The following is a 44,420-nucleotide window of genomic DNA, read 5'->3' as shown; positions in this document are numbered from 1 at the left end:
TGAGACCTTGGCCGTGATCGCAACACGTATCCATCGCGTGCGGCCGGATCGCGCCAAGCCTCGTCCGCCTCGCCACAAACCTCATCGACATGCTGCTTATAAGGCCTGTTGATGCCTAATTGTTGATGCTTAACTTGGGTGGATTGGGGTAATGACCCGCGGCGCGGCATGCCGCGCTTGCCGGCTTTCAGTGCCCGCGCCGGGCACTGAAAAGGATCTGCCCGAGCCGGTCGGCAGCGCTCCGTAACCCGCTGCCTGTCGGACGGCTGCCGTCCTGGCGCGCTTCAGGACGGCAGCGCCATGTACAGGATCGGGAATGGATTACCGAACGGGTCCGGCGCGGAGCGGCCGATCCGGCGTACATGCTCGTGGAATCCAGCCGCGTGCCCGTTCTGCTTCTTCCCAGACAACAAAGCGCTGTGCGAGGCCGGCCGCGATGGCGAGCAATATGATCAATGACGTCATTTGCGCCAAACAGGGTTAGCAGGCACCCGGGGGCGGCAGCCATGCCACGCATTGTCATGAAACGATAATCACTTTCTGTCAGCACATTTCATTTGAAAATGATTACCAATAGCATAAGCGAAAATTAATCGGCATAACCTTACAAACTCATTTCAAAACAAATATTATTTTTAAGGAATTCATGGAATTTCTTATATCGATTGCCCTATGATTAACCGGCAGAAAATCCACGCACAATGAATGCGGTGATTGGACCGGGAGCCTTCGATGCAGGTGACTTTTTTCCAGCGCGGTTGCATCCGGCTCGAACTGCCTGTTGATCCTCGCATTGATCTTCCCGCGGCCCTTCGGATGGAAGTGCCTGGCGGTGATGCCAGGGGGAGCAACGCCGTTCGTGCCAGCGGCTGCCCAAGATGAACTGGGGCACACTGCCGGACGTCGCGCTGGCGTGCGTGGCGGCAGGCTATGCCATCGCCGCGGTACTGGCCAGCCGGCGCGCGCCGGCGCAGGCCGCCATCCCTTGCGCCGCCCCGGAAGACGCCGGCCTGCACCCGGTCAGCGTGCTCAAGCCGCTGTGCGGTGCCGCCCCCCAGCTTTATGAGAACCTTGCAGGCCTGTGCCGGCAACGGCATCCGGCGTTCCAGCTGGTGTTCGGCGTCCATGCGGCGGACGATCCCGCCATCGCGGTGGTGGCGCGGCTGCGCGCGGAATTTCCGGCATGCGACATTGCCCTGGTGACCGACTCCCGGGTGCACGGCAGCAACCTCAAGGTCAGCAACCTGATCAACCTGCTGCCACAAGCGCGCCATCCCTGGCTGTTGATTGCCGACAGTGACATTGCGGCGCCCCCGGATTACCTGGCCCGCGTCACCGCGCCGCTGGCCGACGCCGCGGTTGGCGTGGTGACCTGCCTGTACCGCGGCAGGGCCGCAGGCGGACTATGGTCACGGGTCGGCGCGCAGTTTATCGACGACTGGTTCGCGCCCTCCGTGCGCATCGCCCACGGCGGCGGCTCGCGCCGCTTCTCCTTCGGCGCGACGATTGCCCTGCGGCGAGAGGTACTCGACGCCATCGGTGGATTCGCGCCCCTGGCCAACCGGCTCGCCGACGATTTCTGGCTTGGCGAGCTGACCCGCCGCAGCGGCTTGCGTACCGTGCTATCGGACGTCGTGGTGAGCACGGACGTGACGGAAACGCATCTGCCCGCGCTGTGGGCGCACGAACTGCGCTGGCTGCGCACCATCCGTTCCATCAACCCTCCCGGCTTTGCCTTTACCTTCATCACCTTTACCTGGCCCGTGCTGGCGCTGGCCGCCTGGCTATCGCCGCAGCCTCTGGTGCTGGCCGTGGCGCTGGCCGGTATCTTGGCGCGCAGCGTGCTGGCGGGCAGCGCCGCCGCGGCCTTGCGCGCGCCGCTGCGCGACGCGCTGCTGCTCGTCGAATGGGCGGCCGCGCTGTTCGGCGAGAAGGTGCGCTGGCGTGACCAGGTCATGTCGGTACGCGATTACCCCGCCGCTGCCGCCGCGCCCCGCCCGGAGTTCGCGAGCCCGCACTCCGGCCCTGTTCCGCAACAAGGCACCGGCACGCAAGCGGTCACTGGCTTTGCCGCCGGCATGATGGCGCTGCCCCTTTCCCTGCAGGCCGATGGCGCGGACAATGACGAGCGCGACCGCTCTCCCGCCCCGTCTGCAAACGGCATGTTTCCACAGAGACCGCTATGAGAACGCTCTTCCTGCAGGCCCCTTCCTTCGATGGTTTCGACGGCGGCGCCGGTTCGCGCTACCAGGCCAAGCGCGAGATCAAATCGTTCTGGTATCCCACCTGGCTGGCCCAGCCCGCCGCGCTGGTGCCCGACAGCCGCGTGCTGGATGCGCCGGCCGACGGCCTGGACGCACAGGCCACGCTAGATATCGCCGCCGGCTTCGACCTGGTCATCATCCACACCAGCACGCCGTCCTTCCCGACCGACGCGAAGTTCGCCGAGGAACTGAAGAAGCGCAAGCCTGGCGTGCTGATCGGCATGGTGGGCGCCAAGCCGGCGGTAGACCCGGGTGGCACGCTGGGCGCCAGCACCGCCATCGATTTCGTGTGCCGCGAGGAATTCGACTACACCTGCCAGGATGTGGCGGCGGGCAAGCCGCTCAAGGACGTGCCGGGCCTGAGCTACCGCCTGCCGGACGGCTCGCTGGAGCACAACGGCCCGCGCCCGATGATAGAAAACATGGACGCACTGCCCTTTGTGGCGCCCGTGTACAAGCGTGACCTGAAGATCGACAACTACTTCATCGGCTACCTGAAGCACCCCTACGTGTCGATCTACACCGGCCGGGGCTGCCGCTCGAAGTGCACCTTCTGCCTGTGGCCGCAGACCGTGGGCGGGCACCGCTACCGCACCCGCTCGCCGGAGAGCGTGATCGCCGAGGTGAAGTGGATCAAGGAGAACATGCCTGAGGTGAAGGAGATCATGTTCGACGACGACACCTTCACCGACTTCAAGCCGCGTGTGGAAGAAATCGCGCGCGGCCTGGGCAAGCTCGACGTGACGTGGTCGTGCAACGCCAAGGCCAACGTGCCGTACAGCACGCTCAAGATCATGAAGGAAAACGGGCTGCGCCTGCTGCTGGTGGGTTACGAATCCGGCGACGACCAGATCCTGCTGAACATCAAGAAGGGCCTGCGCACCGACATCGCGCGACGCTTCACCGAGGACTGCCGCAAGCTCGGCATCACCATCCACGGCACCTTTATCCTGGGCCTGCCGGGCGAGACCCGCGAGACCATCGAGAAAACCATCGAGTACGCCAAGGACATCAACCCGCACACCATCCAGGTATCGCTGGCGGCGCCCTATCCGGGCACCACGCTGTACCGCCAGGCGGTGGAAAACGGCTGGCTGGAAGAGAACAAGGTCATCAACCTGGTCAACGACAAGGGCGTGCAGCTCGCCGCGATCAGCTACCCGCACCTCTCCAGGGAGGAGATCTATCACGGCGTGGAGACCTTCTACAAGCGCTTCTACTTCCGCCCCGGCAAGATCTGGGAGATCGTGCGCGAGATGCTGGGCAGCTGGGAGATGATGAAGCGGCGCCTGCGCGAAGGCGTGGAGTTCTTCCGTTTCCTGCGTTCGCACGAAGCGTGAGCCCGGCGCAAGACAAGATGACAGGGCAGACCGCGGTGGCATCGCCACGCGCGCTGATCCTCACCGCGGACGATTTCGGGCTGCATCCCGCCGTCAACGAGGCGGTTGAGATGGCCTGCCGCGATGGCGTGCTCAACGCGGCCAGCCTGATGGTGGCCGCGCCTGCCGCCGCCGACGCGGTGGCGCGCGCGCGCCGCCTGCCCGGCCTGCGGGTGGGGCTGCACCTGGTGCTGGCCGACGGGCCCGCGATGCTGCCGCCCGCACGGATCCCGGCGCTGGTCGACGCGCAAGGCCGCTTCGGCTCCGCCATGGCACGTGACGGCTGCCGCTTCTTCTTCCTGCCCGGGGCGCGGCGGCAGCTTGCCGCCGAGATCCGCGCGCAGTTCGAAGCCTTTGCAGCCACCGGGCTGGCACTGGACCACGTCAACGCCCACAAGCATTTCCATCTGCATCCCACCGTGCTGTCGCTGACGCTGGCGATCGGCCGCGAGTTCGGCCTGCGCGCCGTGCGCCTGCCGCGCGAGCACCGCGCGCCGCTGCTGCTGCGGCCCTGGCTCGCGCTATTGCGGCGCCGCCTTGCCGCCGCGGGCGTGGCGCACAACGATTACGTGGTGGGCATCGCCAATAGCGGCGCCATGGACGAAGCCACGCTGCTGGCCGCGCTCGCGCGCCTGCCCGCGGGCGTGGGTGAGATCTACTTCCATCCCGCCGTGGTATCGGGCGCCGAAGTCACGGCCACCATGCGCGGCTATCGCCATGCCGACGAACTGGCCGCGCTGCTGTCGCCACGCGTGCGCGCCGCGCTGGACCGGACCGCGCCGCGCCGAGGCGGCTTCGCCGACGTGCTGGCCCCGGCATGAAGGGCACGGCAATGCTGGCGGCAACACCAGCGGCAACCCTGGCCGCAAACACGCGATGAAGCGGCTGATCTACCTGTCCGGCCTGCTCGGCCTGCTTGGCCTGACCCTGCTGATCAGCCACGAGGGCGCGAGCGACGTGGCCCGCATCGTCGCCGATGGCGGCTGGCTGTTGCTGCTGCTCGTGCCCTTCCACGCGCTGCCCCTGCTGCTGGACGCACAGGGCTGGCGCGTGCTGCTGACCTCGGCCGATCCCGGAGAGCGCGCCGGCCTGGGCTTCCTCTGGTGGGTGGCCACCGTGCGCGAAGCCGTCAACAGGCTTCTGCCCACCGCCAGCGTGGGCGGTGAACTGGCCGGCATCCACCTGACCCGCCTGCGCATCCACGACACCACCGCAATCACCGCCAGCATCGTGGTGGAAGTCATGGTGACGCTGTTCGCGCAATACCTCTTCTCCGCGCTGGGCGTGATGCTGCTGATACTCGCGATGCACGATGGCGGCCAGGCGTGGGTGATCCTGCTCGGACTGGCGCTATCTCTCCCCGTGCCGGTACTGTTCGCGCTCTCGCTGCGTCACAGCGCCATCTTCGAGCGCCTGGAGGGTGCCGCCAAGCGCCTGTTCGGCGGGGACCACAGGCTGGTGGCGCTGATCGACGGCGCTCGCCTCGACGCCGCCATCCGCGCGCTCAATGCGCGCCACGGCGAACTTGCGGCCGCGCTCGCCTGGCAGCTCGCCGGTTTTCTCGCGGGCACGCTGGAAATCTGGTTCGCGCTGATGCTGCTGGGCCATCCGGTGCCGTTCTGGCAGGCCATCGCCATCGAATCGCTGACCCAGGCAGCGCGCCATGTCGCCTTCTTCGTGCCGGCCGGGCTGGGCGTGCAGGAGGCCGTCGTGATGCTGCTGGGCCATCTGCTCGGGGTGGACCCGCAAGTGTCGCTGTCGCTGGCGCTGGTCAAGCGCGCACGCGAGGTGCTGTTCGGCGTGCCGGCATTGTTGTCATGGCAATGGGTGGAACTGCGCCGCTGGCGGCGGGAGGCGGCGGCGCCAAGGTAAGTGCCAACCCGCGCCGCACGCAACTCCGCTGTCCGCCTGGCCCCCCGCAAATCCTGGCGGAAGCGCAGGCCAATGTCATCATGCCGCGCCGCCGCGAAGAAATGACCAGCGCGCGCGTGCGCGGCCATCTGCAGCATACGCAACCCGGCTGGCCGGACCTTGCCGCCACCGCCGACGCGCTGCACATGTCGGTCTCTACGCTGCAGCGTCGCCTGGCCACGGAAGGCACCTCATTCCAGGCGCTGAAGGATGAACTGCGCCGCGACATCGCCATCGTCCGGCTGAACACCAGCAAGGTGCCGCTGGCCGCGCTGGCGCAGGAACCGGGATTTACCGACAGCGCGGCATTCCAGCGCGCATTCAAGGGATGGACAGGTAGTGCGCCGGGAACGTATCGCCGGGGTGACAGCGGCGGCTAGCCGGCCGGTGTCCGCAGTACGATCACGGACTGCGAAGGGGGTACCGGATTACGGGAGGGGATTATCGTGCCGACTGCATGGGCACGACGTAGCTCGGCGTTCTCGCCGAATCGCGAGCTTCCTGCAAGGCCACGCCTCCCTGGCGTCGAGGCGTGGTACGGACAGCGCAGACTACGGCCCGCCTATCGCGGGCACGTGATGATTCCGTTCGATGCGCCGCGCGGGCGACTCGACTGCTGACGGCTGCCGGCGACTCAGCGCGAGGCCACCAGCACGCCGGTGTTGCCGTCCCAGACCAGCTGGGTGTTCAGGTCGCGCGTGGTATTGAGCTTGCCGTTCACGTAGAGGTTGGTCTTCATCGCGTAGGTGCCCTGCGGAGCGCTATCCGGCAGCTTGAGCTCGAAGGAATTTTCGAAGCGGCCGGCCGAGTTCGCGGTGAATGGCTTGGTGCTGGCCCGGATAGGGTTGCCGTCGGGGGCGTAAACCTGCAGCTCCTCGCGGACTTCCTGCACCGGCTTGTTGGTGCCATTGACCAGCTCCACCGAGGAACTGACCTTGACCGGCTGGCCGCGCTTCACCACCTGGCTGCTCAGTTGCGGCGAATAGGACACCACCATCGGCTCGCGCGGCGCCGTGCCGCGGGTCTTGCGGTAGTCGACATCGGCCTGCGCAGCGGTCTTGGTCTGGCGCGACTGGACATTGATCGCCAGGCACGCGACGGCGCCCGTTGCGCCACCCAGCGCGGCGCCTGCGAGGGCGCCCTTCGTGCCGCCGAGAATGGCACCCAGCATCGCGCCCGCGGCCGCGCCGACCAGCGCGCCGGTGCCCACGCCGCAGGGATCTTCTGTAGCCGCACTGCTCTGCGGCCGGCCGGGGCCGCCCGGCTGGGAAGCCGCGCAGCCGCCCAGCAAAGCCAGGACCGAAAGATAGACAACGGCGTGCTGGGCCGGCTTGATGCGTTTCATCGGGGTATCCAAGGTGGGTTAGCAGTAGGTGTGGAACGAGGTCAATCGAAACAAACGGGAAAGATGTGGTGAGACCAGTCGGCAGCTACGCGGCAACCTTGGCCGCGCGTGCGCGGCGGCCATGCAGAAGCCGCCCTGCGCGGCGCGGCTCCCGGTCACTTGATGGTCGTCTCATCCCTGAGGTATTGCAGTTCGCGCTCGCGGATGCGGCGCCCCAGGCTGATGGCTTGCGGGTTGTTGGGGTCGATCCGCCGGGCGCTTTCAACATAGGTCTTGGCCGCGTCGAACTTCATCTGCGAAAGCGCCTGATCGGCATCGCGCAGGAACGACTGGGCCAGGTCGGCCTGGGGATTGCGCGCGGCCGGTGCCGGTGCCGATGGAAGCGCCGGCGGCCTGACCCCGGTCGCCTGGACTACGGCGGTGGCCGGGTCCGCGGACGCGCGGTTGGCCTCCTGTGCGCGTGCGGCATCCTGCGATCGCGCGGCTTCCTGCACCTGCGCGCGCAGCGCCGCCAGATCCAGGTCTTCGCGATTGCGCGCCTGCACCTGGTCGAGCGCGGCGCGGGCAGCGCCGATATTGCCTTCCGTAATGTGCTGGCGCGCTTCCGCGCCGGCCGCCGCGGCGGCGGCCAGGGCCTGCTCGACCTGCTGGCGCAAATCCTTGGCGGTTGCGGTATCGGCGCAGGGCGCGCCAAGCTGGTCCAGCCCATTGCGGGCGCTGAGCAGCCGGCGCTCGCTGATGCGGCTGGCGATGGTGCGGAAGCTGCGCTGGCACGCCGCCAGCGCAGCCTCTGCCTTGTCCGCGGCGGCCTGCAGATCCACCGCCTTGACACGTGCCTGCCCGCTGCAAGAGGCCGCGGCAAGCCCGGCCTGGGCGCGCGCCGAGGCCGGATCGCCCGCTGCGAGGTGCCTGGCGCCGGCGACCAGCGCCTGCTCGCAGGCCTGGTTCTTCTCCCCCGACTTGCCGACCATGTACAAACCAACCACGGCGGCAGCCACCACGCCTGCGGCCACCATCAGGCCGCGGCCCTTGCGGGGGGGCTTGGGTCTGGATTCGGCTTCGGCCCTGGTTTCGGGCTTGGTTTCGGCCTTGACCTTGGCCTTGCCTTCGTCTTTCTCCTGGGCCTTAGGCTTGGGCTTGGGCTGGGGCGGCGGCTTGGCCGCCACAGGCTGGGGCGCGGGCGCGGCGCTCACCGCTTCCTGCGCGGCCGGCGTCGATTGTGCCGCAACCGGTGCCGACGCCTCAGGCGCCGGCATGGACACGCCAGCCACGGGCTGGCTGGCCGGCGGCGCCTGAGGCGTATCCGCGACGGCGTCGCCCACCGCCTTGCCGCAGTAGGGGCAGTGACTTACCGCGTCGTACAGACGCGCTTCACAAGCTAGACAGTTTTCCAAGACTCACCCCAACGACATCAGGACAGCGGCGGCGGCATCAGCGGCGCGGCCGCGAACGGCGAAGCACCCTGCAGCACCACGGCCAGTTCAGGCACCTGGTTCAGCTCCAGCCAGCCGGCCAGGCCGGCACGCCAGACCTTGGTGCCCGCCAGGGCGATCTGCCCGGCCTGCAGCATCTGCCCGATCTGGCTGGCCTGGAACGGACCGTACTGCTGGCCGTTCACGCCGAGGTGGTACTGGTGTTCCACCAGGGGCGGCGGCATGCCGCCCAGCGGCGGAGGCGTGCCAGGCGCGGGCGGCATGCCCGGCGCGGCCATCAGGCCTGGCATGGCCGCTTGCGGGATCGTTGCCTGCGGGATGGCCGTGGCGGCGGCCGCGGGCTGCCCTTGCAGCAGCGCCTCCAGGCGGCCGGGTTCCAGCATCTCCGCATTGAGCATGAACTTCAGGCGCAGCGGACCGTCGTCGTCGGCCTCCCGCACTTCCCATTCGTAGGCATCGGCGTCCGATTCCGCGATCACCGTGGCCCAGGGCTTGAGGTTGCCCAGCAGCCGGTTCACCGCTTGCTTGACCTCGCTGTCGGACAGGCCCTGGCGGCGCGCGCGCTCGTTGAGTTCGGCGGCGGCCTCGGCCGCGATGGCGCTGGCAAAGCCCTTGCGCTCCTGCTCGGCACCGTTGCCGTCGGCCACCAGCTTGGACGTGTAGACCGCGCTCTCGTAGTACTCGCACAGGGCGGCCAGTGCCGCGGTCTGCCAGGGGCCCATCTCGGCGATGCGATCCTGCACGCGCTCGACGATGGCTTCGCGGTAAGCCGGCGGCAAGCCGTTCTGGCGCACCGCGCGCTCGTTGCCGATGCGCCGCACGTCGCCGCGCGCTACCGCGAACTGGTACTGGCCGGGCGGCACCACGCGCTGGCTCGAGCGGGTCAGCACGCCCAGCATCACGGCGTAGAGGAACTGCTTGAAGTCTTCCGCCAGGCGGTTGAGCTCATCCGTGTTCGGCGCGATCGGATGGCTGAACTGGGTGGCGTCGATATGCGTGTGCGTGGGGCTCTTTTCCGCCTCCTTGCGGTAGCTGGTGCGCCAGCCTTCCAGCCCGCGCAGCACCGTCATGGGCACGCCCGAGAGTTCGCAATAGCAGACCGCGCGCCCCGGCACGCCGGTCTCGACGATGGAGAGCTGGGCCGTGGTAATGCCGGCTTGCGTCGGAATGCAGGCCTCCAGCTCGACGCTGAACCTGCGCTTGAATTCGTCCGCGCCGGCCACACCGATAAAGCATTTGTACTGGTCGGCCTTGACCGTGAAATCGCCCGCCATGTTGGCGTCGATCCACGGCATGGCACAGGCCAGCAGCTTGCGGAAATGGTTCATGCGCTCGGCCGAGCTCATCTGCTCCAGCGCTTCGAGCAGCGGATCGGTGGCGGGCGCATCGCCGTCCACGGCGCTGACCAGCACCAGCTGGCGCTCGGCCATGCGCTTGACCTTGGTCAGTATCTGGCTGCGCTGGTCGGTATCGGCCAGCATCGGGAACAGGGCCTTGGAGCCGCCCAGGTCCTTGAAGGCTTCATCGGCCCACTCGCGCAGCTGGATAGCGCCGGGCATCGGCACCTCACGTTCGCCCGCGTCGATGGCGATCAGGGTCGCGTGGTCCTTCTTCAGCTCGTGCTGCAGGATGGCGTTGGCGCGCTGCAACTGGGCCAGCATGTCCAGGACCGATTCGCGCCCGGCCTGCAGCTCGCCCACCAGCCCGTTCCACACCGGCTTGCCCGCGGCGTCCACTCCCACGCGGCGCCCCAGCCAGGCCGACAGTTCGGTAAGCAGCAGCGCGGCTTCCTCGGCCGCCTTGGCGCGCAGGTGGAACTTGAGCGCATTGGCAATTTCGATGCGCAGGTGGTCCATCACCTGCACGGCCTGCTTCTCGCCGCCGCCGAAGAAGCCGCCCTTGGTCTGCTCCAGGTTGGCCAGCAGGCGCTCCAGTTCGCGGCTGCGCACGGCTTCCTTGATCTCGCGGTAGCGCTCGGCATTGTTGTTGAGCGCGGCGGTCAGTCCGCTGCCCGGCGCTTCCAGGCGGTCGTTGATCTGCTCGACCAGCGACAGCACGTACTCCAGGCCGCCGAAATCCTTGTTGTCCAGGTAGCCGTAGAGCTGGTCGCGCATGACGCGCTTGATGCGGTCGAGCACTTCGCGGCGGCGCTTGGAGACGCGGTCCTCCGTCGTATCCGCCGCGGAGTCCTGGTCGCGCACCGCATCGCGCTCGAGCTGCTTGATCGCTTCGCGTACCTGGGTAGGCCATTCGGCCCGATCGAAGCCGCTGCGGATCTCGTCGATCCGCGTATTGACACGCTGGTCCACGCCCGCGACCAGCAGGCCGTGCTTGTCCTGCAACAGTTCCTCGACCAGGAAATAGTCGAGGAACTCGCCGCTCGAACGCTTCAGTTCCACGCTCTTGTCGGAGAACTCGGGGAAGTCGCTGAACGGCGCGGCGCGCAGGGCCATGTGGTTGGCCATGAACTCGTCGCGCTGCTTGTCGGTGGCGCGGTTGGCGCCAAGGTCGTTGCCGCCGACGCCGAAGAAGGCCTTGAGCATTTCGCCGGCCCAGCGATGCGCGCGTTCGTCGCGGCGGGATTCCTGGCGCGTGTCCAGCACCGCCTGGCCCATCGCGGAATAGCGCTTCGAATAAGACAGCCGCATGTCCGCGAAGCGGTTCTTGGGTACCAGCGCGTCATGCAGGAAATTCTTGTGGTGCGCCTGGTTGACTGCCACGGAACGCTTGCGGCGCGCAAAGTCGCCCGAGGCGAAGTCCTCGAACAAGGCGTCGGCCACCATGTGATAGATATCGCCCACATCCTTGGTGTGCTGCTGCGCCAGGTTCCCGGAATCGATCAGGTACACCTCGTTGTAGGGCTCGCGCTTGAGCTCCGGCTGGTCATAGGCATCCCAGCGGCCCACGTAGCCGCGGTTGCCCAGCATGGCCGACTCCAGCTCCATCAGCGCCGCGTAGCCGTTGGCTTCGGTGCGGTCCTTGTTGGCGCCCGAGTATCCGGTGGGCAGGAACAGCATCAGTTCCACGTCGGCGCTGCCGACCTCGGTGCCGGCGAGCCAGCGGGCCAGCAGGCCCATGTCGAGGAACGCGCCCGATCCCGTGCCGCCCGCCACCGAGCCGACCACGACGATGCGGAACTTGCTGGTCTCCATCTTGAGGCCAAGCTGGTTCAGCTGGCGCTCGTGGGACAGCCCGGCCTTAAGCCCCTTGAGCTTCAGGCGGATCTTGTCGCGCAGCTTGGCGTACTTGTCGAAGAAATACAGGCGCGAAACGGCGCGGATCTGGCCAGCGCCCTTGGACGGGTCAATGCCCAGCTCGCGGATCTTCTTGGGCGTGAGCGGCGACCAGGACTGGATGTGGGGAAAGCGCGCCAGGGAATCGTCGTCCCGGCTGTACTTGTCCATGTCGAAGGACTCGACGATCTTGTCCTCGTCGCTGAACTTGACCAGCTCGTACTGCAGGTCCTCGGCCTGGGCGCGGCCGCTGTCGATGACGGCGCCGGAGTCCAGGTCGAACTGGATAAACTGCGCCACCGGGAAATCCGCCAGGCTTTCGACGCGCGTGCGCATGCCCGAGCCGCCCCAGAGCGTGTTGAGGATGCGCCGCCGCACCCGCATCAGCACCTCCATGCCGGTGCCGCCGACGCCGATGAACAGTGTCGGGCGCAGCTCGATGCTCTGCTCCTGCTTGCGCTCGGCGCGAATACTCTGATTGATGGTGTCGGACATGTTCTCTCCCCTTCCTGCGCTCTTGGCTTACTCTTGCTTGCGGTCTTGATGCGGCCTTGATGCGGCCTTACTTGCGGCCCGAGACCAGCATCAGCACCAGCGCCACCAGGCCCACCAGCGCCACCGGGCCCATGATCAGCGGCGTCAGGAACTTGGCGGCATTGACGGCAGACAGCACCACGCCCGTCGCCAGGCTGGAGAGGAAGACGAACAGCCACCAGGCTGACGCATTGGCCTTGTTGGGCGGCACGCGCTTGCCCACCAGCGTATTGGCATAGGCGTTGCGGGCGAAGAAGAAGCCGATGAACAGCAACAGCAGGATGCCGCCGCCGATCAGCAGGTCGCGCGAGCCCGTGTCGGCGGTGGCGCCCAGCTCGTTGAGCGAAGCCGGCTGCGAGACTTCCGTGCTCGTGTTCACCATGGCTGGAGCCCCTGCGGCCGGAGCCTGGGCGTTGCCACCTTCGACCGGCGCGGGCAATGCGAAACCGGAATTGTTCTGCTGAGTCTGTGCCATCCCCTCGTTCTCCCTGTTCAATATCAATGCGAGTTCAAAGCGAACTCAAATTCGGATTCAGTGCGGTAACAAATGCGGTATCGGGGGCGATATCAGGCCGGGGCCGTCAGCGCCCGCTGAAGCGCAGCGAATGGCCCTCGGCCGCGTTGCGCACCTGCGGCTTGCCCAGCCCGCGGCGAACCTCGCCGATGGGCTGGCCCGCGTCGTCCTTGAGGACGAGGCGGGCGAACGGCTTGAGCACCACGTGGCGCGGCACCCCGTCCACCAGCAGTTCGTAGCGCTTGCTGCGGCCCGACACCAGCCCGAGCGCACCCGCGCCCAGCACCAGCGCGAGCAGCCCGCCGATCGCCACCAGCAAGGGCAGCAGCGGATACTGGATGCGCACCAGCAGCGGCACGCGCGCCACCGAGGCGCGCACGCTCTCCGGTGGCGTGAAGACTTCGGAAATGGGATCGCCCGGGAACAGCTCGCGCATTTCGCCGGCAAAGCCGTCCGACAGCGCCAGCTGCTGGCCCGCGAGCCCGATCTCGACGGTCATCGGCAGCAGCACCTGCTTGCCCATGGCCGACATGGCCTGCGCCGACCACGGCGAGGGCACCTGCGCCATCGGCAGCGCGAACTGCGCCTGCACCGGCTGGCTGGCACCGGGCTGCAGGTCCTTGACCGCCGCCGGCTCCACCTGCACCGGCACGCTCTGGCCACCGGCGCCCAGCGTGGCATTCACGCCAGCCGAGCGGATCACGTAGGGATAGAACAGGTTCTGCAGCGAGGCCTGCAAGGCCACCGTGGGCACGAGACTGGCCGCGTCCACGTCGAGCACGATGGTGCGCTGGTCGGTACCGAGGCTGGCGCGCACATTGGGCGTGTTCCTGACCAGTTCCGGCACGATCCGCACGGCATCCTGGTCGATCGGCTTGAGCCGCGCCGGCGCGCGCGTCAGCACCTTGGACAGCCGCCCTTCGGCCATGATGCGGCCGAGCGCGTCGGCCGCCGGCTGGCCGTAGGCCAGCGCATACACCATCAGGCCCTTGGCCGCGTACTGCTTGCCCTGGACCGGCATCTTGAGCGGGAATGCCAGGGTCCGGGTGATCGACGGCTCGAGGTGGAGCAGGCGGTAGAAATCGCGGTTGCGCTCCGCAGTCTGCGCGTCGTTGTTAGGGCTGTTCTTGTTATTGGTGAAGATCCAGATGATGCCCGGCGCCGCCTTGAACGGACCGGTGATGGTCTTGGTGACCGCCTCCTGGAAATCGGTGTCGGCCAGCGCCTCGCCCGCGCCCTTGCGGGCCACCGCCAGCGGCGCCAGGCGCCGCGCCACATCGGCAGCGCCTGTGCCCTGGGAAAGCAGGGCCGGCGAGGCATTGCCGGCGGTGCTCTGGCTGAACGCCAGCAGATACACCTTGTCCTCGGCACTGGCCGCGGCGCCCGCGACGGCAGCCACCAGCGGCTTCAGCCGGGAAGCGGGATCGGCATAGAAAGGCTCCATCCAGCCGGAGTTCTGCACCAGGAAGGCCTGTTGCACGCCCGCGGCGCGCGCCGGCACGGCACAGCACAAGATCGCCGCGGCGACCCCAACGACAAATCGCTTCATGCTTGTAGCTTCCAGCCGTCGATGCGAGTGATCAAGGGGTGGTAGGCCCATAGCAGGCCATCATGGACGAACAGGCGCAGACGCCACGGCTCGCTTACGGAGAACGAGTGGAAGGCGATTTCCGTCGATCCGTCGTCCATCACCAGCTTCGCGGGCGTGCGATCGACCGATTGCAGCACCTCGTCCAGGCTTTTCGCCGTCGCGAGCTTGATCCCGACCACCACGCCGTCTTGCGATTCGAGCAGCGGCATCACCACCTCGTCGGTGGCGCCATCGTCGCCATGCTCCGGCTCGACCCAGGGATCGGTCTTGAAGCGGGCTGCGAAACGGTAGTTCACGCTGCCCGAGCACAGGCGCGGCGCTTGCACCGGATGCCGGGCGGGCTGATCGATGCCGAGCTCCAGGTAGCAATATGTGCCTGCGGCATCGTCAAAGCACAGCTGCGACAGATGCCCCACCGGCGAAAGGCTGGCGCAGCCGAAGCGGAAATCCGGCCGGAGATTGTCCGGCCAAGGCCTGAAGCTGGCTTCGCAATCGCCATTGGAAAGCATGCGCAGCAGCAACTGGCCACGCTCGGCGGGCCAGATGGCGATGCGGCCGCTGACCAGCGGCGCATGGAGCGCCCCGGTATCCAGGCCGGCCAGGGAAAGCGCCACCACGGGCCCCGGCGCGCCCTGCGCGTCGGCGCTGGCAAAGCGCACCGAGCCGGCGCCGGCGTCGAGCGGCACCCAGATCCGTTCTGCGAAATGGATGGGGGCGCCAAGCGCCTTGCCCGCGCCGATGTAGTCGACCCCGAAACGCAGTCCCGGCACATCCACGCGCACGCAGGCCAGCCCGGAATCGGTACCGAAGAAGATGCGGCTGGCGCTGCCATCCAGCGCCACTTCGGCTCGCCAGTCCTCGCGCGGGATGCCGGACACCTCCAGCATGCCGCGGCCCTCGTAGTCGACGGGTTCCCAGCGGCCGCTGGCAGGCAGCCGCGCATAGAGCAGCCCCTTGGCAGGATCCAGCGCAAGCAGTACCGGCGCCCGGGTGCCAGCCGGCAGCGAGAAAAACTCGTAGCTGCCTTCCGGCGGCATGCTCAGGCTGTCATCCGGGTCCGTATCGGCGCGCCGGAGGAACGGCTCGCTCAGCCGCAACGGCCGCGCTGCCTGCCTCAGTCCACGGGACGGGCGCGCGCTGCGTTGCAGGATGTCGGCGGCGCCGTGCGGCGGGATCCAGCTTGCGGCCGGCGCCGCCGCGGGCCGCAGCAGGGCATGTCCGGTCTGTGGATCGAACTTGAATTCAGGCGGATAGAGACCTGGTGCCGCCGCGCTTGAACGCCCGCATTGCATCAGCACGCGCAAGTCGTCCTTCGATACGGCTTCCGGCACGGCATGTCTCTGCGTGGTCCGGTCGAGCACGAAGCCACCCCCCTCTTCCGCTGCCATCCAGTCCCCAGAATTCAACTGCCATGCCTTGGAATGCCTGCCCCTATCTTCTGCATTCATTTATCGTTGCCTTCTTTGCTGTCCTTCCCCGCCAGCACGCACCGGGGCGATCAGCCCTTCCGGTAGCGCGGACCCGCGGCGCTGCGCGTGCAGCCCCTCCCCATGCCTGGCCTCGGACACCCGACGGCCGGGGAATGCTCCCGGCGCGATTGCCCGGCGGCCCGCTTGCACCGGCTTTCTATCTGTATAGGTTCTGTGCGATGCTTCCCGCCGTGCGCAAGGTGGGTCTGTGCGATTGGAATGGCGGGTCAGCGCGGCACCTCGCCCGGGTTCCTGTACCCCCACCTTCCCAGCAATAACGGCACGGCAATGGGAATGTTTAGTGCTATTTGCCTCAAAAGAAGCAACTGCGCATTGTCCGGATTTAGGAAGGTTCCTAGCACCCCCCATTCGAAGGGCTTTCCCCTCATTGGCGGGGATTGGCGTTCCGCCCGCATTGACCGGAAACCCGGCGCGGGCGGCCGGGGCGCCCCTCCCGCATGGGGCCGATAAATCGTTAAGATAGCCTTCGCCGCATTACCCAAAAAATAGAACACGAGGAGATCATCCATGCCCCACCCGCGCATCCGCGCCACCCTGCTGGCTTCCGCCCTGCTCCTGGCCGCCCTGCCCGCGCGCGCCGACATCCGCGTGGGCATCGACGTCTCCACCACCGGGCCCGCCGCCTCCATCGGCATCCCCTCCAAGAACGCTGTGCTGATGTGGCCGCCCACCCTGGGCGGCCAGCGCGCGCAATACGTGATCCTGGACGATGGCTCCGACCCCGCCGCCGCGGTGCGCAATGTGCGCAAGCTGATTTCCGAGGAGAAGGTGGACGTGGTGGTCGGCCCCAACATCACGCCGACGGCCATCGCCGCGCTCGATGCGGTGGCTGAGGGCGAGACGCCGATGGTGGCGCTGGCCGCGTCGGCCGCCATCATCGAGCCGCAGACGGACCCGAAGCGGCGCTGGGCGTTCAAGATGCCGCAGAACGATTCGCACATGGCCACGGTGCTCACCGAGTACATGAGCAACCATGGTGTGAAGACGGTGGGCTTCATCGGCTTCAACGATGCTTACGGCGAGAGCTGGTGGCGGGAGTTCTCCAGGCTGGCGGAGCTGCGCAAGATCAAGGTGGTGGCCAACGAGCGCTTCTCGCGCAACGATACTTCGGTAACCGGGCAGGTGCTGAAGCTGATGGCGGCCAACCCGGATGCGATCCTGGTGGCCGGCGCGGGCACGCCTTCGGTACTGCCGCAGAAGACGCTGGCCGAGCGGGGGTATAAAGGGAAGGTGTACCAGACCCACGGCATCGCCACCTGGGACTTCCTGCGGGTAGGCGGCAAGGATGTGGACGGCACGCTGTTCCCGACCGGGCCGGTGGTAGTGGCCCGGCAACTGCCGGACGGCCATCCGGTGAAAAAAGTGGCACTGGATTTCGCGACGCGCTATGAGGCGAAGTACGGCGTGGACAGCATCACGCAGTTTGCCGGGGATGCCTGGGGCGCGTGGATGCTGCTGGACGACGCCGCGCGCCGTGCCGGCAAGAGCGGCGCGCAGCCGGGCACGCGGGAGTTCCGCCACGCCATGCGCGATGCGCTGGAGACCACCACCAACCTGACCATTCCCAATGGCGTGATGAACCTGAGCGTGAAAGACCATCAGGGCTTCGACCAGCGCTCGCGCGTGATGGGCGTGATCCGCGACGGCAAGTTTGCCTACGCGGCCGAGAAATAAGGATGTCTTGACATGAGCAATACGACAGCAACCCCCTCCCAACCCTTGACGATCGGCTTTATCGGGCTGGGCGCCATGGGCACGCCGATGGTGCGCCACCTGCTTGCCGCCGGCCACGGCGTGCGCGCCTGCGTGCGCCGGCCCGAGGCGGCCGACGCGGCCCGCGCGCTGGGCGCGGTGCCCTGCGCCACGCCCGCCGAAGCGGCGCGCGGCGCGGCGGTGGTGTTCACCAATGTCACCTCGTCCGAGGATGTGCGCTCGGTGCTGCTGGGCGAGCACGGCGTGATCGAGGGCGCTGCGCCGGGCACCATCTGCATCGACCATAGCACCATCTCGCCCATCGTCACGCGGGAGATCGCCGCGCGGCTGGCCGAGCGCGGCATCGAGGCGCTGGACTGCCCGGTCTCCGGCGGCACCGTGGGCGCCGAAGCGGCCAGCCTGACCATCATGGCGGGCGGCAAGGCCGAGATGCTGGACCGCGTGCGGCCACTGCTCGCGCTGCTGGGCAAGACCATTACGCATATCGGCGACCACGGCGCCGGCCAGGTTGCCAAGCTGTGCAACCAGATCGCGCAGGTGGTCAATATCGAAGGCATTGCCGAAGCCATGCGGTTCGCACAGGCCCAGCAGGTGGACAGCGGCCGCGTGCTGCAGGCCATGGCCACCGGCATGGCGGGCAGCCGCATGCTGGACATGATGGGGCCGAAGATGGTCGCGCACGACTTTGCCCCGGGCATCGAGGCACGGCTGCACGACAAGGATTTCGGGCTGGCCGCGGAGATCGCCCGCCAGCTCGGGCTGGAACTGCCCGCCATGCAGGCCACCTCGCGCCAGCTCGGCACGCTGATGGACAAGGGCTGGGGGAAGGACGACACCTCGTCGCTACTGCGGGTGCTGGAGGGGTGAGCTGCCGCGCCGCCGGGCGCTAAGCCACGTCCATCATCCTCAGGACCGCACGCAGCAGCGGGCTGTCCGTTTCGGCGAAATCGTCCATCACGTTGAAGTGGTGCCTCCCCGGCATCGGCACATGCGCCGCGCCTGGCGCCGCCGCGTTGGCGGCCCAGCCAGCGCGCAGCAGATCCGTCTGCCGCTGGTATTCCTCGGGCTCCAGCCCGCCCACCGCCGTCACCAGCGGTGCGTCCGTGGCGGGCGGCAGGAAGGCCGGCGAGAGCCGGGCCACATCGCTCTCCGACAGTTTCAGGTCGACCTGCAGGAAAGCGGCGCGCCGAAGCGGCTCCAGATCGTGCAGGCCGCTGACCGACACCACGCCCTTGACCAGATTCGCCGGCAGGTCGCTGCCCACGCGCGGCCACAGGGTGGTGAGCATCATCGCCGCCATATGGCCGCCGACGGAATGCCCGGCCACGAAGATGCGCGACCCGTCATGCCCAAGCCGGTCCGCCGCGCGGTACAGCCATGCCACGCTGCGTACCGCCTGCAGCAGGATGGTCTCCACCGTCACCGCCGGACACAACGAGTAATTGACCACCGCCACCGACACGCCGCACCGTGGCAACGCGCTGGCCACCAGGCTGTGGTCGCGCTTGTCCAGCGCGCGCCAGTAGCCGCCGTGCAGGAATACCAGCAGCGGCGGCGCCTGCCCGGCAACGGCGCCGGGGTCGGCGGGGAAGTAATCGAGCCGCTCGTCCTCGCGGTACGGGCCAGGCTCGCCATCGGCATAGCTCAGGTCTTCCAGCCAGCCGCCCCGCTCGCGCACCTGGCGCGACAGCGCCGCCCAGCGTGCCATATGGATAGCGTTGTCGGGCACCCTGGCCCGGTTGTTGTACTGGACGTCGAAGAAGGCGGGGTCCTGCGACGGCAGCTGCGCAAGACTGGCGAAGGACGGCAGGTCTGACATGGTGCTCCGGGCTTGGATTAGAGACGCGGGCGGCCTTGGCGGCCCGCAGGGGCGATGGCTGCAATCATGCTAGCCGAGTTCGCCAGCTGCCTGGAATCGACAAGATCCCGGATATCGCCTTGCCGCCGATGGTCGTAAAACGTCACCCGCGTGCCGGCCAGGGCCACCGGCAAGGTCCGCCCGCCGACGCCCGAATACCATGACCGGAGCCGCGCCATGCGGACCAGGCAAGGTCGCCAGGGATTCCCTGGCCCGGCCTAGTTGTGACCGCGCTGGATTTGCGGCATAATTCCCGGCTCAGCACCATGCTGGCACGCCGGTTCCCGGCAAATCGGCCAGCATCCACTCAGCCCGGGTGGTGAAACAGGTAGACGCAGGGGACTCAAAATCCCCCGCCGCAAGGCGTGTCGGTTCGAGTCCGACCCCGGGCACCACTGAATTTCCCAAGAAAATGCACCCGCTCCAATAGGGAGCCGTCGCCCTGTTGCGACTGCGTATGGTGCGGCCGCCTGACCGGCTGGCCCGATCCGGGCCGGCCTTTTCAGTACCAGCCCGTCCTCCGGCCGCCAAGGCGACTACGCCCCGGCCCGATCCAGCAGCACGATGGTCACCAGCACGGAGGCGTTGCTGATCGCCGTCACATCATGCTTCACGCCGGAAGCCAGATAGACGAGATCGCCCTGGCGCAGCAGCCGGTGGCCACCGTCCACGCCGACATCCACTTCGCCTTCCAGGCATTGCATGGTGACCGGCCCGGCTACCGCATGGGCCGGCATCCGTTTGCCGGCGGCCAGCACCAGGCGCATGACTTCCAGGCGGCTCTCCTTGAAGAGTGCCGTGGTGGGCGTCTGCTCAAGGCGCGCGCCCAGGGGCAGCACGCTGGCGATCTGGCCGGAGGATAGATGAGGGATGGACATCGGTGGCTCCTGGTTGTCTGCGGCGCGGCGCCTGCGTCCGCCGGACACCTCCGGTAGTGACTCCCGCCCCATTGGTGTCCCGGCCCATTCGTTCTTCAGCCGTTCGCGTCGCGCTCTGCACTGATGGTAGTACGCGCATGGGCTTTGTCCCAATGACAACGCGTGCTCCCGAGCCGGCGGAAAATTGCCGATTCGCCTGCCTGTCGCTACACGGTTTGGCAGGTCCCTCGACTATGCTGTGATTGGGCACCATGCCCGAACGCGCCGCCCGGCAGAGGCAGATTACCCTGGGAGCGCCGGCGCGAGAATGCGGGAGAACTGTCATGCAACAGCGCCTGGCCGGTTTGATTTGCGCGGCCGCCATCATGGCTTGCGCCTGTGCCACCTTGCAGCCCGAGCAGACCGGGAGCAAGTTGGTCGGAAGCCCGGAGAGCAGCGTGCGCGATGCCTTTGGCGCACCTGCCGAGGTCTACCGCCTGGCTGACGGCACCACGCGCTGGATCTATTCCCGGCAGCCGCTTGGCTTCTTTGTCTACACGGCAGATTTCGATGCCAGTGGCAAACTCAGCAGCTTCCGTCAGATGCTGACGGAAAAAGAGATCTACCAGGCGCAGATCGGCGTCTGGACCAAGCGCGACATTGAAGAGCACTTCGGCAAGCCTCGGGTCCCGATTCAGTATTACCCGCTGATGAAGCGGGAAGCCTGGTCCTATCGTATGTACAAGGACGCCAACCTGCCGGCCCACTTCAGTTGCTACTTCGACGACAACGGCGTGTTGCAGCAGACCATGATCATCGCCGATCCGCTGGGCGGCGGGAGTCATGGCAGAGGCAAGTGAGCGCGCTGCCTTACGGCTGCGCCACCAGTTCCTTGATCCACGCATGCACCACCCGGACGTCCGGCGAGGTCTCGAACCGCTCGGATGCCATCAAGTAGTACGAATGCGCCGATGACAAGCTAACCGGCGACAGCCGCACCAGTTGCCCGGACTTGAGCAGGTGCAGCAGCAGCGAGCGACGCCCGTAGGCAATGCCTTGCCCGCGCATGGCGGCGTCCAGCATCAGACCGGTATCGGTAAAGGTAGTCACGCGAGGGCTGCGCGGCATGGGCAGCCCGGCCTCGCGGAACCACGGCTCCCAGGCATGGCGGCTGTGCGACAGGAGCATGGCTTCGCCGAACAGCCTGGGCAGCGCACGCTGCCTGAGCGTGGCGAGGTAGGACGGCGCCGCCACCGGAAACCACTCGTCATGGCCCAGGTCGAGATGCGGCTCAACCGGCCTGGCCCGGGCAAAGCGCAGTGCGATGTCGGCCTCGCCATGACGGGGCACGATCATCTGGCTGGTGGGGTCCAGCGCGATGGCGATCCGGGGATGGCTGCGCTGGAATTCCGCCAGCGCGGGCACCACGCGAAAGCGGGCGAATGAAGGCAGCACGCTGACGCGCACCGTGCGCGGATCGGCCGCCGGGCCGAAGGCTTCGCCCAGCGTGGAGAGTGCTTGCCGGACCGGCCCGAGCAGGCGTTCAGCCTCGGGCGTGGGCGTCACGATGCGCGTGGTGCGCGCGAACAGGGCCACGCCGCAGCGTTGTTCGAGCTCGCGGATGCGATGGCTCACCGTGCTGTGGGCCACGCTGAGTTCTTCGGCAGCCCGGTGAAAGCTCCGCAGGCGCGCCACGGCATCGAAGGCGAGCAGCAGCGGGATCGGCGGGATGTGCTTCATGACGGGTTGCGCGGGCAATCCGCCGGCTCAGCGCGTGCGGACATAGCCTTGGTTTTGGTGATCTCGGGTGCGAAGCCGGTCGTGGCGGCGGGACGGGCGCAAACGAGCCGGCTCGCGATGCGCGATCATAGCGCACGCGCAGTGCGCAACACCCAGCCAAACAAGCCGGCGAAAGCCAGCGGGCCCCACACGGACAGCACTTCTCCCAGGCCAGGGAACAGCATGCGCTGCGGCAGTGCGGCATCGCCCGCCTGCGCCCAGTCGGCAGCCAGCAGGGCCAGGCACCCCCCCTGCACCAGCAAGTTGCGGCCTGCGCGCTCCGTGCCCAGGGCGGCGGCGGCGGCCAGCGGCGTCAGGCCGAAAGTCAGTACGGACAGCATAGGCATCTCCCGGCGCGGTGGCGCGCCGCATCGTGGATGGAATGCCGCCACTGTAGGGCCGGATCGCTCGCGATTTGATGAAAGTTGCGGCGCGATTATGCGGCTGCGTCGACCAATCCCCCCAATTGCTGGCCCTCGCCTCCCACGGCTCCGCACCGCGTACCACATGGCTCGAGGCCGCCCCAGCGCATGTTGACGCCGCTGCTTAAATCACAAACAAAAGCTTTCAGCACGCGCCCCAAGTTGTGGCAGTGATAATGGCCCACGCCAAATCTGCGCGGCGCCCGCCGGGAAGGATCGCGGCCAGAAGCTCTTGCCGCGGCCCCGCTGCGCGGGCGCCCCGTGGGCCCAGTGATTTCTCTGCAGAGCCGCTGCCGCGCCATGGAAACCATCGTCCACCTGCTTGCAACGCAACCCGAGATCGCCTTGTTCCTGGCGCTGGCCGTGGGACATGCGGTGGGTTCGATCAAGATCGGGCCGTTCCAGCTCGGCGGCATCTGCGGCACGCTGATTGCCGCGCTGGTGATCGGGCAAACCGGGGCGCGCATCGACACCGACGTGCGCAACGTCTTCTTCGCCTTGTTCATCTTCGCCCTGGGCTTCACCGGCGGCCCGCAGTTCTTTGCCAACGTCACCCGCAGCTGGCGCATTGGCCTGCTGTCGCTGGTGGAAGTGGCCGTGGTGCTGGCGCTGATGGCGCTGGCGGTGGTGGTGCTGAACCTGGACCAGGGCACCGCGGCGGGCCTGCTGGCCGGCGCGGCGACGGAATCTGCGGTGATCGGCACGGCCTCCGAGGCCATCGGCAGGCTGGGCCTGTCCCCCGAACGGATACGCGAGCTGCAGACCAATATCGTCACCGCCTACAGCGTGACCTACCTGTTCGGGCTGATCACCATCGTGCTGTTCACCAGCCAGCTGGCACCGTGGCTGTTGCGCATCAACCTGCGCGAGTCGGCAGCGGCGCTCTGGCAAAGGCTCGGCGGCGAGTCCGACATGGGCGCGCGCCAGTACAGCGCGCTGCCGCGCCTGGTGGGCCGCGTGCTGGAAGTGCGCGCGGCGGCCGGGCAGACCGTGCTGGCGGCGGAGAAGGCAGTGGCGCTGGGCGTGACGATCCGGCGCATCCGGCGCGACGCTCATACCTTCAAGCCAACGCCCGATGAGGTGCTGCGGGCCGGTGACGTGGTGCTGGCGTATGGCCGCCGCGACGCCATGGTGCCGTTCGCGCGGGCGGTGGGCATCGAGCTGCCCGAGGCGCCGGAAGCGGCCGGGGAAGCCGGCATGGACACGGTGGTGCAGACCGAGCAGGACGTGCTGCTCACGCGGCGCGAGATCAGTGGCGTCACGCTGGCCTCGTTGCGCGGCATGGCGGATGTCGGCATGGGCCGCGGCGTGTACATCGACGCCATCAGCCGCGTCGGGCGCCCGATCCCGCCGTTGCCCAATACCGTGCTGGAGCGTGGCGACGTGCTGAGCCTGAGCGGCCCCTCCGAGGCCGTGGACCGGGTAGTGCCGGAACTGGGCTACCGCGTCGTGCCCACCATCAAGACCGATTTTGTGTTTCTCGGCGTCGGCGTGCTGCTGGGCATGTTGCTGGGCAGCCTGAGGCTGCAGCTTGGCGGCGCGGAGTTGACGCTGGGCACCGGCGGCGGTTGCCTGGTAGCGGGCCTGGCATTCGGCTGGCTGCGTGCGCGCGTGCCGCTGATGGGCTCGCTGCCCTCGTCGGCGGCGGAGATCCTGAAGGATTTCGGGCTGGCCACCTTTATCGCGGCGGTGGGCCTGTCCGCCGGACCGGACGCCATCAAGCTGGTGAAGACCTATGGCCTGGCGCTGCCCGTTGCGGGCGTGCTGATCTCGATCGTGCCGGCGTCGCTGTCGCTGCTGATCGGCCACTGGTGGCTGAAGATCGAAGCCCCGATCCTGCTCGGCGCGGTGGCCGGACAGCAATGCAGTACGCCCGCCATCATGGCGCTGACCAATGCAGCCGGCAACAGCACGCCGGTGGTTGGCTACACCATCACTTACGCCATTTCCAACGTGCTGCTGCCATTGATGGGACCCATCGCGGTCGCCGTGGCCGGCGCACTGGCGCATTGATTGCGCACCGGCCCGTGACCGCCATCGGCGCCCGGGCAGCACGCTCGTTTGAGCGCATCGCCTGATCCATTTATCCATCACGCAGCAGGAGTAAAGCATGGAGTGGTTGCACAGCATCTTCCAGAAGTCCCCTGAGGCGGCGTTGTTCCTGTCGCTGGCGGTCGGCTACGCGATCGGCAAGATCACCTTCGGGCGTTTCCAGCTCGGCGGCGTGGCCGGCTCGCTGCTGGCCGCGGTGGTCATCAGCCAGGTCGGCGTGGAGATCGACAACGGCGTCAAGGCGGTGATGTTCGCGGTGTTTATCTATGCCGTGGGCTACGAGAGCGGGCCGCAGTTCTTCAACTCACTCAACCGCAGCTCGCTGCGCGAGATCGCGATGGCGATCTTCATGGCGGTGGTGGGGCTGGCCACGGTGGTGATCCTCGCCAAGCTGTTCCATATCGACAAGGGGCTGGCCGCCGGCCTGGCCGCCGGCGGCATGACGCAGTCGGCCATCATCGGTACGGCGGGCGACGCCATCACCAAGCTGGGGCTGCCGCCCGACCAGGTGAAGCTGCTGCAGTCCAACGTGGCGATCGGCTATGCCGTGACCTATGTGTTCGGCTCGCTGGGCGCCATCATCGTGTGCGTGAACATCCTGCCGCGCTTCATGAAGACGGACCTCAAGACCGACGCCAAGAAGGTCGAGCTGGCCATGCACGGCGGCACGCCGCAGTTTGGCCCGGGCCAGCGTGGCGCGCTGCCGCGCCTGGTGGGCCGCGTGTTTCGCGTAACCGGCGCCGCCGGCAAGACCGTGGCGGCGATCGAGACCAAGGGCGCGGACCTCGTCACGGTCGAGAAGGTGATGCGCGGCGGCAAGCCGGTCGAGGTCAGGCAGGACCTGGTGCTGCAGGCCGACGACCTGGTCCTGATGGTGGGCCGGCGCGACGCGATGGTGCCCACCGCGCAGATGATCGGCGAGGAAGTGGCCGACGCCGAAGGCATGGGCGTGGTGATGCAGACGCGCCGCGCGGTGTTCACGCACAAGGACATGAACAACAAGTCCATCGCCGAGATCGTCGGCATGGTGGAGCGCGACCAGCGGCACGGCGTGTATATCGAGCATATCGAGCGCTACGACCATCCGCTGCCGATCCTGCCCGACCTGAAGCTCCAGCACGGCGACATCCTCACCTTCTACGGCACGCCCGACGACACCGCCCGCGCGGTCAAGACCGCCGGCTATGAACTGGTGCCGAGCGAGAAGACGGACTTCGTCTACTTCGGCGCCGGCGTGCTGGTGGGCCTCTTGATCGGCCTGCTGGTATGGCGCGTGGGCTCGATCCCGCTGACCCTGGGTTCCGGCGGTGGCGCGCTGTTGTCCGGCCTGGTATTCGGCTGGGCGCGGTCCAAGCATCCGATGTATGGCGCCATGCCGACGGCGGCCTGCCAGTTGCTCAAGGACTTCGGGCTGGCGGCCTTCGTGGCCATCGTCGGCATCAACTCCGGGCTGCAGGCGGTGACCACGCTCAAGCAAAGCGGGCTGACCATCTTCCTGCTGGGCGCCGTGGTGACGCTGCTGCCGCTGTTCCTCACCATGCTGTTCGGGCGCTACGTGCTCAAGTACGACAACGCGGCGCTGCTGGCCGGCGCGCTGTCGGGCTCGCGCAGCGCCAACCCGGCCTTCGGCGGCATCCTGGACAAGGCGGAAAGCCCGGTGCCGACGGTGCCCTTCGCCATCACCTACGCCCTGGCCAATGTGCTGCTGACCTTGCTCGGTCCCCTGGTGGTCGGCCTGGTCTAGCGCGGCTCGCCTTGACGCTGGCGGCCACCCCCTCGCGCAAACGCGCATTTGTATTCCCGGACCCGGCCCGGCCGGACCGGGTCTCCTCCAACAAGCCTTACCCCTGGAGCATGTCATGACCAAACCTGACCTTTCCAAGCTGGCGAACCTGTCGCCCTTCGAGCTCAAGGACGAGCTGATCAAGCTCGCCAGCAGCGACGCGGATCGCATGATGCTCAATGCCGGGCGCGGCAACCCGAACTTCCTGGCGACCGTGCCGCGCCATGCCTTCTGGCAGCTCGGCCTGTTCGCCATGCGCGAATCCGAGCGCTCGTTCTCCTACATGCCCGAGGGCGTCGGCGGCTTTCCGCGCCGTGCGGGGATCGAAGAGCGTTTCAACCTGTTCGCGCGCGAGCAGTCCGAGACCTCCGGCGTGAAGTTCCTCGCCGGCGCCGTGTCCTATGTGCGCGACCAGCTCGGGCTGGATGCGGGCGACTTCCTGTACGAGATGTGCGAAGGCATCCTCGCCTGCAATTACCCGGTGCCGGACCGCATGCTCAAGCTGTCCGAGAAGATCGTTGCGCAATACATCCGCAAGGAGATGATCGGCAGCCATCCTTTCACGGGCAAGTTTGACCTGTTCGCGGTCGAGGGCGGCACGGCCGCGATGACCTACCTGTTCAACACCATCCGCGAGAACCACCTGCTCAAGGCCGGCGACACGATCGCGCTTGGCATGCCGATCTTCACGCCGTATATCGAGATCCCGGAGCTCAACGACTACCAGTTGCTGGAACTGTCCATCGACGCCGACCCGCAGAACCGCTGGCAGTATTCGAACAAGGAGCTCGACAAGCTGCGCGACCCCAAGGTCAAGGCGTTCTTCCTGGTGAACCCGAGCAATCCGCCGTCGGTGCGCATGAGCGACGAGAGCCTGGAGTACCTGGCCTCGATCGTCGAGGAGCGGCCGGACCTGATCATCCTGACCGACGATGTGTACGGCACCTTTGCCGACAATTTCGTCTCGCTGTTCGCGATGTGCCCGAAGAACACGATCCTGGTGTACTCGTTCTCGAAGTACTTCGGCGCGACCGGCTGGCGGCTCGGTGTCATCGCCACGCACCAGGACAATATCTTCGACGCGCAGATCGCCGGGCTGCCGAAGCCGCAGCGCGACCAGCTGCACAAGCGCTACAACTCCATCACCACCGAGCCGGACAAGCTCAAGTTCATCGATCGCCTGGTCGCCGACAGCCGCACCGTGGCGCTGAACCACACCGCCGGCCTGTCCACGCCGCAGCAGGTGCAGATGGTGCTGTTCTCGCTGTTCTCGCTGATGGACACGCACGACGAGTACAAGGCGGCGATGAAGCGCCTGATCCGCAGCCGCAAGGCCGCGCTGTACCGAGAGATCGGCATTGCGCCGGACAACGACGATCCCAACGCCGTGGACTACTACACGCTGCTCGATATCGAGCAGCTCGGCGGCAAGGCCATCGGGCCGGAGTTCGTCAAATGGGTGCTCAACTCCGCCGAGCCGGCGGAGCTGCTGTTCCGGCTGGCCGAGGAGGCGGGCGTGGTGCTGCTGCCGGGACGCGGCTTCGGCACGCGCCATCCGTCCGGCCGCGTATCGCTGGCCAACCTCAATGAATCGGACTACGTGAAGATCGGCCGCTCGATCCGCAAGCTGTTCGAGGAATATGTGGAGCGGTACAACGAGGCCACCGGCAGCACGGCGCGCAAGGACGTGACGAAGAAGTAAGCCACCGCCGGCACGTTGCCGCGGGCCGGTGCCGGCGTTGTCCGGCATCGGCCCGCGGCGTCTTGAACACGGACCGGCATGCCGCCGGCGTCGAAGCGCCGCGTGGCTCTGGTATCGTGGGCGGTCCGCAATCCACCGTCCGCCGCCACCGAGCCGCATGCCTGCTTCCTTGCCCGCCACCTTCCTCCCCGCTGCCTGGTTCGACTGGCTGCCGGGCGCCATGCCGGCCGACCTGTCGTGGTGGTGGCCGTCGGTCTTCATGCTGGCCGAATGGGCGATCCGCCTGGCCATGCTGGTCTATGTGCCGCAACGCCGCGCCCCGGCGGCGGCACGCACCTGGCTGCTGCTGATTTTCTTCCTGCCGTGGCTGGGATTGTTGCTCTACGCGCTGTTCGGCCGCATCTACTATCCCAAGTCCCGCCGCATCAAACTGGCGCGCATCAACCTGGGCATCGCGAGCGTGCGGGACCGGGTGGCGCGCTTCGCCCCCCTGCAGCCGCTGCCTGCCACGGTTGCCGCCGGTGCGGCCGGCCTGATCGAGCGGCTCGGCTCCCACTCGCCGATGCGAGGCAATGCCGTGGCGCTGCTCGATGACTACGATGCCACGGTAGCCGCGATGATCGCCGATATCGACGGCGCCCGGCACCATGTCCACCTGCTGGTTTACATCTACGCCGCCGACGCCACCGGACGCGCCTTTACCGACGCCCTGCTGCGGGCGAACGCGCGGGGCGTGCGCTGCAGTTTGCTGGTGGACGCGCTGGGAGCGCGCGCCGGTTGGCGCGCGTTTGCGGACACGCTGCGCGAGGCAGGCGTGGAGGTGGTGCAGGCCCTGCCGATGCGCTCGCTGATGGCCGTGCTCAAGGGCAAGAGCGCACGCTTCGACCTCCGCAATCACCGCAAGATCCTGGTGGTGGACGGCAGCATCGGCTACATCGGCTCACAGAACGTGATCGACGCCGAGTCGATGCCCGGCCTGCCCAATGAAGAACTGGTGGCACGCGTGACGGGGCCGGTGGTCTCGGAGCTGCAAGCGGTATTCCTGGCCGACCGCTACCTGGAAACAGGCGACAGCAACTTTGGCATCGACAGCTTCCCGCCCATGGAAGAGCAAGGCCCGCACGTCGCGCAGATGCTGCCCAGCGGCCCCGGCTACGGTACGCAGAACGCGCAGATGGCGCTGATCAGCATGATCCACCACGCGCGCAGCGAGGTGGTCATCACCACGCCCTACTTCGTGCCCGACGAAGCCTTCCTGCAGGCGCTGCAACTGGCCTGCTACCGCGGCGTTGACGTGCACCTGGTGTTGTCGCAGCGCATCGACCAGCGCTTCACGCAGGCCGCGCAGGAAGCCTACTTTGGCGTACTGCTGGACGCGGGCGTGCAGATCCACTTGTACCGGCCGGCCTTCCTGCATGCCAAGCATGTGACCATCGACGACGAGGTGGCGATGGTGGGATCGACCAATATGGATATCCGCTCCTTCGCGCTCAACGCGGAGGCCGCGCTGGTGATCTACGACCGCGAGGTGGTGGCGCGCATGCGGGAGATCCAGCGGCGCTACCTGGCCAGCAGCGAGCCGGTGGTGCGCGCCGTGTGGCAGCAGCGGCCGCTGCATACGCGCACCTGGCAGAACCTTTGCCGGCTGGCGGATTCGTTGTTGTAGGGACGCGGATGTGAAAACGCGACCCGTGGCGCTGTTGGCGCCGCGGGTCGCGTCAGGCACTCCGAGCGGCTGGCTTAGCGTGCTTCCACGTAGCCCAGTACGGTTTCCAGCATCGTCTTCAGCGCGGGCTGGATGCGCGTGGCCCGTGCCTCGTCGTAGGCGAAGGGATAGGTCTCGCTCATGTAGGCCGACTGCGTCAGCTCAAGCTGCACGGCCTGCACGCCCTGTGCCGGCGCGCCGTACTGGCGCGTGATGTAGCCGCCCTTGAAACGCCCGTTGAGCACCGAGGTATAGCCCGGCAAGGCGCTGGCGATGTCCAGCAGCTGGTTGGCCAGCTCGGCGTCGCAGCTCGCGCCGTTGGCCGTGCCAAGGTTGAAATCGGTCAGCTTGCCTTCGAAGAAGCGCGGCAGCACCGAGCGGATCGAATGCGCGTCCCACAGCGCCGCGGTGCCGTGCGCGGCGCGCAGGCGGGCCAGTTCTCCGGCCAGCGCGTCGTGGTACGGGCGCCAGATGGCGTCGCGGCGGGCGGCGATCTCGTCGTCGGCGGGCAAGCTGCCGTCGGCGTAGACCGGCGTCTTGTCGAAGGTATCGACCGGGCACAGGCCGGTGGTGTCCTGGCCGGGATACAGGTTGGCGTTATCGGGCGGGCGGTTCAGGTCCACCACGTAGCGCGAGTGCGTGGCCACCAGGATGGAGGCGCCGAGTTCGCGCGCGAAATCGTAGAGGCGTTCCAGGTGCCAGTCGGTATCGGGCACGGTGCGCGCCTCGGCGGTCAGCCGGTCGGACACGGAGGCCGGCAGGTGGGTGCCTACGTGCGGCATCGACACCAGCAGCGGGCGCGTGCCGCGATGCAGGGTGAAAGCGGGGGTATCGGTCGAGAAAGACATGTTTTTGGTTTGCAACGTGAAGGTGCAGGTGCAGTTGCGCATCGGCGCGGCCTGAAGCTTGTATCGTCAAGCATCAGGCCGCGTCCAACGCCGGGGTCAGTCGGTCAGCAGGCTTGCGCGCGCCGCGGCGAAGCCCTTGCCGGCCTGGGCCTGCAAGGCGTGCGCGCCATGCAGCACGCGCGTCCGGCCCGCCGTGCGGACTTCCGCTAGTGTCTCATGTCCGTGGTTGGTGAACACATGCACCGCCAGCGCCTGGCTGCCGGACAAGCCGGCCAGCGCCGGATGCGCGCCGTCGAGCACCACGAAATCCGCCTGCTGTCCGGGCGCCAGCGCGCCGACGGGCCGGCCCGAGGCGCGCGCACCGCCGGCGGCGGCGTCAAGGTAGAGACGATCGGCCACCTGCTTGTGCGCGTCCGACGCCAGCACATTGCGTTTTTGCAGCGCGAGGCGCTGGCCGTACTCGAACAGCCGCAGTTCCTCCGCCACGCTCACGCTGGCATGGCTGTCCGAGCCGATGCCCCAGACGCCGCCCTGCCCCAGGTAGGGCGCGGCATCGAAGACGCCGTCGCCAAGGTTGGCCTCGGTGGTGGGACAAATGCCTGCCACCGCGCCGCTGTGCGCAAGGCGCCGCCGTTCGTCCCAGTCCAGGTGAGTGGCGTGCACCAGGCACCAGCGCGCATCCACCTCGGCATGGTCGAGCAGCCACGCCACCGGGCGCGTGCCCGTGAGCGTGATGCACTCGTCCACTTCGCGCTGCTGCTCGGCGATATGGATATGCACGGGCGCCTGCGCATCCAGCGCGTGCAGGCCTGCCACGGCATTGGCAAGGCTTTGCGGCGGCACCGCCCGCAGCGAATGCGGTGCCAGCCCTAGCCGCGCCTGGCCGTGGCATTGCGGGGCCAGGCGTCCGAGCAAGGCGAGCATGGCGTCGGTTTCGTGCAGGAAACGGCGCTGCTCGGCGAGCGCGGGCTTGTCGCCGAAGCCGGCGGTCTGGTACAGCACCGGCAGCAGCGTGATGCCGATGCCGGCGTTTTGCGCGGCGCGCAGCAGGCGCAGCGACATCTCGGCGGGATCGGCGTAGGGCTTGCCGTCCGGATCGTGATGCACGTAGTGGAATTCGCACACGCTGGTGTAGCCGGCGCGCAGCATCTCGATATAGAGCTGCGTGGCGATGGCTTCGAGCGTATCGGGCGAGAGCCGCAGCGCGAAGCGGTACATCAGCTTGCGCCAGCTCCAGAAGGAGTCGCTCTCCTGGCCGTCGGCCAGCGTCTCGCTGCGGTATTCGGTCAGGCCGGCAAAGCCGCGCTGGAAGGCGTGCGAATGCAGGTTGGGCATGCCCGGCAGCAAGGGGCCCGCGGCGCGCGGCACATCCGCCGCCGGCACCGCGCCGGCCTGCACCGTGGTGAAGGCGCCGGCATCGTCCCAGGCCAGCAGGACATCGCTGGCCCAGCCCGTGGGCAGCAAGGCCTGCGCGGCAAACAGGCTGCCGGCGCTCATGGCCGGGCTCCTTGCGCCGGCGCGACAGCGGGATAGATCTTGCCCTGCCGCACCACGGCGGCAGCCGGGTTGCGGCCGAACCAGTAAGCCAGCTCCGCCGGCGAGTCGACTTGCCACAGGACGAAATCGGCCGCGCGTCCGGCAGCCAGCAAGCCGTGGCGGTCCGCCGCGCCCAGCGCGCGCGCGGCGTGCGTGGTGACGCCCTCCAGGACTTCGGGCACGGTCAGCCTGAACAGGGTGCACGCCATATTCATCATCAGCAGCAGCGAAGTGACGGGCGAGGTACCGGGATTGTGATCGGTGGAAATGGCCATCGGCACGCCATGCCGGCGCAGCAGTCCGATCGGCGGCAGCGTGGTGTCACGCAGGAAATAATAGGCGCCCGGCAGCAGGACCGCCACCGTGCCGGACTCGGCCATCGCCATCACGCCGGCTTCGTCGAGATGCTCCAGGTGATCGGCCGACAGCGCATGGTGGCGCGCTGCCAGCGCACTGCCCCCCAGGTTGCTGAGCTGCTCGGCGTGCAGCTTGACGCGCAGGCCAAGGCGCTCGGCCGCCTGGAAGACGCGCTCGGTCTGCGCCAGGCTGAAGCCGACGGATTCGCAGAAGGCATCGACGGCATCGACCAGGCCTTCCTCGGCCAGCGCCGGCATCATGGTGTCGCACACCAGCGCGATGTAGTCGTCGGCGCGGCCCGCGTACTCCGGCGGCAACGCGTGCGCGCCGAGGAACGTGGTGTGCACCGTTACGCCGAAGGCTTCGCCGAGGCGGCGCGCCACGCGCAACTGCTTGCGCTCGCTGGCGAGGTCAAGGCCATAGCCGGACTTGATCTCCAGCGTGGTCACGCCCTCGGCCAGCAGCGGCGCGAGGCGCGCGGCGGCTAGCGCGAACAGGGTATCCTCGTCGGCGGCGCGCGTGGCGCGCACGGTGGACACGATGCCGCCGCCGGCGCGGGCGATTTCTTCGTAGCCGGCGCCAGCCAGGCGCATGGCGAACTCATCGGCGCGCTGGCCGCCGTACACCAGGTGGGTGTGGCAGTCGACCAGGCCCGGCGTGATCCACGCATTACCCGCATCGAAGCGCGGCAGCGCGGCGTAGTCCCGCGGCAGTTCGGCCAGCGGGCCCAGCCAGGCAATGCGGCCCTGTTGCACGACCAGTGCCGCGTCGCGGATCGCCCTGGCGGGATCGCCGTCGGGCAGCAGGTGGCAGCGATGCCAGACGCCGTCGGCGGACGAGGAGGAAGCGGCGGCCTGCGCCGGGGTCAGGTTCATTACGGGTTCTCCATTTCCAGGGTGACGCACAGGCAGAGCGCCGGCTCGGACATCGCCTGCAGGCGATACGGCGCCGCCACGCCTTCGGCGAACAACATGCCGTCGTCGCTGGCCAGCACGGCCTGCCCGCCTTGGCCGGCGATGCCGTGGCGCCATGCACCCTCAATGACAAACAGCAGCACAACATGCGCGCCGGGGGGAATCGTGAATTCGCGGCGCGCCGCTACGATGCTCGCGCGGCAGGCGCCGCGCCGCGTCATCACATTGAAGTCGCGCGTGGCGCCATCCAGCAGTGTCGCCTGCACGCCGCGCTCGCCGGCAAAGGCGAACGGCTCGCCCACGGTATCCAGGCGATGGTCGAAACTGCCATCGTCCGCCAGCAAGCGAACGCCCGCGCCATCGAGCAGCGCGATCTGGCGGTCGATGCCGGGGAAGGCGGAAAACGGGCCATCGGCGGCGATATCGGCCACGCTCACGCGCCACTGAAAGGCGTCCATGCCGGCGCCCGGCGGCCACGCCGCGATCTCGCGCGTGACGCCGCCGCCGTTTTTCCAGGGCTGCGCAGGCAGGGCGCCGAGCGAGAAATACTCCAGGCCGCGCGGGCCTTCCATTGCGCCGCTCATGCCCCTGTCGCCTTTGGCACCATCGGCAGGTTCAGGCCCTTCTCGTGCGCGCATTCGATAGCGCTTTCGTAGCCGGCATCGGCATGGCGCATCACGCCGGTGGCGGGGTCGTTCCAGAGCACGCGCTCGATACGTTTCGCCGCGGCGTCGGTGCCATCGCAGACGATCACTACGCCGGAATGCTGCGAGAAGCCCATGCCCACGCCGCCGCCATGATGCAGGCTGACCCAGGTGGCGCCGCCCGCCGTGTTGAGCAGCGCGTTGAGCAGCGGCCAGTCGGACACCGCATCGGAGCCGTCGCGCATGGCTTCGGTCTCGCGGTTGGGGCTGGCGACCGAGCCGCAATCCAGGTGGTCGCGGCCGATCACCACGGGCGCCTTCAGCTCGCCGTTCTTCACCATCTCGTTGAAGGCCAGGCCGGCGCGGTGGCGCTCGTCCAGCCCCACCCAGCAGATGCGCGCGGGCAGGCCCTGGAAGGCGATGCGGTCGCGCGCCATGTCGAGCCAGCGGTGCAGGTGATGGTCTTCGGGGAACAGCTCCTTCATCTTGGCATCGGTCTTGTAGATGTCCTCGGGGTCGCCCGACAGCGCGACCCAGCGGAACGGGCCCTTGCCGCGGCAGAACAGCGGGCGGATATACGCGGGCACAAACCCCGGGAAATCGAAGGCATTGGCCACGCCTTCGTCAAAGGCGACCTGACGGATGTTGTTTCCGTAGTCCAGCGTGGGCACGCCCATCTGCTGGAAGGCCAGCATGGCCTGCACGTGCCCGACGATGGAGGTCCTGGCCGCTGCCTCGACGGACTTCGGATCGGCCGTGCGCGCGGCTTCCCACTGCGCCACGGTCCAGCCCGCCGGCAGGTAGCCGTTGACCAGGTCGTGCGCCGAGGTCTGGTCGGTGACGATGTCCGGGCGCATGCCACCGGCCTGCGCGCGCTTCACCAGTTCCGGCATGATCTCGGCGGCGTTGCCGAGCAGCCCGACCGAGATGGCCTGCTTGTTGCGCGTGGCCTCTTCGATCATGGCCAGAGCTTCGTCGATGGTGGTCGCCTTCTTGTCGACGTAGCGCGTGCGCAGGCGGAAGTCGATGCGTGACTCCTGGCATTCGATCGCCAGCACGCAAGCGCCGGCCAGCACGCCGGCCAGCGTCTGCGCGCCGCCCATGCCGCCCAGGCCGGCGGTGAGGATCCATTTGCCGGAGAGATCGTTGTTGTAGTGCTGGCGGCCGGCTTCGACGAAGGTCTCGAAGGTGCCCTGCACGATGCCTTGCGTGCCGATATAGATCCACGAGCCGGCGGTCATCTGGCCGTACATCATCAGGCCGGCGCGATCCAGCTCGTTGAACTTGTCCCAGGTGGCCCAGTGCGGCACCAGGTTGGAGTTGGCGATCAGCACGCGCGGCGCGTCCGCGTGGGTGCGGAACACGCCCACCGGCTTGCCCGACTGGACCAGCAGCGATTCCTCTTCACCCAGGTTGCGCAGGCTGTCGAGGATGGCGTCGAAGCATTCCCAGTTGCGCGCCGCCTTGCCGATGCCGCCGTACACCACGAGGTCCTGCGGGCGCTCGGCCACGTCGGGATCGAGGTTGTTCTGGATCATGCGGTAGGCGGCTTCGATCAGCCAGTTCTTGCAGTGCAGCTCGGTGCCGCGCGGCGCGCGGATTTCGCGCCGGCCGCGCAGGGGTGCCGCTTTGGTGAATTGGTGTTCGTTGGCGTTCATGTGGGGTTCTCCTGCGTGTTCAGTTCAGCGGTTCGGCCTGCGTATGGGACGTTGCGCGCGCATCAAGCCACGCCGGCCTGCGACGGCAGCACCTGGCGTACCGACTCGGGCCAGCCAGCACCCGCATCGCCTTGCTTCACCCACTGCTTCATCGCCTCGATATCCGGCGCGAAGTAGCGGTCGCCTTCCACGAAGGCCACGCGCTCGCGAATGCGCGCGATCTCGATCTCGATCAGCGGCGAGGACTCCAGCGGACGATGGAACTCGATGCCCTGCGCGGCGGCCATGGCTTCGATGCCGACCACCACGGCGGTGTTCTCCGCCATATCGCCCAGGCGGCGCGCGCCATAGGTGGCCATCGACACATGGTCCTCCTGGTTGGCCGACGTAGGCAAGCTATCCACGCTGGCGGGGTGTGCCAGCGACTTGTTCTCGGAGGCCAGCGCGGCGGCGGTGACCTGCGCGATCATGAAGCCGGAATTGAGACCGCCGTCGCGCACCAGGAACGGCGGCAGGCCGGACAGGCCGGAATCGAGCAGCAGCGCGAGGCGGCGCTCGGAGATCGCGCCGATCTCGGCGATGGCAAGCGCGATGATGTCAGCGGCGAATGCCACCGGCTCGGCGTGGAAGTTGCCGCCCGAGATCACGTCGCCTTGCTCCGGGAACACCAGCGGATTGTCCGACGCGGCATTGGCCTCGATCTGCAGCACGCGCGCGGCGTGTTGCAGGTTGTCCAGGCAGGCGCCCATCACCTGCGGCTGGCAGCGGATAGAGTACGGATCCTGCACGCGGCCGCAGGTCACATGCGAATCCACGATCTTGCTGCCGTCGAGCAGCGCGCGCACGGCGCCGGCCACGGCGATCTGCCCGGCCTGGCCGCGCGCGGCGTGGATGCGGGCGTCGAACGGCTTGACCGAGCCCTTGATGGCTTCCAGCGACAAGGCGCCCGCCACCAGTCCCGCGGCGAAGATGTCCTCGGCGGCGAACAGGCCGGCCAGCGCCAGCGCGGTGGAAACCTGGGTGCCGTTGAGCAGCGCCAGCCCTTCCTTGGGGCCGAGCGTAAACGGCGCCAGCCCGGCATGGGCCAGGCCTTCGGCAGCCGGGCGGCGCACGCCGTCGATCATCACATCGCCCACGCCGATCAGCGTGCACGACATATGCGCCAGCGGCGCGAGATCGCCCGACGCGCCCACCGAGCCCTTGGCGGGAATGCACGGCGTGACGCCGGAGTTGGCCAGCGCCAGCAGTGCCTCGATGATCTCGGGGCGGATGCCCGAATGGCCGCGCGCCAGGCTCACGGCCTTGATCGCCAGGATCAGGCGCACGGTGTCGGCGTCCAGGTCGGCGCCGGTGCCCACGCTGTGCGACAGCACCAGGTTGCGCTGCAGCTCGGCCAGCTTGTCGTGCGGGATGCGCGTCTGGGCCAGCTTGCCGAAACCGGTGTTGATGCCGTAGACCACGGCATCGGCGTCGATGATGTCCTGCACGGTAGCCTGGGACGCGCGCACGCCGGCCCAGGCGCATTCATCCATCGCCAGGCGCACTTCGCCGCGATGGATGCGGCGCAGGTCGGCCAGGGTGACGGAGCCGGGCTGCAAGGTCAGCAGCGGGCGGGAGGCTTGGGTGGCTTGGGTGGCGCTCATTTGTATGTCCCTGTCTATACAGCTGGGGTCGTGAGTTGGCTGGGTATCTGGAAAATTAACGGCGGACGGCTGGGCTCAGCCGAAGGCCGGGTTGCCATCGGCGCGGAATCGGCTGCCGAGGCGGTAACGGTTGCCGGGGTGCAGGCAACGTACAAAGGTAACGGGCGTGCCGCCGGTCCAGGTGCGGCGGGTCAGCAGCAGGCACGGCTGGCTGCCGGGCATTTCCAGTTGCGCGGCCTGCTCGGGCGTGGCGGCAATCGCGTCGACCACGTGCTCGATCTGGTCGTAAGGCACATGGCGCAGCAGGTATTCGCCGGGCTTCACCGCGACGAAATCCTGGTTGATAAAGTCCGGCGCCACGCGCGGGTTGACGTAGCGGTCTTCCAGTTGCACCGGCACGCCGTCCTCGCGGTGCACGCACACCGAGTGGAACACCGACTCGCCGGTGCGCAGGTCCAGCGCGGCGGCCACTTCGATGGAGGCCGCCACGCGTTCCACCACCATGACGTCGCAGGCGTAGTCGTGGCCACGCATGCGGATCTCGTCCTGCAGGTTGACCACGCTGAGCAGCGTCGACTGCGGCTTGTGCTCGGCCACGAACGTGCCCACGCCGGCCACCCGGACCACCCTGCCCTGCTCGGCCAGCTCGCGCAGCGCGCGGTTCACCGTCATGCGCGACACGCCGAAGCGGGTCACCAGTTCCTGCTCGGACGGCACGCGGTCGCCCGGCTGCCACGCGCGGCTCTGGATATTGCGCGCGATGTACTCCTTCACCTGCTGGTAAAGCGCGGCGGGAGTGGCATCGGGAACACCCCGGCGGTTGGCGGTGGCAGCTTTCATGGCTTGGCTTGCAACTCAGTGCTCGGCGGAGGCCATGGCCTCTGCGCGGATTTCCTCGGTCAGTACCGCCTTGAGTTCCGAGAACTCCGGCGAGGTCTTGATCGTGTAATGGCGCGGATGCGGGAAGTCCACATCGATGGTGCGCTTGATGCGGCCAGGCCGCGCCGAGAACACCGCCACGCGGTTGGCCATGAAGATGGCCTCGTCGATATCGTGCGTGACGAACAGCACCGTCTTGCGGGAGGCTTCCCAGATGCCCAGCAGCAGTTCCTGCATCAGCACGCGGGTCTGGTTGTCGAGCGCGCCGAAGGGCTCGTCCAGCAGCAGGATCTTGGGGTCGTTGGCCAGTGCCCGGGCAATGGCCGTGCGCTGCTGCATGCCCCCCGAGAGCTGCTTGGGGAAATGGTGCTCGAAGCCGCGCAGGCCCACGCGCTGGATAAAGAAATCGCTGCGCTCGCGCTGCTCCGCCTCGCTCATGCCGCGCTCGCGCAGGCCAAAGCGTACGTTCTGCTCGATGGTCAGCCACGGGAACAGCGTGTACGACTGGAACACCATGCCGCGCTCCGCGCCGGGGCCGGTGACTTCCTGGCCGTCCAGCAGCACGCGCCCGGTGGTGGGCGTATCCAGCCCGGCGACGATGCGCAGCAGCGTGGACTTGCCGCAGCCCGAGGGACCGAGGATGGTGACGAAGTCGTTGTCCGCCACCTCGAAATCGGTAGGCTGCAAGGCCAGGGTCTGGCCGCCGCGCGGATTGACGAAGGTACGCGAGACCTGCTGGATGGACAGCGCGCTCATTTGATTGAACTCCACGGGAACAGGCGCTGGTTGGCCAGCTTGAAAGCCAGGTCGGAGACCAGGCCGATACAGCCGATCACGATGATGCCGAAGATGATCTGCCCGGTGTTGAGCAGCGCCTGGCTGTCGGTGATCATGTGGCCGATGCCGGAAGACGAGCCGATCAGCTCGGCCACGATCACATAGGTCCAGGCCCAGCCCAGCACCAGGCGCAGGATCTCGGCGATCTCCGGCGCGGCGCCGGGAATCAGCACGCGCCGCACGATGCCGCTGCTGTTGGCGCCCAGCGTGTAGGCCGCCTCCACCAGGTCGCGCCGCGCGCCGCCCACCGTCACCGCCACCATCAGCACGATCTGGAAGAACGAGCCGATAAAGATCACCAGCACCTTCTGCGCCTCGCCGATGCCGGCCCACAGGATCAGCAGCGGGATGAAGGCCGAGGCCGGCAGGTAGCGGCAGAACGAGACGAAGGGCTCGAAGAACGCCTCCGCCGCCTTGTACGCGCCCATGAAGATGCCCAGCGGCACAGCCAGCGCGGCGGCCAGCACGAAGCCGCCCAGCACGCGCCACACGGTCATGCCGATGTCGCCGATGAAGTTGTACTCGGTGAACAGCAGCACGCCTTCGCGCGCCATGGTCATCGGATCGGCCAGGAAGGTGCGCGGCACCATGCCGCCGAGGGTCACCGCCGCCCACACGCCGAAGAACAGCACGAAGAACCCCAGCCCCAGCACCCAGCGCGCCTGCTGCGAGACGGGTGTCAGCGGCGCGAGCCACGGATGGCGGCGCGCGGCCGCCGGATTCGCCGCGGCGGGAGCGGGCTTTGTAGCGGGATTCGCCGCGGGCGAACCAATGTGAACCTGCGTCATGGCACCAACCTCGTTACTTGATGAAGCGCGCGTCGTACAGGGCCGTAACGTCCGGCACCTGGCGGATCACGCCGATTTCCAGCAGCACCTGCGCCGCTTCCTTGCTGAAGCTGGCCAGCTCGCCGCCGAAGAACTTGCGGTTGGCTTCGCGATCCTGCCAGCGCAGGTAGGCGGACGACTTGGCGAACTGCTCGCCGCTTTGCTTGACCGCCGCGCCCATGATGTCGTTGGCCTTGGCCGGGTCCTGCTTGATCATGTCGAGCGCTTCGAAGTAGCTGTCCACCAGCGCTTGCGCGGCCTTGGGATTGTCCTTGAGCCACTTGGGCGCGCAGCCCAGGGTGTCCATCACCATCGGGTAGTCGAGCGTGGTGGCGAGGATCTTGCCCTTGTCCGGGTTCTGGCGCACGGACGACAGGTACGGCTCATACGTCATCGCGGCATCGTTCTGGCCGGAGATAAAGGCCTGCGCGGCCGCCTGCGGCGACAGCGTGGTGGTCTTGACGTCCTTCAGGGTCATGCCGTTCTTCTTGAGCATCCAGGCCAGGCCGAAGTACGGCGCGGTGCCCGGCGCATCCACGCCGACGGTCTTGCCCTTGAGGTCCGCGAAGCCCTTGACGTCGCCGCGCACGGCCAGGCCGTCGGCACCGTAGGACTTGTCCAGCTGCACGATCTGGGTGATGGGCACGCCGTTGGCGTTCCAGGCCACGTGGGTCTCGACCGTGGTGGCCGCGCACTGGATCGCGCCGGAGGCGAGCGCCAGGTGACGGTCCTTCTGCGGAATCATCTTGATGTCGACGTCGACACCGTGTTTCTTGAAGATGCCGGCCTTGTCGGCCAGCGTCAGCGGCGCGAAACCGGTCCACCCGCTCATGCCCAGCGTGACCTGGGTGGCTTGCGCCTGGGCGGCGCCGGCGGCACTCAGCGTGGCGACTGCTGCAACGGCGGCGGCTAGCGACTTACCGCTACGGATACGAAATCCCATCTTCCTGGCTCCTTTGGTGTGATGCGAACGGGACCGCGCCGGCATTGGCGGCGGCCGGATCGCCCGGCTCGGGCGGCGCCGTACTTGCGGCGCCGGTCATTTGCCAGGCAATTTAGCAACCCTGTATATACAAGTCAATGCAGTAGTTAACCCGAGGCCGCAGGCGGAATTGGCGTTGCCGGCACTTGATGCGCGGCAGGCCGCGAATCGGCCACACACCTAGGGAAAACACTACTCCGCGTCATGCGCCGGGCGCACCCTCGCAGGGCGCGAGTGCCTGGATAAGGCACACCGGGCGCACCAAAGCGGTGTCTTTCCGTCAACGGGACATCACTTGCTGTCTATACAGGATCGAGCGGCAACATCTATGCAAACGACGTGCCACATAGACTTCGAAGGCACCGCCCGCGGAAGTGCCGGAGACATCCCACCGGGCGGAGAGACGCGCGGGGCCGCAGCCCCGGCTTCGTTCAGGCGTCGAAGAACGACGCCACGGTGGGATAACGCAGGCGCAGGCGCAGCTCGCGTTTGAGGCGGGCATTTTCCAGCCGCCGCGATTCGCTCATGAAGCTGAGCAAGGTGGGCTCGACCGCCTCGCGCAACTGCGCGCGGCTCAGGCGTGGCGGGCGCGGCAGGCCGCGGCGGTCGGCCACCAGGTCGAAATAGTCAGCCATGCGCATCTCGGAATCGTCGCTGGCGTGCACCACCCGCTGGGGCCGGCCGCGGAACAGCGCCGCCACCATGGTGCGAGCCAGGTCAAAGGCATGGATGTGGTTGGTATAGACATCGTCCTGCGGCGCCAGCGCCGGCGTGCCTTTGGTCAGGCGGGCCAGCGGCAACCTGTCCTCGGCATAGATGCCGGGGATGCGCACGATCGAGCTGCGCCAGCCGGCGTGGCGGCCGAAGTCCCGCACGGCGCGCTCGGCCGCCACGCGGCGCCGGGCGCGCGCGGTTTGCGGGCGCACCGCGTGCGATTCCGCCAGCCGGGCGCCGCCGCGGTCGCCGTACACGCCGGAGGTGCTGGCGTAGACAAAGACACGCCGCGCCGGGCTTGCGGCGGCCCCCCTGCCGCCCCGCTCGGGTAGAATGTCGGGCTTGGCAGACCATCCGCCAGCCCGCGCGGGAGACCGCCGCCAGGCAGCCCGCCGCAATGCGCGCAACAGCGCCAGCGTGCGCGGATCGCCCTCGCCGCGCGCGGGTGGCGGCGCCAGGTGGAGCACCCTGTCGGCCAGGCCGGCAAGGCGCGCCAGCGTGGCGGGCCGGTCCAGGTCGGCTACCAGCGGCACCGCGCCGTTGTCCCGCAATACAGTGCGGCGGGACGGCTGCGAAGTGACGGCAAAGACGCGCCAGCGCGTCGACAGAATACGCAGGCAACGTGTGCCCACATCCCCACAGCCGACGATGAGAAGGCGCGGGCGACCCAGGCGGCGTCGCGACAGATTTTTGCTCATAGAGTGATCATGGCTTATCAAGTTACCGTCATGCCCAGCGGCCGCCAGTTCGAAGCGGCCGCGGACGAAACCATCCTCAGCGCGGCCCTGCGCCACAGCATCGGCCTGCCCTACGGCTGCAAGAACGGCGCGTGCGGATCGTGCAAGGGCCGTGTCACCGCCGGCGGCATCGTCCAGGGCGATCATGCCGCATCCGCGCTTTCCGCGCAGGAGAAAACCGAGGGCCGCGCGCTGTTCTGCTGCGCCACGGCCACCTCGGACGTCACCATCGAATGCCGCGAGGTGCATGGCGCCGGCGATATTCCCATCAAGAAGATCCCGTGCCGCGTCGCCTCGATGGAGCGCGTGGCCGACGACGTCGTCGTCGCGCGCCTGCAGCTGCCCGCCACCGAGCGCATGCAGTACCTGGCCGGCCAGTACGTTGAATTCCTGCTGCGCGACGGCAAGCGCCGCAGCTACTCGATCGCCACGCCACCCCATCAGGAAGGCCCGATCGAGCTGCATATCCGCCATATGCCGGGCGGTACCTTCACCGACTACGTGTTCGGCGCGAAGGACGGCCAGCCGGCCATGAAGGAGCGCGACATCCTGCGTTTCGAAGGCCCGCTGGGCAGCTTCTTCCTGCGCGAGGATTCCGACAAGCCCATCATCCTGCTGGCCTCCGGCACCGGCTTCGCGCCGATCAAGGCCATCGTCGAGCATGCGGTCTACACCGGCATCACCCGCCCGATGACGCTGTACTGGGGCGGCCGCCGCCCGCGCGACCTCTATATGCACACGCTGTGCGAACAATGGGCGCGCGATCTGCCCAACTTCCGCTACGTGCCGGTGATCTCCGACGCGCAGGCCAGCGACGACTGGGACGGCCGCACGGGCTTCGTCCACGAAGCCGTGATGGAAGACCACCCGGACCTGTCCGGCTTCGAGGTCTACGCCTGCGGCGCGCCGGTGATGATCAATGCCGCGCGCAAGGACTTTTCCCTGCGCTGCGACCTGCACGAAGACGCCTTCTTCGCCGACTCGTTCACCTCGGAGGCCGATATGCACCCGGCCCCCGCGGCGGCGGCACCGGCGGCCTGAACGCCACCCGGTCCGTCCCCACGCTGCAACAATGCCCGGCCCGACCAAAATTCGTTTTGACAGCCGGGCGCATGCGCCTTATATTGGCCGCCATGAACTACGCTATCAATCGACGCAGCTACCGTACGTTGCTCCCCACCGGGGTGCCTCGCGGCTGACCGTCCATAGCATCTGTTCAGGTCGACAAGCCACGGGCAACCCCCGTGGCTTTTTGTTTTTCCGCTCTCCTCTTCCCTGTTTCACGCCGACCCCTGGAGTCCGCCATGGCATTTGCTGAGTACCCCGTCCAATCCCTGATGTACATCACCAACCGGCCCGAGCTCGTCTTTACCGAAGGCAAGGGCTCGTGGCTCACGGACCATAACGGCAAGCGATACCTGGACTTCGTGCAAGGCTGGGCGGTCAACTGCCTGGGGCACTCCAACCAGGGCATGATCGACGCGCTGGTGGCGCAGTCGCAAAAGCTGTTCAACCCGAGCCCGGCGTTCTACAACGAACCCATGCTCAAGCTGGCCAAGCAGCTCACCGACAGCAGCTGCTTCGACAAGGTCTTCTTCGCCAACAGCGGCGCCGAGGCCAACGAAGGCGCGATCAAGCTGGCGCGCAAATGGGGCCGCAAGCACAAGAACGGCGCGTTCGAGATCATCACCATGGACCACAGCTTCCACGGCCGCACGCTCGCCACCATGAGCGCGTCGGGCAAGGCCGGCTGGGACACCATCTTCGCGCCCCAGGTGCCGGGCTTCCCCAAGGCCGACCTGAACGACCTGGCATCGGTGGAAAAGCTGATCAACGACAAGACCGTGGCGATCATGCTGGAGCCGGTGCAGGGCGAAGGCGGCGTGATCCCCGCCTCGCGCGAATTCATGCAAGGCCTGCGCAAGCTGGCCGACAAGCACAAGCTGCTGTTCATCGTCGACGAAGTGCAGACCGGCTGCGGGCGCTGCGGCACGATGTTCGCCTATGAGCTGTCGGGCGTGGAACCGGACATCATGACGCTGGGCAAGGGCATCGGCGGCGGCGTGCCGCTGGCGGCGCTGCTGTGCAAGGCTGAAGTGGCCAGCTTCGAGGCCGGCGACCAGGGCGGCACCTACAACGGCAATCCGGTGATGACGGCGGTCGGCAGCGCCGTGATGACGCAATTGACCGCGCCCGGCTTCCTGCAAAGCGTGCAGGAAAAAGGGGCTTACCTGCGCGAGCAATTGCTGGCACTGTCGTCCGAGTTCGGCCTGGGCGGC

At 67.8% G+C, this 44,420-nt stretch carries 34 protein-coding genes, 1 tRNA gene and 1 pseudogene (1 of these 36 only partly in view); 15 read left to right on the top strand and 21 right to left on the bottom strand.

What is annotated here, in order from left to right; all coding sequences use genetic code 11:
- Positions 1-878: 878 nt before the first annotated feature.
- The 5 genes and pseudogenes from hpnI to AC1DS6_RS12220 all read left to right on the top strand — a co-directional run.
- Positions 879-2,186: a bacteriohopanetetrol glucosamine biosynthesis glycosyltransferase HpnI gene (hpnI, locus tag AC1DS6_RS12240; RefSeq protein ID WP_441625491.1), complete on the top strand. Its 1,308-nt coding sequence runs from the start codon at positions 879-881 to the stop codon at positions 2,184-2,186.
- Positions 2,183-3,604, top strand: coding sequence for a hopanoid biosynthesis associated radical SAM protein HpnJ (gene hpnJ / locus AC1DS6_RS12235; RefSeq protein WP_441625493.1), 1,422 nt, complete (start codon positions 2,183-2,185; stop codon positions 3,602-3,604). The genes hpnI and hpnJ overlap by 4 nt, the downstream gene beginning before the upstream one ends.
- A 17-nt stretch (positions 3,605-3,621) precedes the next feature.
- Positions 3,622-4,464 carry a hopanoid biosynthesis-associated protein HpnK gene (gene hpnK / locus AC1DS6_RS12230; RefSeq protein WP_441625495.1) on the top strand — a complete coding sequence of 281 codons (843 nt, stop codon included), beginning with the start codon at positions 3,622-3,624 and terminating at the stop codon, positions 4,462-4,464.
- A gap of 55 nt (positions 4,465-4,519) precedes the next feature.
- Positions 4,520-5,515 (top strand): lysylphosphatidylglycerol synthase domain-containing protein, encoded by a 996-nt coding sequence (locus AC1DS6_RS12225; protein ID WP_441625497.1) that lies wholly within the window; start codon positions 4,520-4,522, stop codon positions 5,513-5,515.
- A gap of 53 nt (positions 5,516-5,568) precedes the next feature.
- Positions 5,569-5,934 (top strand): annotated as a pseudogene (locus tag AC1DS6_RS12220) (helix-turn-helix domain-containing protein); the annotation flags it as partial.
- A 254-nt stretch (positions 5,935-6,188) separates the two neighbouring features.
- Here AC1DS6_RS12220 and AC1DS6_RS12215 read toward each other — a convergent pair.
- The 6 genes from AC1DS6_RS12215 to AC1DS6_RS12190 form a co-directional block, all read right to left on the bottom strand.
- Positions 6,189-6,899, bottom strand: a complete 711-nt coding sequence (locus AC1DS6_RS12215; RefSeq protein WP_441625499.1) for a hypothetical protein — start codon at positions 6,897-6,899, stop codon at positions 6,189-6,191.
- Between the two features lie 155 nt (positions 6,900-7,054).
- Positions 7,055-8,293 (bottom strand): hypothetical protein, encoded by a 1,239-nt coding sequence (locus AC1DS6_RS12210; RefSeq protein WP_441625501.1) that lies wholly within the window; start codon positions 8,291-8,293, stop codon positions 7,055-7,057.
- Between the two features lie 17 nt (positions 8,294-8,310).
- Entirely contained in the window at positions 8,311-12,060 is a 3,750-nt protein-coding gene (locus AC1DS6_RS12205; RefSeq protein WP_441625503.1) for a tubulin-like doman-containing protein, read from the bottom strand.
- 67 nt (positions 12,061-12,127) lie between these two features.
- On the bottom strand, positions 12,128-12,574 hold the full coding sequence (locus AC1DS6_RS12200; RefSeq protein ID WP_441625505.1) for a hypothetical protein: 447 nt from the start codon (positions 12,572-12,574) through the stop codon (positions 12,128-12,130).
- A gap of 106 nt (positions 12,575-12,680) precedes the next feature.
- The gene (locus tag AC1DS6_RS12195) at positions 12,681-14,162 is read right to left on the bottom strand and encodes a hypothetical protein (RefSeq protein WP_441625507.1); all 1,482 of its coding nucleotides are present in this window, start codon (positions 14,160-14,162) and stop codon (positions 12,681-12,683) included.
- Positions 14,159-15,652, bottom strand: a complete 1,494-nt coding sequence (locus tag AC1DS6_RS12190; protein ID WP_477102534.1) for a hypothetical protein — start codon at positions 15,650-15,652, stop codon at positions 14,159-14,161. Before AC1DS6_RS12190 ends, AC1DS6_RS12195 begins: the two co-directional genes overlap by 4 nt.
- Positions 15,653-16,201: 549 nt before the next feature.
- Here AC1DS6_RS12190 and AC1DS6_RS12185 point away from each other — a divergent pair.
- Both AC1DS6_RS12185 and AC1DS6_RS12180 read left to right on the top strand, forming a co-directional pair.
- On the top strand, positions 16,202-17,368 hold the full coding sequence (locus AC1DS6_RS12185) for an ABC transporter substrate-binding protein (RefSeq protein ID WP_441625511.1): 1,167 nt from the start codon (positions 16,202-16,204) through the stop codon (positions 17,366-17,368).
- Positions 17,369-17,380: 12 nt separating this feature from the next.
- Positions 17,381-18,274, top strand: coding sequence for an NAD(P)-dependent oxidoreductase (locus tag AC1DS6_RS12180; protein ID WP_477102533.1), 894 nt, complete (start codon positions 17,381-17,383; stop codon positions 18,272-18,274).
- Positions 18,275-18,293: 19 nt separating this feature from the next.
- On the opposite strand, the gene AC1DS6_RS12175 is transcribed toward AC1DS6_RS12180, so the two are convergent.
- A complete protein-coding gene (locus AC1DS6_RS12175; protein ID WP_441635340.1) occupies positions 18,294-19,226 on the bottom strand; it encodes an alpha/beta hydrolase in 933 nt (310 codons plus the stop codon).
- Positions 19,227-19,575: 349 nt separating this feature from the next.
- On the opposite strand from AC1DS6_RS12175, the gene AC1DS6_RS12170 reads away from it, so the two are divergent.
- Positions 19,576-19,660: transfer RNA gene (locus AC1DS6_RS12170), tRNA-Leu, on the top strand.
- A 141-nt stretch (positions 19,661-19,801) separates the two neighbouring features.
- Here AC1DS6_RS12170 and AC1DS6_RS12165 read toward each other — a convergent pair.
- On the bottom strand, positions 19,802-20,143 hold the full coding sequence (locus AC1DS6_RS12165) for a cupin domain-containing protein (protein WP_035867302.1): 342 nt from the start codon (positions 20,141-20,143) through the stop codon (positions 19,802-19,804).
- A 323-nt stretch (positions 20,144-20,466) separates the two neighbouring features.
- On the opposite strand from AC1DS6_RS12165, the gene AC1DS6_RS12160 reads away from it, so the two are divergent.
- Entirely contained in the window at positions 20,467-20,982 is a 516-nt protein-coding gene (locus tag AC1DS6_RS12160) for a hypothetical protein (RefSeq protein WP_441635342.1), read from the top strand.
- Between the two features lie 10 nt (positions 20,983-20,992).
- Here the strand turns inward: AC1DS6_RS12160 and AC1DS6_RS12155 are convergent, their stop codons facing one another.
- On the bottom strand, positions 20,993-21,862 hold the full coding sequence (locus AC1DS6_RS12155) for a LysR substrate-binding domain-containing protein (protein ID WP_441635344.1): 870 nt from the start codon (positions 21,860-21,862) through the stop codon (positions 20,993-20,995).
- A 125-nt stretch (positions 21,863-21,987) separates the two neighbouring features.
- The gene (locus AC1DS6_RS12150) at positions 21,988-22,242 is read right to left on the bottom strand and encodes a hypothetical protein (RefSeq protein WP_441635346.1); all 255 of its coding nucleotides are present in this window, start codon (positions 22,240-22,242) and stop codon (positions 21,988-21,990) included.
- A 381-nt stretch (positions 22,243-22,623) separates the two neighbouring features.
- Here AC1DS6_RS12150 and aspT (AC1DS6_RS12145) point away from each other — a divergent pair, with 381 nt between their 5' ends.
- The 4 genes from aspT (AC1DS6_RS12145) (at position 22,624) to cls (ending at position 29,526) form a co-directional block, all read left to right on the top strand.
- The gene (aspT, locus tag AC1DS6_RS12145; RefSeq protein WP_441635348.1) at positions 22,624-24,336 is read left to right on the top strand and encodes an aspartate-alanine antiporter; all 1,713 of its coding nucleotides are present in this window, start codon (positions 22,624-22,626) and stop codon (positions 24,334-24,336) included.
- A gap of 97 nt (positions 24,337-24,433) precedes the next feature.
- Entirely contained in the window at positions 24,434-26,119 is a 1,686-nt protein-coding gene (gene aspT / locus AC1DS6_RS12140) for an aspartate-alanine antiporter (protein WP_441635350.1), read from the top strand.
- 115 nt (positions 26,120-26,234) lie between these two features.
- Positions 26,235-27,860 (top strand): bifunctional aspartate transaminase/aspartate 4-decarboxylase, encoded by a 1,626-nt coding sequence (locus AC1DS6_RS12135; protein WP_477102532.1) that lies wholly within the window; start codon positions 26,235-26,237, stop codon positions 27,858-27,860.
- Positions 27,861-28,017: 157 nt separating this feature from the next.
- A complete protein-coding gene (cls, locus tag AC1DS6_RS12130; protein WP_441635354.1) occupies positions 28,018-29,526 on the top strand; it encodes a cardiolipin synthase in 1,509 nt (502 codons plus the stop codon).
- A 74-nt stretch (positions 29,527-29,600) separates the two neighbouring features.
- Here the strand turns inward: cls and hutG are convergent, their stop codons facing one another.
- The 11 genes from hutG to AC1DS6_RS12075 form a co-directional block, all read right to left on the bottom strand.
- On the bottom strand, positions 29,601-30,413 hold the full coding sequence (gene hutG / locus AC1DS6_RS12125; protein ID WP_441635356.1) for an N-formylglutamate deformylase: 813 nt from the start codon (positions 30,411-30,413) through the stop codon (positions 29,601-29,603).
- Between the two features lie 96 nt (positions 30,414-30,509).
- The gene (locus tag AC1DS6_RS12120) at positions 30,510-31,910 is read right to left on the bottom strand and encodes a formimidoylglutamate deiminase (protein WP_441635358.1); all 1,401 of its coding nucleotides are present in this window, start codon (positions 31,908-31,910) and stop codon (positions 30,510-30,512) included.
- A complete protein-coding gene (gene hutI / locus AC1DS6_RS12115) occupies positions 31,907-33,181 on the bottom strand; it encodes an imidazolonepropionase (protein WP_441635360.1) in 1,275 nt (424 codons plus the stop codon). Before hutI ends, AC1DS6_RS12120 begins: the two co-directional genes overlap by 4 nt.
- The gene (locus AC1DS6_RS12110; protein WP_441635362.1) at positions 33,181-33,804 is read right to left on the bottom strand and encodes a HutD/Ves family protein; all 624 of its coding nucleotides are present in this window, start codon (positions 33,802-33,804) and stop codon (positions 33,181-33,183) included. Before AC1DS6_RS12110 ends, hutI begins: the two co-directional genes overlap by 1 nt.
- Positions 33,801-35,522, bottom strand: coding sequence for a urocanate hydratase (gene hutU / locus AC1DS6_RS12105; RefSeq protein WP_477102531.1), 1,722 nt, complete (start codon positions 35,520-35,522; stop codon positions 33,801-33,803). The genes AC1DS6_RS12110 and hutU overlap by 4 nt, the downstream gene beginning before the upstream one ends.
- Before the next feature lie 62 nt (positions 35,523-35,584).
- Positions 35,585-37,165: a histidine ammonia-lyase gene (gene hutH / locus AC1DS6_RS12100; protein WP_441635366.1), complete on the bottom strand. Its 1,581-nt coding sequence runs from the start codon at positions 37,163-37,165 to the stop codon at positions 35,585-35,587.
- A gap of 75 nt (positions 37,166-37,240) precedes the next feature.
- The gene (hutC, locus tag AC1DS6_RS12095; protein ID WP_045237655.1) at positions 37,241-38,005 is read right to left on the bottom strand and encodes a histidine utilization repressor; all 765 of its coding nucleotides are present in this window, start codon (positions 38,003-38,005) and stop codon (positions 37,241-37,243) included.
- A gap of 15 nt (positions 38,006-38,020) precedes the next feature.
- Complete coding sequence (locus tag AC1DS6_RS12090) at positions 38,021-38,800, bottom strand: ABC transporter ATP-binding protein (protein WP_045237654.1); 780 nt, start codon at positions 38,798-38,800, stop codon at positions 38,021-38,023.
- The gene (locus tag AC1DS6_RS12085; protein WP_035867335.1) at positions 38,797-39,669 is read right to left on the bottom strand and encodes an ABC transporter permease; all 873 of its coding nucleotides are present in this window, start codon (positions 39,667-39,669) and stop codon (positions 38,797-38,799) included. The genes AC1DS6_RS12090 and AC1DS6_RS12085 overlap by 4 nt, the downstream gene beginning before the upstream one ends.
- Before the next feature lie 13 nt (positions 39,670-39,682).
- Positions 39,683-40,651 (bottom strand): ABC transporter substrate-binding protein, encoded by a 969-nt coding sequence (locus AC1DS6_RS12080; protein ID WP_441635369.1) that lies wholly within the window; start codon positions 40,649-40,651, stop codon positions 39,683-39,685.
- Between the two features lie 470 nt (positions 40,652-41,121).
- Complete coding sequence (locus AC1DS6_RS12075) at positions 41,122-42,102, bottom strand: NAD-dependent epimerase/dehydratase family protein (RefSeq protein ID WP_477102530.1); 981 nt, start codon at positions 42,100-42,102, stop codon at positions 41,122-41,124.
- A gap of 9 nt (positions 42,103-42,111) precedes the next feature.
- Here AC1DS6_RS12075 and AC1DS6_RS12070 point away from each other — a divergent pair, with 9 nt between their 5' ends.
- Positions 42,112-43,182: a CDP-6-deoxy-delta-3,4-glucoseen reductase gene (locus AC1DS6_RS12070; RefSeq protein WP_441626394.1), complete on the top strand. Its 1,071-nt coding sequence runs from the start codon at positions 42,112-42,114 to the stop codon at positions 43,180-43,182.
- Between the two features lie 263 nt (positions 43,183-43,445).
- Positions 43,446-44,420 carry the 5' portion of an acetylornithine transaminase gene (locus AC1DS6_RS12065; protein WP_045237649.1) on the top strand. It continues 213 nt past the right edge of the window, so only the first 975 of its 1,188 coding nucleotides appear in the window; the start codon lies at positions 43,446-43,448; its stop codon lies beyond the right edge, outside the window.

The sequence above is a fragment of the Cupriavidus sp. 05L310 genome, from assembly GCF_056398185.1.
The sequence above is the reverse complement of the archived record's forward strand: the minus strand, read 5'-3'. Positions and strand labels throughout refer to the sequence as shown.

Bases quoted from the DNA above. Each gene is read 5' to 3' on its own strand.
- hpnI (WP_441625491.1), top strand. From the start codon at position 879: ATGAACTGGGGCACACTGCCGGACGTCGCGCTGGCGTGCGTGGCGGCA.
- hpnJ (WP_441625493.1), top strand. From the start codon at position 2,183: ATGAGAACGCTCTTCCTGCAGGCCCCTTCCTTCGATGGTTTCGACGGC.
- hpnK (WP_441625495.1), top strand. From the start codon at position 3,622: ATGACAGGGCAGACCGCGGTGGCATCGCCACGCGCGCTGATCCTCACC.
- AC1DS6_RS12225 (WP_441625497.1), top strand. From the start codon at position 4,520: ATGAAGCGGCTGATCTACCTGTCCGGCCTGCTCGGCCTGCTTGGCCTG.
- AC1DS6_RS12215 (WP_441625499.1), bottom strand. From the start codon at position 6,899: ATGAAACGCATCAAGCCGGCCCAGCACGCCGTTGTCTATCTTTCGGTC.
- AC1DS6_RS12205 (WP_441625503.1), bottom strand. From the start codon at position 12,060: ATGTCCGACACCATCAATCAGAGTATTCGCGCCGAGCGCAAGCAGGAG.
- AC1DS6_RS12200 (WP_441625505.1), bottom strand. From the start codon at position 12,574: ATGGCACAGACTCAGCAGAACAATTCCGGTTTCGCATTGCCCGCGCCG.
- AC1DS6_RS12195 (WP_441625507.1), bottom strand. From the start codon at position 14,162: ATGAAGCGATTTGTCGTTGGGGTCGCCGCGGCGATCTTGTGCTGTGCC.
- AC1DS6_RS12190 (WP_477102534.1), bottom strand. From the start codon at position 15,652: ATGAATGCAGAAGATAGGGGCAGGCATTCCAAGGCATGGCAGTTGAAT.
- AC1DS6_RS12185 (WP_441625511.1), top strand. From the start codon at position 16,202: ATGCCCCACCCGCGCATCCGCGCCACCCTGCTGGCTTCCGCCCTGCTC.
- AC1DS6_RS12180 (WP_477102533.1), top strand. From the start codon at position 17,381: ATGAGCAATACGACAGCAACCCCCTCCCAACCCTTGACGATCGGCTTT.
- AC1DS6_RS12175 (WP_441635340.1), bottom strand. From the start codon at position 19,226: ATGTCAGACCTGCCGTCCTTCGCCAGTCTTGCGCAGCTGCCGTCGCAG.
- AC1DS6_RS12165 (WP_035867302.1), bottom strand. From the start codon at position 20,143: ATGTCCATCCCTCATCTATCCTCCGGCCAGATCGCCAGCGTGCTGCCC.
- AC1DS6_RS12160 (WP_441635342.1), top strand. From the start codon at position 20,467: ATGCAACAGCGCCTGGCCGGTTTGATTTGCGCGGCCGCCATCATGGCT.
- AC1DS6_RS12155 (WP_441635344.1), bottom strand. From the start codon at position 21,862: ATGAAGCACATCCCGCCGATCCCGCTGCTGCTCGCCTTCGATGCCGTG.
- AC1DS6_RS12150 (WP_441635346.1), bottom strand. From the start codon at position 22,242: ATGCTGTCCGTACTGACTTTCGGCCTGACGCCGCTGGCCGCCGCCGCC.
- aspT (WP_441635348.1), top strand. From the start codon at position 22,624: ATGGAAACCATCGTCCACCTGCTTGCAACGCAACCCGAGATCGCCTTG.
- aspT (WP_441635350.1), top strand. From the start codon at position 24,434: ATGGAGTGGTTGCACAGCATCTTCCAGAAGTCCCCTGAGGCGGCGTTG.
- AC1DS6_RS12135 (WP_477102532.1), top strand. From the start codon at position 26,235: ATGACCAAACCTGACCTTTCCAAGCTGGCGAACCTGTCGCCCTTCGAG.
- cls (WP_441635354.1), top strand. From the start codon at position 28,018: ATGCCTGCTTCCTTGCCCGCCACCTTCCTCCCCGCTGCCTGGTTCGAC.
- hutG (WP_441635356.1), bottom strand. From the start codon at position 30,413: ATGTCTTTCTCGACCGATACCCCCGCTTTCACCCTGCATCGCGGCACG.
- AC1DS6_RS12120 (WP_441635358.1), bottom strand. From the start codon at position 31,910: ATGAGCGCCGGCAGCCTGTTTGCCGCGCAGGCCTTGCTGCCCACGGGC.
- hutI (WP_441635360.1), bottom strand. From the start codon at position 33,181: ATGAACCTGACCCCGGCGCAGGCCGCCGCTTCCTCCTCGTCCGCCGAC.
- AC1DS6_RS12110 (WP_441635362.1), bottom strand. From the start codon at position 33,804: ATGAGCGGCGCAATGGAAGGCCCGCGCGGCCTGGAGTATTTCTCGCTC.
- hutU (WP_477102531.1), bottom strand. From the start codon at position 35,522: ATGAACGCCAACGAACACCAATTCACCAAAGCGGCACCCCTGCGCGGC.
- hutH (WP_441635366.1), bottom strand. From the start codon at position 37,165: ATGAGCGCCACCCAAGCCACCCAAGCCTCCCGCCCGCTGCTGACCTTG.
- hutC (WP_045237655.1), bottom strand. From the start codon at position 38,005: ATGAAAGCTGCCACCGCCAACCGCCGGGGTGTTCCCGATGCCACTCCC.
- AC1DS6_RS12090 (WP_045237654.1), bottom strand. From the start codon at position 38,800: ATGAGCGCGCTGTCCATCCAGCAGGTCTCGCGTACCTTCGTCAATCCG.
- AC1DS6_RS12085 (WP_035867335.1), bottom strand. From the start codon at position 39,669: ATGACGCAGGTTCACATTGGTTCGCCCGCGGCGAATCCCGCTACAAAG.
- AC1DS6_RS12080 (WP_441635369.1), bottom strand. From the start codon at position 40,651: ATGGGATTTCGTATCCGTAGCGGTAAGTCGCTAGCCGCCGCCGTTGCA.
- AC1DS6_RS12075 (WP_477102530.1), bottom strand. From the start codon at position 42,102: ATGAGCAAAAATCTGTCGCGACGCCGCCTGGGTCGCCCGCGCCTTCTC.
- AC1DS6_RS12070 (WP_441626394.1), top strand. From the start codon at position 42,112: ATGGCTTATCAAGTTACCGTCATGCCCAGCGGCCGCCAGTTCGAAGCG.